The 51,613-nt window shown below is 69.4% G+C and carries 14 protein-coding genes and 2 pseudogenes; 14 read left to right on the top strand and 2 right to left on the bottom strand.

Going from position 1 to position 51,613, the window contains the following annotated elements:
- From VFZ09_RS17910 to VFZ09_RS17870, 11 genes and pseudogenes are all read left to right on the top strand, one after another.
- A partial coding sequence (locus VFZ09_RS17910; RefSeq protein ID WP_329728805.1) for an ATP-binding protein occupies positions 1-253 on the top strand: 253 nt, incomplete at its 5' end.
- Positions 254-631: 378 nt separating this feature from the next.
- Positions 632-6,361 (top strand): annotated as a pseudogene (locus tag VFZ09_RS51645) (amino acid adenylation domain-containing protein); the annotation flags it as partial.
- A gap of 792 nt (positions 6,362-7,153) precedes the next feature.
- Positions 7,154-7,561, top strand: a pseudogene (locus VFZ09_RS51640) (SDR family NAD(P)-dependent oxidoreductase); the annotation flags it as partial.
- A gap of 423 nt (positions 7,562-7,984) precedes the next feature.
- Positions 7,985-24,988: an SDR family NAD(P)-dependent oxidoreductase gene (locus VFZ09_RS17905; protein WP_414640714.1), complete on the top strand. Its 17,004-nt coding sequence runs from the start codon at positions 7,985-7,987 to the stop codon at positions 24,986-24,988.
- On the top strand, positions 24,985-39,039 hold the full coding sequence (locus VFZ09_RS17900) for an SDR family NAD(P)-dependent oxidoreductase (RefSeq protein ID WP_329728803.1): 14,055 nt from the start codon (positions 24,985-24,987) through the stop codon (positions 39,037-39,039). The genes VFZ09_RS17905 and VFZ09_RS17900 overlap by 4 nt, the downstream gene beginning before the upstream one ends.
- A gap of 3 nt (positions 39,040-39,042) precedes the next feature.
- Complete coding sequence (gene fabD, locus VFZ09_RS17895; protein WP_329728802.1) at positions 39,043-39,888, top strand: ACP S-malonyltransferase; 846 nt, start codon at positions 39,043-39,045, stop codon at positions 39,886-39,888.
- The gene (locus VFZ09_RS17890; RefSeq protein ID WP_329728801.1) at positions 39,888-41,618 is read left to right on the top strand and encodes an acyltransferase domain-containing protein; all 1,731 of its coding nucleotides are present in this window, start codon (positions 39,888-39,890) and stop codon (positions 41,616-41,618) included. The genes fabD and VFZ09_RS17890 overlap by 1 nt, the downstream gene beginning before the upstream one ends.
- A gap of 62 nt (positions 41,619-41,680) precedes the next feature.
- On the top strand, positions 41,681-42,250 hold the full coding sequence (locus tag VFZ09_RS17885; RefSeq protein WP_329728800.1) for an isochorismatase family protein: 570 nt from the start codon (positions 41,681-41,683) through the stop codon (positions 42,248-42,250).
- Positions 42,247-43,569, top strand: coding sequence for an FAD-dependent oxidoreductase (locus tag VFZ09_RS17880; protein WP_329728799.1), 1,323 nt, complete (start codon positions 42,247-42,249; stop codon positions 43,567-43,569). Before VFZ09_RS17885 ends, VFZ09_RS17880 begins: the two co-directional genes overlap by 4 nt.
- Complete coding sequence (locus VFZ09_RS17875) at positions 43,566-44,129, top strand: peptidylprolyl isomerase (RefSeq protein WP_329728798.1); 564 nt, start codon at positions 43,566-43,568, stop codon at positions 44,127-44,129. The genes VFZ09_RS17880 and VFZ09_RS17875 overlap by 4 nt, the downstream gene beginning before the upstream one ends.
- 27 nt (positions 44,130-44,156) lie before the next feature.
- Positions 44,157-44,639 carry an adenylyltransferase/cytidyltransferase family protein gene (locus VFZ09_RS17870; RefSeq protein WP_329728797.1) on the top strand — a complete coding sequence of 161 codons (483 nt, stop codon included), beginning with the start codon at positions 44,157-44,159 and terminating at the stop codon, positions 44,637-44,639.
- On the opposite strand, the gene VFZ09_RS17865 is transcribed toward VFZ09_RS17870, so the two are convergent.
- Complete coding sequence (locus VFZ09_RS17865) at positions 44,611-46,437, bottom strand: ABC transporter ATP-binding protein (RefSeq protein ID WP_329728796.1); 1,827 nt, start codon at positions 46,435-46,437, stop codon at positions 44,611-44,613. The two genes, VFZ09_RS17870 and VFZ09_RS17865, sit on opposite strands and share 29 nt — an antisense overlap.
- A gap of 160 nt (positions 46,438-46,597) precedes the next feature.
- Positions 46,598-47,245: a chloramphenicol phosphotransferase CPT family protein gene (locus tag VFZ09_RS17860; protein WP_329728795.1), complete on the bottom strand. Its 648-nt coding sequence runs from the start codon at positions 47,243-47,245 to the stop codon at positions 46,598-46,600.
- 983 nt (positions 47,246-48,228) lie between these two features.
- Between VFZ09_RS17860 and VFZ09_RS17855 the strand changes: the two genes are divergently transcribed.
- The 3 genes from VFZ09_RS17855 to VFZ09_RS17845 all read left to right on the top strand — a co-directional run bounded on the left by VFZ09_RS17855 (position 48,229) and on the right by VFZ09_RS17845 (position 51,178).
- Entirely contained in the window at positions 48,229-48,990 is a 762-nt protein-coding gene (locus VFZ09_RS17855; protein ID WP_329728794.1) for an SDR family oxidoreductase, read from the top strand.
- Positions 48,991-48,996: 6 nt separating this feature from the next.
- The gene (locus VFZ09_RS17850) at positions 48,997-49,755 is read left to right on the top strand and encodes an SDR family oxidoreductase (protein WP_329728793.1); all 759 of its coding nucleotides are present in this window, start codon (positions 48,997-48,999) and stop codon (positions 49,753-49,755) included.
- A gap of 79 nt (positions 49,756-49,834) precedes the next feature.
- Positions 49,835-51,178, top strand: coding sequence for an aspartate aminotransferase family protein (locus VFZ09_RS17845; RefSeq protein ID WP_329728792.1), 1,344 nt, complete (start codon positions 49,835-49,837; stop codon positions 51,176-51,178).
- The last annotated feature ends 435 nt before the right edge of the window (positions 51,179-51,613 follow it).

Below are 51,613 nucleotides of genomic sequence, written 5' to 3'. Positions count from 1 at the left end.
CGGCTTGGAGCCACTGACCGCCAACGAGCGAAGGGACCTGCTCGAAATCTTGGAGGACCGGTGTGGAACTGCTTCCACCGTCATCACCTCCCAGCTCGACCCCAAGCAGTGGCACGCGCTCATCGGTGATGCGACCGTCGCGGACGCCATCCTCGACCGGGTGGTCCACAACGCCCACCGCATCAAGCTGCTGGGCGAGTCCATCCGCAAGCAGCATGGAAAGTTGACGACCGAGCCGAAGCCGGAGAAGTGAGGGGCACCAGCGTCGCTCCGCTCCCATGATCGGCTTCGCCCGGAACTGGTGATCGGCTTGAGCCGGAATCGGTGATCGGCTTCGCCCGGAACAAGTGATCGCAATGGCCGGAATACGCACCTGAACTCCGGGGTGATGCGTCTCTTCCGCTCCATGGACACTACCGCCACCGCCCGTGTAGCCGACTTACGAGGTATGTCCACTTGAACGGCTCAGGCCCATCCTCGGGCTTCTACGCCTCTTTGTTCACCTAACTTCCTAAAGCCCATTAGAACAGAACACACTGCGGGTCGTTCCTTGGTGCACTGATAGTCTTGTCAGGTATCACCGGGCGATGCGAGTATTGAAGGATTTAAAATTTTTTCAGTTTTCCCATCTATGCGTACTCGTCCGACTCTGAGTCAGGAAAGCTTCTACGTCGAGTGGCTGCGCGCACCACGGAGCTTGGCGTACAACATCGGCTCTATTTACCGGCTGCGGGGCGCCCTTGATGTGAAGCGATTGGCTGCGGCCATCAGGGCGACGCTGGAGCAGGAGCATGTGCTCGCGCGCTCTCGGTTCGTGGAAGACGCCGACCAACTGTGGCTTGAGCTGGAAGCGCACCCCGCGTACGTGTCGATCGAGCAGGTACGCGAGAGCGAACTGGCGACCCGCCTCGACACCCTGACCACCGAGCCCTTCGATCTGCTCCAGGGTCCGCTCTATCGGGCTGCCATCCTGCAGATGCCAGGGGAGTCGGTCTTCGTCTTCGACTGCCACCATGCCGTCTTCGATGGCGTGACCCACGTGGACTTCTGTGCCGCCATCGCGCGGCACTACCGGGCCTCGGAGCCGTCCATCCGCCCGTCCCAGGTGCCGCTGTTCCTGGACTTCACGAAGACCGAGCGCCTCGCCGAGAACGAGGCGTCGCGAGCCCGGGCCTGCGCTCATTTCGCCGAGAGGCTGCGCGGTGTTCCCCTGTCCGTGACGCTCGCCGCAGGAGGACGTGCGGCGGCGGGCAACGCGAGCGCGCATCACTACCATGTGCTGCCCGAGCCGCTGTCCCGCGCCCTCGGCGAGCGGGCCAGGGAGCTGGGCAGCAGCCTCTTCCGCGCCATGGCGTCGCTGTTCGGCGGACTGCTGCTGCGCTACGTCGAGGCGGACCGCTTCGTGTTGGCTCATACCCTCTCGGTCCGTCCCCCCGGGCTCAAGGGCTTTGTTGGCTGCTTCACGCAAACGCAGCCGCTCGTCATCGAAGCGGGGACCGCGTCCACCTGCCGGGAGATCCTGCACTCGATTGACACGCAACGGCGTGACGCGCGCCAGTACGGCGCCGTGGGTCTGGCACCCATCTCCGCAGCGCTCCCGGACGGTGGGAGCGGCCGGCGCTTCAACGTCTGCATCAACGAGTCCCCCGGCTGGCTGCGCCGTGTCTCCATCGATCTGCCCGGCCTTGAGGTCATCCCCCAGGAGCCACCTCGTGGGGAGTCGGCCTTCGACCTCGAGCTCACCTTCGCCGAGTGCCAGGGCCGGTTGACGTTGCGCTTCGATCATCGGCTCGAGTTCGCCGACGAGGCCTTCGTCGAGAGCCTCGCGGCGCAGTTCGAGCGCCTGCTGGAGGCGTTCGTCCGGGATCCGGACGTCCGTGTGCTCGAGCTCCCTCTCACCGGGCCCGCCGAGCACGCCCGGCTCGCCGGCCAATTGGAGGCAACTCGCGCCGGGATCCCCGCCGCGAGCATCGACGCCCGCGTCCGCGACCAGGCGGCACGGTTCCCGGACCGTGTGGCTATCTCCATGGGCGAGCGCTCCATGACGTACGCGGAGCTCGACGCGCGCACCAACGCCATCGCCGCCGAACTGGTGGGTGTGCTCTCCCGGCAGCCCGCGCTTGAGGAGCCCCTCGTGGGGGTCCTGGTCACCCGTGGCTTCGATCTGGTCGCCTCACTGCTCGCAGTCCTCCGCGCCGGCGCAGCCTATGTCCCGCTCGATCCGGAGTTCCCCAGCGAACGGCTCGTGCGGATCGCCCACAACGCGAACCCCGTCGCCATCATCGGGGACGCGCCCTCGCGCGAGCGGCACCCGGAGCTGGGCAAGACGACTCACTTCATCGAACTCTCGTCGATTGGGCCTTCCACGGCCCCGGCGGACAGGCCGCCCTCGAGCCTCGCCTACGTGATGTACACGTCGGGGTCCACCGGAGAGCCCAAGGGCGTGCGTGTGACCCGGCGCGCCGTCGCGAACTTCCTGGCCTCTATGGCGCGCTTCCCGGGCCTGGGTCTGGACGATGTCGTGCTGGCCCTGACGACCCCCGCCTTCGACATCTCGGTCCTCGAGATCTTCCTGCCGCTCGTCGAGGGCGCACGGCTGGAGATGGTCCCCACCCCCGCCACGAAGGACGCCTTCGCACTCCGGGAGATCCTCGAGCGCGTGCCCGTCACGGTCATGCAGGCCACGCCCGCGACCTGGTCCATGCTGCTCACGGTGGAGTGGCCCGGCAACAAGAGGCTCCGGGCCCTCTGCGGCGGCGAAGCCCTCCCGCGCCAGCTGGCCGAGGCGCTGCTGCCCCGCGTGGGCGCTCTCTTCAACATGTTCGGCCCCACCGAGACGACCGTCTGGTCCAGTGTGTCGGAGCTGAACGGCACGGGTCCCATCACGATCGGCGGCCCCATCGCGAATACGTCGCTGTACGTGCTGGATCGGTTCATGAACGCCGTCCCCCCCGGAATGGTGGGCGAGTTGTTCATCGGCGGAGAGGGGCTCGCCGAGGGCTATCACCGCGCGCCCGAGCTCACGGCGCGCAAGTTCCTCGACCTCCCCTTGTTCGGCGCCGCACCGCAGCGCGTCTTCAAGACGGGCGATCTCGCGCGTGTCCTTCCCTCGGGAGAAATCCTGTGTCTCGGGCGGATCGACACCCAGGTGAAGCTGCGCGGCTACCGCATCGAACTCGGAGAGATCGAGAGCCGGCTGCGCGCGCGCCCCGGGGTACGGGACGTGGCGGTCGTCCTGCGCTCGGACGCGCCGGGGCCCCGGCTGGTGGGCTACGTCGTGCCCACCCCCCAGCAGACGCTCGACACGGAGGCGCTGCTCGCGTCTCTCCGGGAGGCGCTGCCGGACTACATGGTTCCGAGCGAGCTCCACACGCGCATGGAGTTGCCCCTCACGGGCAGTGGGAAGGTCGACCGCAAGCGCTTGTCGGAGATGCCCTCCTCCGCCGCGCGGCCCGCCCCGGCCGACGCACGGGATGGGTCGCGGCGCAAGCTGTACCAGCGTATCGTCGATTGCGTCTCGGCCGTGCTGGGACGCCCGCTCGGAGCCATCTCGGGCTCCGAGCGGCTGGGGAGCCTGGGCTTCGACTCCCTGTCCTTCACTCGCTTGGCCGTCCGGCTCACCAAGGAGTTCGGGGTCCGGGTCCAGCCCAACCTCTTCTACGAGGCCTCGAGCCTCGAGCAGCTCGCCGAGCATCTCGCCGAGAAACACCCCGGGCTCGTGCGAACCGAGCCCCCGGAGCCGGGCCCCGAGCTGCGGCGGGAGAAGGCCGCAATGAAGCCCAAGCACCCCTCTCCGGGTGGCGCCGATCCGCGGGCTGTCGCCATCATCGGCGCCGCGGGCCGGTTCCCGGAGGCGGATGACCTCGACGAGCTCTGGTCGCTCCTGGTGTCGGGCCGGTCGGCGGTGGGCCGCGTCCCCGCCGATCGCTGGAACAGCGCCGCCCTCGAGGGAGATCCCTGCGAGGGCTTCTATTCGAATAGTGCGTTCGGCGGCTTCCTGCGGGACGTGCGTGGATTCGATGCCGCCTTCTTCGGCATCCAGCCGCGCGAGGCGCGCGCGATGGATCCCCGCCAGCGGCTCCTGCTGGAGACGGCCTGGCACGCGCTCGAGGACGCTGGCATATCCGCGGCCCAGATCGCGGGGAGCAGGACGGGCGTCTACGTCGGGGCGCTCGGCAGCGACTACTGGGAGCTGGCCAGTGCGTCGAACAACACGATGGATGGCTATGCGATGTCCGGCATGGCGGCCTCGATTCTCGCCAACCGGCTGTCGTACTTCCTCGACCTGCACGGCCCGAGCTTCGTCGTCGACACGGCGTGCTCCAGCTCGCTGGTGGCCCTCGTGCGCGCCGTCGAGGCGCTGGAGTTGGGGCGCATCGATCAGGCCATCGTCGCCGGAGTCAACGTCATCCTGAGCCCCGCCGTGCACGTCGCGCTGAGCAAGAACGGCATGCTCAGTCCGGACGGCCGTTGCCGCACGTTCGACGCGGAGGCGAACGGCTACGTCCGGGGTGAGGGCGTGGTGGTGCTCGTGCTGCGCCCGCTCGCACGAGCGGAGGCGAACGGAGACCGGCTCCACGCCATTATCTGCGGGGCCGCCGACAACCACGGAGGCCGCGCCAACAACCTGGCGACCCCGAGCACCCGAGCCCAGGCGGCGGTGCTGCGCGAGGCCATCGAGCGCTCGGGCGTGGAGCCCTCGACGATCGGTTACGTCGAGGCCCACGGGACGGGAACCCGGCTGGGCGACCCCATCGAAATGGCCGCCCTGGAGCAGGCGCTCGGCAAGGCGGGGGACACATCGAAGGTCGCGGTCGGCTCGCTCAAGACCAACCTCGGACACCTCGAGGCGGCGGCTGGACTCGCCTCGGTGGCCAAGGTGCTCCTCGCCTTCCGGCACCGGCTGTTGCCGGGCCTCGTGGGCTTCGAGCGGCTCAATCCCTATATCGAGCTCGGAAGCCGGCTCCAGGTTCTCGAGGAGAACGTCCCCTGGGAGCCAGCCCGTCCGGGCGTGCCCCTCCGCGCTGGCGTGAGTTCGTTCGGCTTCGGCGGGGCCAATGCGCACATCGTCCTCGAGGCGCCGCCCGAGACGCCGCCGAGTGCCCGGCAGGGACCCGAGGTCATCCTCCTGTCGGCGAAGACCGCCTCCGCGCTGGTGGCCCGGGCCGCAGCGCTCGTCGCGTGGCTGGAGCGCCATCCGGACGCTTCGCTCGGCGATATCGCCTATTCGCTCCGCACGGGCCGGGACCATTGGTCCCACCGATTGGCGACCGTTGTGGGCACCACCGGGGAGCTGCTGCAGACGCTGCGTGACGTGCGGGCCGGGCGTGCTCACGACGCGGTCCTGCACGGCGAGACGACGGCTCGCCCGAAGTCATCGCGCGCGCAACGCGCCTTCTCGGATTTCATGCGGGAGAAGCTCTCCGGTGAGGCGCCGTTGGATGAGGAACGGGCTTGGCTGCTCGCGGAGGTCTATGTCGAAGGCCTCGAGCTGCCCTGGGAAGGGCTCGTGCCCCGCAGGGGCGCACGCCGGCTGGGACTGCCAGGGTATCCCTTCGAGCACCGCCCCTTCTGGTTCATGGGCGAGAACAAGGTGAGGCACGGACTGCTCTCCGAGCCGACCGGGGGCGAGGTGCACTCGATGCGCCTCGACACCACCCATCCACTCGCGAACGAGCATCGCGTGGATGGGAAGCCGCTGCTGCCAGGCGTCGGAACGATCGAGCTCGTCCGGGAAGCCGCCGCCCGCCTCGACGAGGGGCTGCGGGGTGGCGTGACGTTCGAGGACGTCCTCTTCCTGAGGCCCATCGTCGCAACAGGCGAGGGAACGCTCGTGTCCGTGCGCTTCGAGGCCCCCGTGGAGGGGGGCCGTGTGTTCCACGTCTCCGCGGAGGGTGTGGAAGCCGCGCGCGGCACCGTGCGGCCGCTCCGCTCGGAGCCGGAGACTATCGACGTGCAGGAGCTGAAGGCCCGACTGGCAGCGGGCCCCACGCTCGAATCGGAAGAGATCCAGGCGCGGCTCCTGGCGTCAGGCCTGCGCTATGGCCCCTCGTTCTGCGGCCTGGGCCGCTGGACCGGTGGCCAGGACATGGCCTGCGGAGAGGTCCGCCGCCCACGCGAGGCCGAACAGGGCGCCTACCTGATCGACCCACGCCTGCTGGATGCGGCCATGCAGGCGCTCGTGCTGTTCAACGGCGAGCGGGAGCGGCCGCTGGTCCCCTTCGCCGTGGAGCGGCTGGAGCTGTTCGGCGCGATCTCCAACACGAGCTTCGTCCGGGTCCGGCGCCAGTCGGGTTCCCGCTATCAGGTCCAGGTCCACAACGAGCGCGGCCAGCTCGCGGTGCGGCTCGAGGGCGTCGAGACCATGGTGCTCAAACCGAATGCCTCCACGCTCGTGCGCACCCCGCCGCCCGCCCCCGTGGCGCCTCCTCCATCGCCGCGAAAGGAGGCACCGGAAGCGGTGTCGCTCTGCCCCCTGTACGTGGTGAGGGCCATGGAGCGCCCATGGCTCAAACGCCCCGAGGGCAGCGACGGGAACCTGCTGGTGATCGTCCGTCGGCAGGACCGCGAGCTCGTCCAGGCGCTCCGTCAAGCGGCCCCAGCGGCGACCCTCATCGAGCTGGACGTGCCGGGCGCCGTCGACCTGGACTCCCTCGTCCTGCAACACCCGAGCTTCGACCGGCTCTGCATCGCCACGGCCCTTGGGCTGGACGAGCGGGACACGCCCGAGCCCACGCTCGCCTGGAGCTCGCGGCTCTTGTTGCACCTGGTCAAGTCCCTGGTGCGCTACGGCCGCAACCACGAGGCCCTGGAAATGCGGATCCTCGTGCGGGAACTCACGCGCGACGAGACGGGCCTCGGCACGACCACGGGCGCGGATCTGACCGGCTTCGTGCGGGTGCTGCGCCATGAGTTCCCATCCTGGCGCTTGGCCGTGGTGGCGCTCGACACGGCGGATGAGGCGACACTGCGGGGCGCGCTGTCCTCCCGCGTCGACGAACCGCTGCTCTTCCTCCGCGGTGAGCGCGAACTCGTGCCTCGCCTCGACGTCATCGAGGTGCCCCAGGCCCCGCTTACCGTACGGCCCGGCTCCGTCATCGTGCTGGCGGGAGGCGCGGGAGGGCTCGGTCGCCGCTTCGCCGAGGCGTTCGGCACCCGGGGCGCCAAGATCGCGCTCATCGGCCGCCGCGAGGAGCGCGAGGTGGCGGCGGATCTCGAGGCGCTGCGGGCACGAGGCGTGGAGGTGCTCTACGAGAGCGCCGACCTCGTGAAGGCGGCGTCGATCCGGCAAGCGATCGACTCCGTGCGGCGGACGTATGGCCGCATCGATGGCGTCGTGCACGCGGCGATCGTCCTCCGCGACCGCGCGCTGCTGCGGATGACGGAGTCCGACTTCGACGACGTCGTGGCCCCCAAGGTGGCCGGGTTGATGAACCTCGCCGCCGCCGTGGAGCAGGACTCTCCGGAGTTCTTCACCGTCTTCTCGTCGGCACAGTCCTTCGTCGCGGTTCCGGGCCAGGCCAACTACGCGGCCGCATCCACCTTCGTGGATGACTTCGCGCGCCGCCTGCGCCACCGCTGGAAGTCGACCCGGGTGCGCGTCTTCAACTGGGGTTATTTCGGGGACGTGGGCATCGTCGCCGACGACACGACGCGCCGGCGCCTCGAGGGGCTGGGCGTCCTGCCGCTGACGTCACACGAGGCCCCCGCCGTGTGGTCCCGGGTCCTCGCGGGCCAGGAGACGCAGGTGCTCGCCGCCCGGCTCTCCGAACGGGGCCTGGCGCGCGTGGGCCACTCCGTCGGCAACCGCGAGTCGGCGCTCGAGTCCTTCGCCCACGGCTTCGAGAAGCTCGAGTCCCTCGTGCGCGAGGCGGTCTTCGCCACCCTGCGGCGCGGGGCCTTCCTGCGCAAGGGTCACCGGGCCGATGGCTCACGCGTCATCAAGGAGCAACGGCGTCTGTTCGAGGCGCTCGTGTTCGAGCTCATGAGCGCGGGGTTCCTCGTCAAGGAAGACACGGGCTACGTCGACCGCGGCGCCGAGCCCGATCCGCATGTCCTGACGGCCCTGGACGAACTGGTGGAGCGCATTCCCGCCCTCGCTCCGCATGTGCGGCTCGGCAAGGCCTGCCTGGAAGCCCTGGAGGGAATCCTCACGGGGAGCACGGATCCCGTGAGCGTCATGTTCCCCAATGGCTCGGTCGAACTCGTGGAGGGCATCTACCGGGGCCACCCGCTCGCCGAGCACTACAATGCTCTGCTGATCGCCGACGTCGAGCGGTTCGTCCTGGAGGCCAACAGGCCCATCTCCATTCTCGAGATCGGCGGTGGCACCGGGGGAACGAGCCGCGCGCTCATCGAGCGCCTGGCGACCCTGGTGGCGAAGGTGGAGTACACCTTCACCGATATCTCCGCCGCGTTCACGAAGCGGGCGCGCAACTCCTTCGGCGCGCGCTACTCCTTCGTGTCCTTCCGCACGCTAGACATCGAGGCGGATCCGGCCTCCCAGGGCTTCTCGCGGGAGTCGTACGACATCGTCTTCGCCACCAACGCGCTGCACGCGACCCGGGACATGCGCCGCACGCTCGCCCAGGCCGCCTCGATGCTGCGACCCGGCGGGCTCTTCCTCGCCAACGAGGTGACGCGCAGGCAGGCGTTCACGACCCTGACCTTCGGAATCACCAAGGGGTGGTGGCTCTACCGGGATCCGGAGCTGCGCATCCCCCACTCCCCGCTCGTCGATGCAAGCACGTGGACGCTGCTGCTTGGGGAGCTCGGATTCGAGGGCATGCGTGCGCTCTCGGCTCCGGGCGAGGCGGGCTCGCATCACGTCATCTCCGCGATCTGGCCCGTGACGAAGGCCGCCCGCGCCCCCGAGCCACTCCTCACGGAGCAGCCCGCGGAGCCGAGGGATCTCACTGCGGAGACAATCGCCTGGATCTCCGCCACGCTCGGCGAGGTGCTCGAGCAGCCCATCGCCAGGGGCGCCGAGGACGAGCAGTTCGAGGCGCTCGGGGTGGACTCGCTCATCAGTCAAGCCATCCTCGCGCCGCTGGGCCGCGTCGTGGGGAAGCTGCCGGCGACCCTGCTCTTCGAGCACACCACCCCCCGGCGCCTGGCCGAGTTCTTCGTGAGCTCGTTCTCCTCGCGCCTCACGGAGCACTTCGCGCGAACCCGGCCCCACCAGGCCCTGGTGGCGCTCCAGGCTCCGGCCCCGGTGGCGATACCCGCCCCGGTGGCCCTCCCTCCCCCTCCCGTGGCCCTCGCCGCCCCGGTACCACCCACGATGCCGCAGCCCGCACCGGCCGTCGTCGAGGTCCGGCGTGCAGGGGCCCGCATGCCGATCGCCATCGTGGGCCTAGCGGGCCGCTTCCCCGGCGCGGATGACGTGGAGACCTTCTGGGAGAACCTGCTCGCGGGCCGCTCCTCCATCACCGAGGTGCCGGCGGAGCGGTGGGATCACGGCCGCATCTTCGCGCCCTCCAGCAAGACGCCCGGGACGACACGCTCCCGATGGGGAGGCTTCCTCTCGGACGTCGATCGGTTCGACACGTACTTCTTCCAGATGACCCCGAGGGACGCGGAGCTGGCGGACCCCCAGGAGCGGCTGTTCCTTGAGACGGCGTATGGAGCGCTCGAGAACGCCGGGTACGGCCGCCGCCGGCTCAAGCGCCTCGCACACGACGTGGGCGTCTTCGTCGGCGTCATGAACGGCATGTACAGTTGGTATGCTGCGGAGGCCACGGCCCAGGGCCACTACACCCGGGCGGATTCGAACTTCTGGTCCGTGGCCAACCGGGTCAGCTTCGCGCTCGACCTGAAGGGCCCCAGCCTCGCGGTGGATACGGCGTGCTCGTCCTCGCTGACGGCCATCCACCTGGCGTGTGAGGCCATCCGCCGGGGCGAGTGCCGAGCGGCGATCGCGGGCGGAGTGAACCTCATCCTCCATCCGCGGCAGTACCAGCGGCTCAGCGAGCTGCGCATGCTCGCCGGGGACGAGCGCTGCAAGGCCTTCGGCGCGAACGCCGATGGCTTCGTCGACGGAGAGGGCGTGGCCGCCGTACTGCTGCGGCCCCTGGATGAGGCCCTCCGGGATGGAGACCGCATCGAGGGCGTCATCCTCGGCTCGGCGCTCAACGCCGGAGGCAAGACGGGCGGCTTCATGGTCCCGAGCCCCGGAGCGCAAGCAGACGTGGTGCGCCGGGCCTTCGAGCACGCCGGCATCGAGCCGTCGACCATCTCGTACATCGAAGCGCACGGAACGGGCACCCACCTGGGAGACCCCATCGAGATTCGCGGCCTGGAGCTGGCCTTCCAGGGCGCCGTGTCTCGCTGCCCGGTAGGCTCGGTGAAGAGCAACATCGGCCACCTCGAGTCGGCGGCGGGCGTGTCCAGCCTGATCAAGGTGCTGCAACAGCTGCGGCACCGCACGCTCGCACCGTCGCTGCACGCAACGCCGCCCAACCCGCAGATCGACTTCGAGCACTCGTCCTTCTTCGTCGTCCAGGAGCCGACCGAGTGGATGCGTCCCCAAGCCGGGGTTCCGCTCCGCGCCGGCGTGAGTTCGTTCGGCGCCGGAGGTGCCAATGCCCACCTCATCGTCGAGGAGGCTCCTCCCGCGAATGTGCGGCCCACGCTGCGTCCTGACCGGTGGCTGGTCCTCGTGTCGGCCCCCTCCGCGCACCAGCTAGAGCACCTGCTGCGCGCCCTCTCCGCGCACATCGAGCGGAATCCCCGGCTGGACATCGCCGATGTCTCGCGCACATTGAACGTGGGCCGCGATGCCTTCTCCACGCGCGCGGCGTTCATGGCGCGCGATGTCGCCGAGCTCCGGGCCGCCTTCGAGGCAGTCCTCTCCAGCAGTGAGCACCCGGCGCGGCGCAGCGCCGCCGCTCCCGCGGCCCCCGGTGATGACGCCCTCTGGGCGGGCCATGCCGCGGCCTTCCTTCGTGGGGAAGACGTCGACCTCGAGGCCGTGCACGACCGGCTCGCCGGCGCGATGGTGTCCCTGCCCGGCACCGTCCTGGCGCGGGAGCGGTACTGGCCGGCGGCCTTCATCCTCCGCGCCTCCACGCCCGAGCCCACCACTCCGGCGAATGTGACGAAGCACGACTTCGTCTCCGTCACCCTCCGCGCGGAGGACGTCGCCGCGAGCGAACACCTGCTCGAGGGCAGACCGGTCGTCGCGGGAGCCTTCCTGGTGGAACTGCTCTGCCGGGTCGTGCGCGAGCAACGCGGCTTCGATCCCTCGGTGATCGAGGACCTCCACTTCGTCGCCCCCCTCACCTTCTCCGAGCCGTCCCGGCGCATCGACGTCGAGCTGACGGGGAACGATCAGCCGGTGGAGGCGTGGGCATCCTCGGAGGGCAACGTGCTCGTCCGCGCCAAGCTGTCGAAGGAGCGGGCCACGCCCAGGGCCCGGCGGGAGGAACTCGAGACGCTGCGCTCCAACGCCCCGCTCACCCTCGCGCGACAGCAACTCGACGCACGCTTCCGGGCGCAGGGCTTCTCCTATGGGCCCGCGTTCGCCACGCTGCAGCGCGCGTTCATCCATCAGAACGCCGTCCTCGGAGCGCTCGTCCCCCAAGTACCAGGCGACCAGGCATGGATTGATCCCCTGCTGCTGGACGGGGCTTGGCAGGCCGCCTCCCTGCTCGGCTCCAGCGAGCTCATGCGCATCCCCGTGGGGGTCGAGCGGCTCGGCATCCACCGCAAGCTGACCGGGCTGGGCTTCGTCATCGCGCAGCGGCGGGTGGACAACGGAAGCTTCGCGAAGTTCGACCTCGCCATCGTCAACGACAAGGGCGAGGCCGTCGTCGAAATCTCTGGCTACTCGGTGCGCACCCTTGAGCGAGGTGACGCGAAGGGACCACCGGGCCGGTTGTCCACGTCAACCCATGAGTGGACGGCCCGCCACCGCGTGCCCGCGTATCCCCCGAACGCGACGTCGCTCCGGGTGCACGGCTTTCCCGCCACGGACCAAGCGCGGTTGCTCCAGGCCTTCGCGGAAGGCCCGTCCGGTGCTGGCACGCTGAAGACGGTCTCCCTCTTGGTGGACGGCCGCCTGAGAACCCACGGCGATACCTTCCATGTCGTCACACGGCTGCTCTCGCTCGTGCGGGAACTCGTTCGCGAGGGTGTCCGGCGTGCATTGATCCTGACGCTGGTGGATGACCCGACGGTCCGGGCTGCGGCGGGAGGTTTCGCCCGCTCGCTGGCCCTGGAGCATCCCGGGTTCGAGGTCCGGGCCCTCGAGGCCGATGCCTCATGCGAACTCGAGAAGCTGGTGGCCGACGAGCTCTCGCTGGGACCCGCTTCGCTCCACGAGGTGCGCGTCACGGCGATGAACACGGCGGAGCGGGTGGCCGTGGAGCTGCCCCTCTCCAAGCGCTCCACGCCGCCGCCCCAGGGCGGCGTCTACCTCGTGACAGGGGGCGTGGGTCACGTGGGAGGAATCCTCGCGGGCTGGCTTGCGGCCACGCGCGGTGCACAGGTGGTACTCCTGGGCCGGTCCGAGCCCGGCGAGAAGGTCCATCGTGCGCTCGAGGCGCTACGCTCCTCGGGAGGCCGGGTGGAGTACCAGCGGGCAGATGTCACGTCGCGCGCCGATGTCGAGCGCGCCGTGGCAGAAGCCCGCCGCCTGGGACCGGTTCGCGGGGTGGTGCACGCCGCGGGCATCGTCGACGACGCGCTCGTCCTCCACACGGAGCCCGACCGGGCCCGGCGTGTGTGGGAGCCCAAAGTCACCGGCTTCATCCATCTGGATGAGGCGACGGCCACGGATCCGATCGACCTCTTCCTCGTGTGCTCATCCGTCACGGCGAGCGAGGGCAACGTCGGCCAAAGTATCTACGGGGCCGCGAACTCGGCCCTCGTGGAGCTTTGCGCGCGCCGCGACGAAGCCAGGCGCGCGGGGCATCGGAGGGGGACAACGCTCGCCGTAGAGTGGCCGCTCTGGGCGGGCTCCAGCCTCGCGTCCCCTGCCCAGGTCGCGCGTCTGTCGCAACTGCGTGGCGTCGTCCCGCTCGAACCCCAGGAGGCGCTCGACGTGCTTGAGCGGAGTGCCGGCGGCCCGACCTCGCACATCATCCTCCAGAAGCTTCGCACGGGAGGACCCGAGCGCCCCGCCGAGCAGCCGCCCACCGTCACTCCGGCACCCGTTGCCGCCAAGCCCACCGAGAGTCAGCTCCCGGCGCTCGAACGGCACCTGACCCGGATCATCGCCCGGCACACTCGAGTGGATGAGCAACGCCTGGGGGTGGACACCAGCTTCCAGGACCTGGGCATCGAATCGCTCGTCGTGATGGAGGTCACGGAGGAGCTGGAACGCACCCTCGGCCGGATGCCGCGGACGCTCCTGTACGAGTTCGACACCGTCGCGCGGCTCGCGCGCCACCTGAGCGAGGAGCACGCCGCCGCTGTGTCCACGTGGATGAAGGCGTCCTCCGCAGAGACGGTCGCGGCGCCCCCGCCCTCCACCCCCAGCGAGACACCGGGTGAGAGGGCGGCCGTGGCGCCGGTGCGCCCCGCGCCGGCGAAGACGCGGCCGGAGTCCTCGGATGAACCCATCGCCATCATCGGCGTCGCGGGCCGCTACCCCGACGCGCCGGACCTGCGGACCTACTGGAAGAACCTCGTCGGACGCCGCGATTCCATCCGCGAGGTCCCGCGTGAGCGTTGGAACCACGACGAGTACTACGATCTGGAGTCGGGCAAGCCCGGGAAGACGTACGGGAAGTGGGGCGGATTCCTCGACGGGCATGATGCCTTCGACGCGCTCTTCTTCAGCATCTCGCCCCGGGAGGCCGAGTTCATCGATCCGCAAGAGCGGCAGTTCCTGGAGGTGGCGTACGAGTCGCTCGAGGACGCCGCCCTGCCGCCTCCGCTGCTGCGGGGCAAGAAGGTGGGCTGCTTCGTCGGCGTGATGTACGGGCCATACCAGCTCCACGGCATCGACGAAACCTGGCGGGGCAACCCCGTGGCCCTGGAGTCGTCCTTCGCGTCGATCGCGAACCGCACCTCGTTCCTGTTCGACTTCCACGGCCCCAGCCTGGCGGTCGACACCATGTGCTCGTCCTCGTTGAGCGCGCTCCACCTCGCCTGCGAGAGCCTGCGGCGCGGGGAGAGTGACGTCGCGCTCGCCGGGGGCGTGAACATCATGTCCCACCCGAACAAGTACCTCCTGCTGGCACGAGGACGGTTCTTGTCGAAGGACGGCCGCTGCCGGAGCTTCGGCCTGGGAGGAAGCGGCTACGTTCCCGGCGAGGGAGTCGGAGTCCTCGTGCTCAAGCCGCTGTCGCGGGCGCAGGAGGACGGGGATCGTATCCACGGCATCGTGCGCGCCTCGGCCATCAACCACGGTGGACGGGTGCAGGCCTACACCGTTCCGAGCCCAAATGCGCAAGCGGACGTCATCCGGTCCGCATGGGAGCGCGCGGGGAATGCCTCGATGTTGAGCTACATCGAGGCCCACGGCACGGGGACCGAGTTGGGCGATCCCATCGAGGTGCGCGGACTGCTCAAGGCCCTCGGCCCGGGTCCGTTGCTGCCCATCGGGTCGGTCAAATCGAACATCGGCCACCTCGAGTCGGCCGCGGGAGTGGCGGCGATCACCAAGGTGCTGCTGCAGATGCGCCATGGCCTGCTCGTTCCCACGTTACACACGGACGAGCTCAACCCGCACATCGACTTCGGCCAGCGGCTCGTGGTCCAACGCGAGCTGGCGCCGTGGCAACCCGTGGGAGACCGACGCGTCGCCGGCATCAGCTCCTTCGGGGCGGGTGGCTCCAACGCCCACGTGGTTCTCGAGGAGGCCCCCCCGTCTCCTCGCAGGACTCCGGAAACCGGGGCGCCTCGCGTCATCGCGCTCTCGGCGAAGACCCCGGCGGCGCTGGAGCTCAAGGTCCAGGCGCTGCGGGAATTCCTCGGCGGAGAGGGGGCGGAGGAGCGGCTCGACGACGTGGCGTTCACGCTCGCGCGCGGCCGCGAAGTGTTCGGACACCGGGCCGCGTTTGTGGCGCGCAGCATGGCCGGCCTGCGCGACTCCCTCGGCGCCTGGCTCAGGGAACCCTCGGCACGCGCCCGCGCGGGCCGCGGCGAGAACGATGGGTTGGACGCGTTCGCGGACGCGTTCGTCCGGGGAGAGTCCGTCCAACTCACCTCCCTCACACCAGAGGCGCGGCTCACCTCCCTGCCCACCTACCCGTTCCGCAAGGACCGCGTGGGCCTGCCGAGGCCCACGGGACCGGGGACGCCGCGCGTGCCTCCCAAGCGCTCCCGGCTCGAGGGAATCCATGCGTTCGCGCCGGCCTGGAGCCAGGACGAGCGCAAACCCGGAGAAGCGCGAGGGCCCCTTCAATTCGAGGGCTCGCCGGAGCTGCGGGAGGCCCTCGTGCGCCGGGGCGCCAACCTCCAGCGTGGTGAAGGCCCGGGGGCCTCGGTGCTCGAGGTCTCGACCCCCTCGGTGCTCGAGGCACTCCCGCGGCTCCATGAGCGGCTCGCCCGGGCGCCCCGCTCCGGGATGACGTGGTTGCTCGTCGTGCGGGGAGCGCTCTCGAACGTGATGGCCGAGGCACTCGGCGCGTTCGCGGCCGTGATTCGCCGGGAGCGTCCCACCACCGACGTGCGCGTCCTGTGGGACGACAGCCCCGCCAGCGATGCGACGGCCGGGTACGTGCTGCACGAGCTCTCGCTGCCTCGGCCCCAGACGGTGCTCGTGCGGCGCACCGGCGGAGCGGCCTCGCGGCGCGAATGGAAACCGTTCGATCTCACGAAGGTGGAGCCAGCCACTACCTCCGGCGGGTTCGTCGTGATGTCAGGGGGATTGGGCCGCCTGGGCCGCCTCTTCGCGAAGCAGGTGCTCGCGGACGGCCAGTCCCTGCTGGTGCTCGGGCGCTCCTCGCCGGACAAGGTGTCCCGGGAGTTGGAGGAGCTGCCCCGGGAGCACGTGCTGTACCGCGCCGTGGATGTCTCCGACCTCGCGGGGGTGAGCTCCGCGCTGGAAGAGGCCAGGGCCCGGTTTGGCATCCCGCGTGGCGTGCTGCACCTGGCGGGCGGGCGGGATGACGGTCTCTTCGAGACCAAGACCCCGGAGAGCTGGGCCCGGGCGCTCCGGCCCAAGCTGGCTGGCGCGGAGACGCTGGATCACGCGACCCGGAACGAACCGCTCGAGTACTTCCTGTGCTTCTCCTCCATCGCGGCGAGCCTGCCCTTCGCGGGGCAGACGGATTACGCCGCCGCCAATGCCGCGCTCGAGGCCTTCGTGGAGACGCGCGCCGCGGAGGTCGAGCGCGGAAACCGCCGGGGACGCTCAGTGGCCATCGGCTGGCCCCTCTTCCGCCGTGACGTGGAGCGCGTCAATGGCTCCGCGGCGGGATACCGCGACTGGCTGATGGAGACGTTCGGGCTCGGGCTCCTCGAAGACGAGGCCGCGGTCGCCGTGTTGGGTGCGGCCATCCGCGGGACGACGTCGTCGCGCTTCGTCGTCGCGGTGGGACGCGCGGAGGAGATCGCCCGCGCGCTCGACAACCCCTTCGCATCCGCCGAGCGCTCCGCCGTCCCCACCGCCAGCTCGGCTCCCCGGGCGCCTGACGAGAAGGAGGAGGTCGCGGGAGTGCTGCGCCGCTTCATCAGCGAGATCCAGAAGATCCGCCCCGAGGACATCACACGGGACACGACGTTCGGAGAACTCGGCTTCGACTCGGTGTCGATGAAGGCGCTTTCGGACCGGCTCAACCAGCACTTCTCGGTGGAGACGGTGCCCAGCCTCTTCTACACGCACACCACCGCCGAAGCGGTGGCGCAGCACCTGCTCGACAAGGGGCTCGTGACCCGGCCGGCCGCGCCCCCCCCGCGCATCGAGGCCGTGGCGCCACGAGACGAGCGGCCGACGAGCGGACCCGGCGCGCCGGGGGCACTGGCGATCGTCGGCTACGCGGGACGGTTCCCGGGCTCGAGCGATCTGGATGCCTTCTTCAACCACATCGCGAACGGGGATGATCTGATCCGGGAGATTCCTCCGGAGCGCTGGCCCCTGCCCGCCGTGCAGCGGGGAACCGACGCCGAGGTGTCGCGCTGGGGCGGTTTCGTCGACGGCATCGACCGGTTCGACTTCGCCTTCTTCAAACTGTCCCGCCGAGAGGCGGAGCTCATGGATCCGCAGCAGCGCTGGCTGCTCGAGCTGGCCTACGAGGCGCTCGAGGACGCGGGCTACGCGCCCTCGAGTCTCGCGGGCACGTCCACGGGCGTCTTCATGGGGCTGCAGTTCCATGAATACGAGCGACGGCTGCTGGACGTCATGCACCCGTACCGCACCACGGGCAATGCCCACACCATGGGGGCCAACCGCATCTCGTTCATGTTCGATCTCCACGGACCGAGCGAGACCATCGACACGGCCTGCTCGAGCTCGCTCGTGGCGCTGCACCGCGCCAGCCTCGCCCTCCAGAATGGCGAGTGTGACGTGGCGCTCGTGGGGGCCGCCTCCCTCATGCTGGATCCCCGGACGTTCACCGCGACGGCCCAGATGGGCATCCTGTCTCCGGACGGCCGGTGCAAGGCGTTCGCGAAGGGGGCCAACGGGTACGTGAAGGGAGAAGGGGCCGCGGTCCTCGTGCTGAAGACCCTGGAGCGGGCGCTACGGGAGCGCGACGCCATTCGCGCGGTCGTTCGCGCGACGGCGGTCAATCACGGCGGGCGCGCTTCCGCGCTCACCGCGCCCAACCCCCGGGCACAGGCACAGCTCATCCAGTCCGCCATGCGCCGCGCGAACATCGATCCCCGGTCCATCGGCTATATCGAAGCGCATGGCACGGGAACCGAGCTGGGTGATCCCGTGGAGGTCGAGGGGCTCAAGCTGGCCTTCTCGGAGTTGGGACGCTGGGCCGAGGGAGAGAAGACCTGTGGCATCGGCTCGGTGAAGAGCAACCTCGGTCACCTGGAGCCCGCGGCCGGCATGGCGGGGATCCTCAAGATGGTGAAGGCGCTCGAGCGGCGCGTCCTGCCCAGGACGATTCACGCGGACGAGCTCAATCCCTACCTTCAGCTGGACACCTCCCCCTTCTACATCCAGCGCACGACGGAGGAGTGGAAGGCCTCTCGCGATGCGGGTGGAGTCGAGCTGCCCAGGCGTGCGGGAGTGAGCTCCTTCGGCTTTGGCGGCGTCAACGCGCACGTCCTCCTCGAGGAGGCCCCCGCCCGGCGCCCCGAAGAGGACACGCCCGCGCGCGCGTCGCTCGTGCTCCTGTCCCAGAAGACCCCTCAGGCGCTCGCGCGGTACGCCGGGCGGATCGCCCGTTGGATCGAGCAGCATCCCGACGCGCGTCTGCGGGACATCGCCTTCACCCTGGCCCAGGGACGGGACCATCACGCCTGCCGGGCGGCCTTCGTCGCCGGCAGTCTGGAAGAGCTCCACGCCCAGCTCAAGGGCTTCACGCCACCGCCGCAGAGCCGGGAGCCAGCCACGGGACAACTCTCCGCCACCACCCTCGTCGATGCCGTGCGGCGGGAGGCGGATGGCGTGGCGCGCCGGGTCATGCTCGAGCGGCTCGGAGAACTCTGGAGCCGGGGCACGGAGCTCGACGTCCGCGCGCTCTTCGCGGACACGCGTGGAGAGCGCATCCCGCTCCCACCGTATGCCTTCGAGCCGACCACGGCGTGGATCACGGCCCCCCACGAGCCCCCGCCAGACGGCCCGAGGGGCACCGGACAGGACAGCGCCATGGGCGAGCTGGCGAGCTGCCCCCTTACGCCCCAGGCGGTGATCGTGCGGGATCACCGCATCCAGGCGCGCAACCGTCTGCCGGGCGTGTTCTCGCTGGCCTGGTGGATGACCCATCAGACCGGGCCCGCGCGGCTCTCGGAGGCCGTGTTCATGCGGCCGGTCCTCATCGATCAGCCCCTGCGCCTCGAGTTCGAGAGGAGCCGCGAGGGAGTCCTCGTCGGACGGACCGCGGAGGGAACGTTCTTCGAAGCGCGGCAGGTGGCTCCGGGCGGCCCGGACACCGTTGAGGCAATGCCTCCCCCGGGCCTCCTCGTACGGAGCCTGGGGGCCGCCGAGGTCTACGAGCGGTTCGCGCGCTGGGGTTTCGAGTATGGCCCGACGTTCCGCACCATCTCGCGCATCTCGTTCGGCGAGGACGTGGCCGTCACGGAGCTCGAATCGGGGGCGGCCACACCGCTCGACCAGCTCGCGGGGCTCCTGGATGGAGCCCTGCAGTCGCTCATGGTCTTCGGGGATGAGCAGCCGCTCGTGCCGTTCTCGGTGGACCGGGTCTCCTTCCTGGGTCCCGTGCAGCCGCAGATGCGCGCGATCGCCCGGAAGCGCTCGGCCACCGGATTCGATGTCGCGCTGACGCTGCCCGATGGCACGGCGCGCATCCTGCTGCGGGGCGTCTCGTTCCGGGCGGAGCGTCCGGTCCGGATGTCGACCTTCGTGACCACCTTCGCCGAGTCCCCGGCGGACGTCTCCACGCCCGCGGAACGCACCACGCCCGGCTGCGCCCTCATCGCCCACACGGGGAGGACCCCCGCGCTCGTGGCCGCGCTCCGGCGCGAATGGTCCTCCTCGACGATCGTCGAGGTCACGGAGACCGATCCCGTTTCCCTCGATACCGCGGTGCTCCAGACCCCAGCGCTCGACACCCTCGTCTTCCTGGGGGGCTACGATCCAGAGGGTGCCGAGCTGCGTGAGGACACCACCCGGCTCGAGCAGGAGCGGGGACCGCTCGCGCTCTTCCGGCTCCTCAAGAGCCTCCACCGCTACGGCCACCGCGATCGCGCGCTGCGAGTCTTCGTCCCGGTGACCGGAGCGCACGCCGCCACGCCAGGGACCCTCGTGCGTCCGGCGGCCTGTTCCGTCGTGGCGCTGGGGCAGACACTCGCGAAGGAGCACCCCACCTACCGCGTCAGCATCGTCGACGTCGTGCCGTCCCCCTGGGCGTCGGAGGCCGGAAACGTGGCCCGGGCACTCGTGGCGGAGCCCGCCCATCCCGAGGGGACCCCGGCCCTGCTGCTGGACGGGAAGCGGCTGTCGCGGCGCATCGTGGAGCGGACGCTCCCCACCGCGTCCCGTGCCCCGTTCATCGCGGGTGAGGTGGTCGTTGTGGTGGGAGGAACGGGCGGACTCGGGCTTGAGCTCACCCAGCGGCTCGTTCGCGCGGGGGTGCGCGTCGCGCTCCTCTCCCGGAACGAGCCTTCCGCCTCCGTCCGGGCCCGGCTGCGCGAGATCGACGCCACGGAGACGATGACCCTGCACGTGCGCGCCGACGTGACGCGCCGGGCATCGCTCGACGACGCGCTCGGGAAGATCCGCGCCCGGTTCGGAGCAATCCACGGGGCCGTGCACGCGGCGCTCGTGCTGAGGGATCGCACGCTCGCCAACCTCGACGAGACCGCGTTCCGCGAGGCCCTGGAGCCCAAGACACTCGGGACCGTGAACCTCCTGGGAGCGCTCGCGCGGGAGCCCGTGCACACGGTGTTGCTCTTCTCCGGAGCACAGGGCGTGCTCGCAGACGCGGGGCAGGCCAACTACGCGGCGGGGTGTGCCTTCAAGGATGGAGTAGCCCAGCGCGCCAACACGCCCCAGCGCCGGGTGCTGTCCGTGGGTTGGGGGTACTGGGGGGGCGTGGGCATCGTCGCCCAACCCGAGATTCGTGAGCGGCTCGCGCGGCGTGGAATCCTGTCGATCGAGCCCGAGGAAGGATTCGCCACCCTTGAGCGGATCGCCGACGGCCCGCACGCCCATGTGCTCGCGATGCGCCTCACGAGCGACGCGGCGCGGCGCCTGGGCTTCCACCTGGGGGCGCCCTCCACGGCGGAGCCGCCGGCCTCGTCCGATGACTTCGCGGAGCCGTTCGATGCGCTGGACGCGCTCTGTGGAGCGCTGCTCGTCGAGCGGCTCGTGGCGGCGGGCATGTGGAACGGGACGGGCTGGCTTCGTCCCGTCGTCTCCCGGCACCAACGGCTCGCCGAGGCGCTGGCGCCCCGGTTGCGGACCGCGGCCGGCGCCGTGCCGTCCCTCCGTGCCACGGATCTGCGCGCGCGCTGGCCCTGGCTCTCGCCCCACGTGGAACTCGTCGAGCGTGTCGCGGACGCGTTCCCCGCGGTGCTCGCGGGCGAGCGCGATGCGCTGAGCGTGCTCTTCCCCGAGGGCTCGGCCCGGCTGCTCGAGGGCGTCTACGGGGGCAACCCGGCCGCCGATGCATTGAACGAGCGGCTCGCGGCCGAGGTGGTGAAACTGGCGCGGGGCCATGCCCATCCGGTCCGGATCCTCGAGCTGGGAGCGGGCACGGGGGCCACCGCCCGCGTCGTGCTCGCGGCGATCGAGCGGGCCGGCATCCAGGCCCGCTACACGTTCACCGACGTCTCCAAGGCGTTCCTGCAGCGCGCGGAGCGGGCCTTCGCGAACACGCCCGCGCCCATGAGCTTCGCGAGGCTCGACCTCAACCAGGAGCCCGTGGATCCGGCGCTCACTCCGGGCGAGCAGGACCTGGTGCTGGCCACCAACGTCCTCCACGCCACCACCGATGTCCGCCGCTCGCTGCTCCGGGCCCGGGCCCTACTGGGCCGCGAAGGCCGGCTGGTGCTGGGGGAGGCCGTCTCGCCGCGCCTGTTCCTCACCGCCGTCTTCGGGCTCACGGATGGGTGGTGGCCGAGCGATGCCGCCCGCTCTCCGGCCTCTCCCCTCCTCGACGAGGAGGCGTGGCTCTCGCTGCTGGGGACGAGTGGCTTCGCGGACGCGCGTCGGGTGCTCGCCACCCCGCTCGGAGGAAGTCAGATCTTCGTGGCAGCGCGAGCGGAGCTCTCCGTGAACGAGTCCCCCGTGCTCAGCCTCGCGAGGACCCTCGCCACGGCGTCCCCAGAGGCCGGGCAGACCCGGGCCTCCGCCCCACAGGACCCCGGCCGCGCGGTCCAGCGTGTGACGGCGCACCTGCGCTCCGTCCTGGGCGAGTCCCTCGACCTCGCGGCCGATGCGTTCGATACCGAGACGACGTTCGATGCCTACGGGATCGACTCGCTCCTCTCCATCGAGATCCTCCGTCCCCTGCGGCGGATCTTCGGAGAGCTCCCCTCGACGCTCCTCTTCGAGCACAACACGCTCGGCAGACTCGCCGCCCATCTGGCGCTGGAGCGGCCCCTGCCGGAGGCACTGGCACGGCTCGTCTCCGAGGAGCCGAAGCCGGAACCGCAACCCCCGCCGCCGTCCGCCCACGCGGAGGCACCGGCGGCACGTGAGGAGGCAGTGGCGGTACGGGTTGCCTCCGGGCAACCGGCCACCGAGCATCCGGGCTCCCAACCGCTGGAGATCGCCATCGTCGGGGTGGCCTGCCGGCTGCCGGGCTCATCGACGCCGGAGGAGCTCTGGGCGCATCTGCGAGAAGGGCACGATCTCGTGAGCGAGGCACCCAGCTCGCGGTGGTCTCCCACGGAAGGGATGGATCCCTCGGGACGTACACCCGGCCACCGGTACGTGAACCGCGCGGGGTTCCTCGAGGACATCTCGAGCTTCGATGCGCTCTTCTTCCAGATTCCGCCCGCCGAGGCGGCCATCATCGATCCCCAGGAGCGATTGTTCCTCGAGGTGTCCTGGGAGGCGCTCGAGCGCGCGGGGGTGACGCGAGGCGCCATCGCCGCCGCTGACGGACGGGTGGGCGTGTTCGTGGGCGTCATGAACCACGGCTACGGGTGGTTGGGAGCAGAGCACGCCCTCCAGGGCCAGCCGAACAACGCGGACTCCGCGCACTGGTCGATCGCCAACCGGCTCTCGTACTTCCTGGACGCGCGCGGCCCCAGCCTCGCCGTCGACACCGCGTGCTCCTCGTCGCTCACCGCGCTGCACCTGGCGTGTGAGAGCCTGCGCCGGGGCGAGTGCGAGATGGCCGTGGTCGGAGGCGTCAACCTGATCATCCACCCGCGGCAGCTCTCGCGGCTGTGCTCGATGCGGATGCTCTCGCCATCAGGCACCTCGCGTCCCTTCGGACAGGGCGCGGACGGATTCGTCGATGGAGAGGGCGTCGTGGTCACCGTCCTCAAACCCCTCCGGGACGCCCTGGCCGCGGGAGATCGCATCCTCGCGACGATCCGCGGCACGGCCATCAACGCGGGGGGCAAGACGAGTGGCTACTCCGTGCCCAACCCCACCGCGCAGGGCAAGGTCATCGCCGAAGCGCTCGCGCGCGCCTCGGTGGATCCCGAGACGATCGGCTACGTCGAGGCACATGGCACGGGAACGGAGCTGGGCGATCCCATCGAGCTGCGAGGACTGGCGCTCGGGTACGCGCGCAAGCAGGGTCCGTGTTGGCTGGGTTCGCTCAAGAGCAACGTGGGCCACCTCGAGTCCGCCGCCGGGCTCGCGGGGCTGCTCAAGGTCCTGCTGCAGTTGGAGCACGAGGAGATCGCGCCCACCCTGCGTGCCCACCCGCCCAATCCCCACCTGAAGCTCGAGGAGACGCCCTTCCGGCTGCCCGGAGAGCCGACGCCGTGGGTGAAGCCCCTCTCGAGTGGCCAGCCCGCCCCTCGCCGGGCGGGCCTCAGCTCGTTCGGAGCCGGGGGGGCCAACGCGCACGTGATCCTTGAGGAGCCTCCCAGGCCGGACTTCTCGTCGTCCGTGTCCTCCCGGGAGCACGTGCTGATCACCCTGTCGGCGGAGAGCGAGGAGGCGCTCGTCACCCACGCGCACCGCCTGGGGTGCTGGCTCGAGGGGCTTGAGGAGTCGCAGCTGATGGACGTCGCGGGAACGCTCAACACCCGCCGCACGCCCCTCACCTACCGGGCGGCGTTCGTCGTCTCCAGCATGCGGGAGTTGCGCGAGCGGCTGCTGAGCTTCGCGGCGCGCGATGTCGTGACGCCCGAGCGAGGCCTTCGCGACGCACCGGCACTCACCCCAGGCTCGTTCGAGCACGCCGGGCTCAAGGACTGCGCCGCGCATTTCGTGCGGGGCGGCCGCGTCGATCTCTCACGCCTCCACCCTCGGGGCCAGTTCAGGCTGCTGCTGCCGCCGACCTACCCATTCACCCGTAGGAAGCATTGGCTCGTCCCCCCGGCGCGGCCGCTCTCCGTCGTCCCCGCGTCAGGCTGCGGACCGGCCCTCGCGAAGGTCGACTGGGTGGAGACGAGCGTGAGACTCCAACCGCCCTCGCGGCTGTTCACCGAGCACATCGTGGATGGAGTCCCCTCGCTGCCCGGAGCCTGGCTCCTCGCCTGCGCCACCGAGACCCTGGGCGGACTCTTCGCCACTGGACACGTGGGCATGCGTGCCTGGACGTGGTTGCGTCCCATCCACGAGGCCGACACCACGGGTCTCGTCGCCGAGATCCGCCGGACTGCGGACGACAGTGCCTCGCTCGAGGTGCGTTCCACGGCGGGCCAGGTTTTCGCGCGTGGAACCCTCGAGGCGGGCACACCGCCGACGGCGCGTCCGCCCAGGGCACCCTCTCGCGACGGCTCCCCGGCCAGGGCGTGGGTGCTCGGCGCGGAGGACATCTACCGCCGGTTCGACGGGCGTCGCGTCCGTTATGGCGGCTCGCTCCGGGTCCTCTACAAGTTGGAGAAGGTAGGTGCGGCCGTCATCGGTACCCTTCTCGTTCCGGCGGACGCGCCCTGCCCGAGGACCGCCCTGCTCGACGGCACTTTGCAGGCGTTGATCGGCTTCGAGCCCGACGGCCATTCGACGGCCGTCCCCTTCACGGCGGAGAGCCTCGTGTTCGGCGCGGTGGCCTCTGGCGAGCTCACCGTGACCGCCCAGCGGCGCACGGACGGCTCCTTCGACGCGACCGTCGTCGACGGCACGGGGGCGGTGGTGCTCGAGCTTCACGGTCTCGGAGTGCGCAACATCGCGGCCCCGGCCCCGGCCCGGCCCGGCCCCGAGCGTACCGAAGAGGTGCTCGCCCTCTTCACGCGCGGCACAATCGATCTCGACAAGGCAACAGACCTCCTGAATGCGCTCGCGGTGACGCGAGGCCCGGGGCGCACGAGGACGGTGGAAGGAACATGAAGAACCAGATCCGCGACATCCTCACCCACCTGGGTGAGGGACGACTCTCCATGGCCGCCGCGCGTGAGGCGCTCGACCAGCTCGCGACCGCCTCACTGGCCGCCAGCCCGGCCCTCTACGGTGATGCCTGGTCCGAGGCCCCGGCCCCCCCGCCCTACCAGGCCGCTGCGGCCCTGCTGCTGCTCGACGACGAGCCCACGCGCCGGGACATGCTCGTCAGGGCGTGCAACGGCATCAGGGTCGTGGCCGCCCCATTCGCCGGCTCCCACGCGGCCGAGGAGCAGCTCGGACAGGCTCCCTCGCTCGATGTCGTCATCGCTCCGCCCGTTCCGAGGCCGTCGGGCGTGGGAGCGGGTGCGGCCCACCTCCAGGACTTGTTGTTCGAGCTGGTCGAGCGCGTGCAGCGCCTCACGCGCGGCGGCGAGCGCACGTGCCGGGTGCTCATCGTCCTGCCCGATGTGCCCATCGCCCCCATGCTCCAGCGGGCCCTGGGCGCGCTCTCGCGAACGGTCCAGAGCGAACATCCCCTGTGCTCGCTCCGCGCCGTGATCACGGCCACGCCCGACTCGTCCGCGCTGTTGGCGGAGTTGATGACCGGGGACGTCGAAGTCCGGCAGCTCGCGGGACGCCGGCTGGTGCGCACACTCAAGCCGGTTCCGCCGCTTCCCACCCCGGAGTGGGCCAGCCTGGAGGGGCGTGTTGCCCTCGTCTCGGGAGGATTTGGCGCCATTGGCCGGCTCCTCGCGAAGGAGCTCGCCGGGTGCGGCATGCGCGTGGCCCTGGTGGGTCGGCATGTCGACAGCTCGTTCGTGGATCAGCGACGGCTCTGGGGCTTCACCTGTGACATCCGCGACCGCGAGGACGTCCTGCGCACCACGGAGGCCATCCGCCGGGAACTCGGTGGCATCCACATCGTCGTGCACGCAGCTGCCGCGCTCCAGGATGGGTTGCTCCGCAACGTCACGCGCTCGAGCTTCGACCTGGCCTTCGGTGCGAAGTTCCAGGGCGCGCTCCACCTGGCCGAGGCCACCCAGGCGGATGCGCTCACGCATTTCGTCGCCTTCTCGTCGCTCGCCGGCGTGCTCGGACACCTGGGACAGACGGCCTACGCGATGGCGAACGCGCTGCTCGATGGTTGGATCCAGACCCGGGCGGGAGATCCGCGGGGAACCCACTTCCTGTCGCTGGCCTGGCCCGAATGGCAGGGAGATGGGTTGCGGATGAGCACCGGAGCCGCGTCGCGGGCGCAGGGCCTCGGACTGCTCCCCATGCCCGGTGAAGCCGGGCTGGAGCTGTTCCATGCCTCGCTGGGGGCACAGGGACGCGCGTGGGCCGTTGCTTACGGAGACGCCTCGAAGTTCGGCCCGTACTTGCAACGGCTGGGCGCCGAAGCCCCCGTGCTGGTCACGAGCACGCTCGCTGCCCCGGGCGAGGCGCCGGAGGCCCAGGCCCGTGTCGAGCAGCGCATCGCGGAGGTGCTCGTCGCCCGCCTCGGGCTCGATCCGTCCGACGTGCGCGCGGAGAAGAGCTTCGACAGCTACGGCGTGGACTCCATCACGGCGGTCAACATGGTGGAGGACCTCGAGAGGGACTTCGGCCGTCTCCCCAAGACGCTCTTCTTCGAGTGGACGACGGCGCGCGATCTCGCGGTCCACCTGGTATCGACCCGGCGCGAGGCCGCCATGGCCCTCGTGGAGCCGTCCCGGCCGCCGCCCGCTCCGGAAGCGCGAGAGCAGCGCGTGGACGAGGCCGTGTCCCAGGAGCGGCCCGGACCGGTGGACGCACGGATGCCCATCGCCATCATCGGCATCGCGGGCCGCTATCCAGGATCTCCCGAGCTGGCGGTGTTCTTCGACAACCTCCGCGCGGGGCGGGATCTCGTCACGGACGTGCCCGAGGGCCGCTTCTCGCCTCCCGTGAAGCTCTCGACCGGGCGTGCCCGCGGGGGGTTTCTCGACGATATCGCTCGCTTCGACGCACGCTTCTTCGGCATCTCCGGGCGGGAGGCCGAGCGGATCGATCCCCAGGAGCGGCTGTTCCTGGAGGTCTCGTGGGAGGCCCTGGATAACGCGGCCATCACCCGCCGGGCCATCGAGCGGCTCAATGGCTCGGTGGGTGTGTTCGTGGGAGCGATGTTCGGGCACTACCAGCTCGTCGGCGCCGAGACCTGGGGCACCGAACGCCCGACGCCGACCGACTCCTCGTTCGCATCCATCGCCAATCGCGTCTCCTACGTGCTCAACCTGACGGGACCGAGCATGGCGGTCGATACCATGTGCTCCTCGTCACTGACGGCGATCCACCTCGCCGCCGAGTCCCTGCGCCGGGGGGAGTGCCGCATGGCGCTTGCCGGTGGCGTCAACGTGATGTCGCATCCCAGCAAGTACGTCCTGCTGGAGCAGGCCCACTTCCTGTCGACCGAGGGGCTCTGCCGTAGCTTCGGACGCGGTGGGAACGGCTACGTGCCGGGAGAAGGCGTCGGGGCCGTCGTCCTCAAGCCGCTCGCCGACGCCATGCGGGATGGTGACCAGATCATCGGGGTGCTGCGCGGCTCCTCGCTCAACCACGGGGGACGGACCAACCACTACACGGTTCCGAGCCCCACGGCACAAGCCCAGGTCATCCGCGACGCGCTGGCACGGGCGGACGTGGAGCCGGGGCAGATTGGCTATGTCGAGGCACACGGAACGGGGACCGCCCTGGGTGATCCGATCGAGGTGCGGGGCCTCTCCCTGGCGTTCGAGGGGGCGGAGCGCCAGCGGTGCGCGCTTGGCTCGGTGAAGTCGAACATCGGCCACCTGGAGTCCGCGGCGGGCATCGCGGGACTGACCAAGGTGCTGCTCCAGTTCCAGCACGAGACGCTCGTGCCGACGTTGCACGCGGAGGAAGAGAACCCGCTGCTCGAGCTCGAGTCCACGCCCTTCTACCTCGTGCACCGCGAGGAGCCGTGGCGCCGGTGGGGTGATGCACCCCTCCGGGCCTGTCTGAGCTCGTTTGGCGCGGGCGGATCCAACGCCCACCTGGTGCTCGAAGAGGCCCCGGCGCGGGTGCGGCCCTCCGTCGACGATGGCCGCCCTCTGCCCTTCCTCCTGTCGGCCCGGACCGACGCCGCGCTCGTCCGTGTGATGGAGCGCGCGATGGCCCGCTGCCAGGACGAGAAGCTGGCGCTGGTCGACATCGCCCACACCCTCGCGAGGGGCCGGGAGCACTTCGAGCGCCGCGTGGGCTTCGTCGCGAGCTCCCGGAACGAGCTCGTGGCGGCGATGCGCGCATGGCTGGCGAATCCCTCGGCCTCCACCGGGCCGAAGCGTGACGAGGATCTCTCGCTCCTCGCCCGTTCCGCGGAGCGGGCGGAAGACGCCGCGAGCGCGAGAAGAGCGCTCCAGGAACTCGTCGCGGCCTATGTGCGCGACAGCACCCGGGGCATCGATGACGTGATCCGAGGAGGCCGCCGGCTCGAGTGGCCGGCCTATCCCTTCATGGGGGAGCGCCACTGGCTCCAGACGTCAGTGCGGCCCCCGAGCACGCCCGTGCCCGTCCGGAGCGCGGAGCGGCCTGGAGATTCCGTGCACGAGTTCGTCCCGGTCTGGAAGGTGGAGGAAGACGCGAGCGTCGAGGAACGCCGCCGCGTCATGGTGATCGAACCGGCGCCGTTGTTGTCGCGAAGCCTCGCGGGACAGCATGAGCTCGTGTCTCCTGAGGAGCATGCCACCGCGGAGCTCGCTGTTGTGCGCCTGCCGATTCCGACGGATGACTCGGCCGACGCCGTCCAGGGAGTGCTGGGGCAACTCGAGGCGAGCCTCGACCGGTGGCCCGGCATCCGGCGCTGGCTCGTCGTGCCGGTGGCACCGGAGGCGTCGCGTCAGCGGTGGACGCTCGCGCTCTCCTCGCTCGCGAGAGTCATCGGACGCGAGCGCTCACGGGAGCTCGTCGTGGCCGATCTTGAGGCGCGCGGGCGCTTCGAGGCCCTGGGTGCGCTCGTCGCGGCCTTTGGACCGGAGCGTCGCTGGGGCCCGGCGGTGCGGGTCAAGGATGGTGCGCGGTGGACCCTGGGACTGAAGCCCCACGAGCCGCTCGGGACGGGGGCGCGCTTCGAGCTTCCCCGCGGCGGCCACGTGATCCTCACGGGAGGCCTGGGCGGAATCGGGCTCCATGTAGCCACCTGGCTGCGCCAACGCTTCGACGCCCGGATCCTGCTGCTGGGCCGCTCCGCACCCGGAGCGGAGGCCCTGGCGCGGCTGCGTGAGCTCGGAGACGATGCGCACGTGCGCTACGTCCGCTGTGACGTCTCGGATCGCACCGCTCTCGAGGCGGTCCTCCAGGAGGAGCGGAGACGCGTGGGCCCCTTCGCCGGGGCGTTCCACTCCGCCGGTGTCCAACGCGATGGGATCCTGTCCACTCTCGACGGCACCGCGCGCGCGGCTGTGCTCGCGCCCAAGATCGACGGGGCGCGCTGGCTCGACGAGCTCACGGCGAATGAGCCCCTGGAATGTTTCGTCCTGTTCGGCTCGCTCGCCATGCACCTCGGGGGAGTCGGACAGAGCGTCTACGCCGCGGCCAACGGGTACCTGGCGGGCTTCGCCCAGGAGCGCTTCGAGGCCGTACGCCAGGGGCGGCGCCGGGGAACGACGCTCTGCATCGACTGGCCCCTCTGGAAGGAGGGAGGCATGCGCGCCGACCCCGAGACGGAGCGTGCACTCGAGGAGCGGTACGGGTTGCGGCCCCTGCCGACGGGCGCTGGGCTCGAGGCGCTCGGCAGACTGCTCGCGAGCGGCCAGCCCGAGGTCGCCGTCGTCGCGGGGGAACGCGGACGGATTGAGGCACTGCTCATGGGCAGGAGCCCGGCGGATTCGCGGCCGGCTCCCGTAGCGCCCAAGGCCCCCTCCGCCGCCGAGGCGCCCCTCCTGGAGACCGTGCGGACCAACGAGCGGGACATCGTCGCCGCACTCCTGCGCCATGCGAGCACGTACCTGAAGATTCCTCTCCATGAGCTCGAACCCACCACGCCCTTCGCGGACATGGGGTTGGACTCCATTGGCTTGAAGGAGCTGGCCACCGTGCTCTCCAGCGAGCTGGGAATCGCCCTGGCCCCTGGAGCCTTCTTCGAATTCCAACACGCCGAGGAGCTCGCCCGGGCGTTCGCGGTCCCGATGGCCACGGCCGGTGGCGGCGCCGGAGAGCCGTCTTCTCCGTCCGTGCCTCGGGAGCCGGCCGTGCCTCTGACTCCAGCTCCGGTCCCCGCGTCCGCTCTCCTCGAACAGGAGGATGCGATCGCCATCGTGGGCGCCGCCGGCCGGTTCCCTGGCTCGGACGACCTGGAGGCGTTCTTCGCCCACCTGCGCGAGGGGAATGACCTCATCCGCGACGTCCCGGCGGACCGATGGAACGCCGAGGACCATCCCACCCTGCCCCGGCAGGGAGGGTATCTCGATGACGTTCGCCGCTTCGATGCCGACTATTTCCGGATGTCGCCTACCGAGGCGGCGCTGCTCGATCCCCAGCACCGCCTCTTCCTGGAGACGGTGATTCACGCGCTCGAGAACGGTGCCATCGCGCCGAGGACGCTCGCCGGACGCTCCGTGGGCGTCTTCGCCGGTGTCCAGTTCGACGATTACCGCTCGCTGGTGGCGGCCTCGGGGGTGATGCATCCGTTCGCTGCCACGGGCAACGCGCACGCGATGCTTCCGAACCGCGTCTCCCATTGGCTCGACATCCACGGGCCGAGCGAGGCGGTGGATACCGCGTGCTCGAGCGCACTCGTCGCCGTCGCGAGGGCCATCGACGCCCTGCGGACGGGGCGGTGTGAGCTCGCCATCGCGGGCGGCGTGAGCCTGGTGCTCTCGCCCGACACCGTCGCCGTGACACAGGCCATGGGCATCCTTTCCCCAGATGCCCGGTGCAAGGTGCTCTCGGCTCGCGCCAACGGTTACGTCAAGGGCGAGGGGGTTGGCGTCGTCGTGCTCAAGCCGCTGGCGAGGGCCCTGGCCGATGGAGATCCCGTGCGCGCCGTCATCCGGGCGGCGGGCGTGAACCACGGCGGACGCGCGAAGTCGCTTACCGCGCCCAACCCCAAGGCCCAGGCCGCCCTGCTTCGGATGACCTATGAGGCCGCCCAGTGCGATCCGGCCTCCGTGGGTTATCTGGAGCTCCACGGGACGGGAACGGAATTGGGAGATCCCATCGAGGTCGAGGCCATCCGGACCGCGCTGGGAGACGGCGCTCCCGAGGGGCCCGTGTGCTGGATGGGCTCGGTGAAGAGCAACATCGGCCACCTCGAGCCCGCCGCGGGAATCGCGGGGCTCCTCAAGGCGATGATGGCGCTCGAGCACGGAGAGATTCCGCCCTCCCTCCATTCCTCGCCGCCAAATCCGTACCTGCAGTTGGCGAAGACTCGCTACCGCGTCGCGGAGCAGCTCGTGCCATGGCCGCGCCCGCCCGAGGAGAATGGGAAGCCAGGGGTGCGTCGCGCGGGCGTGAGCTCGTTCGGGTTCGGTGGAACCTACGCCCACGTCCTCCTCGAGGAGGCGCCCGCCACCTTGCGGCGGGAACGCGCGGACATGCCCGGCTTGGCGCTCTTCGCGTTCTCCGCAAAGTCGGCCGAGGCGCTCCTGTCACGGGCCTCCGGGCTGCTGCGCTTCCTCCGGGCCCACCCGGACGTCCCGATGCTGGACGTGGCGACGACCCTGGCCATGGGCCGCGACCACGATGACTTCCGGGCCGCCATCGTCACCTCCACGCGCGAGGAGCTGGAAGGAGCGCTTGAGGCCCTCGTCCACGGTACCCGGCACCCCCGCCTCCTCTCGGGGGCGCCCCGCGAGACCTCTCCCGTCCTCGACGAGCTGCACGCACGACTCCCGGAGGAACTCGCGGCGGCTGCCGGCGAGGTGCGCTCGCGCAAGCTTCTCGCGCTCGGGGACCTGTACACCCGGGGCTACAAGCTGCCGAAGGCGCCCTTCTCCGGCAGACGCATCCGCCTGCCGGGCTATCCGTTCGCGCGGACGCCCCACTGGGTGGATGTGCCCGCCCCCAAGCGGCAAGCGGTGAAGAGCGTACAACCCCCCGCGTCGGCGCGGGCCCCCGCACGCCCGGAGACCGGAGGACCCGAGCTCGTCGTGGCCACGCCCGTGTGGCATGGCGTGCCCCCGCCTCCCCCCACGGCGCGGAGGCCGGGACGCGTGCTGGTGGTGCACGCTCCAGAGCACGCGGAGCTGGCCCGGGTTGTCGCGGGCCGGCTGCCCGGAGCCGAGGTCTTCTTCGTCGACCACTTCGACCCGGTCTCCCTCGATTCCGCCGTGTTGCAGGCACGCGCGCCCACGAGCGTGCTCTTCCTCTCCGGGTTGGATGCCACACCGCTCGTCTCGCTCGGCGAGGCGGAGCTCGCGAACAGCCAGCGCAAGGGCATCCACGCGCTCTTCCACCTGGTCAAGGCGCTGCACCGCTACGGCTTCGAGAGCGAGCCCCTCGAGCTGCGGGTGCTGGTGAACGATGTGGAAGGCGCATCCGCCTCCACCGCTGTCGGGTCCTCGAGCCTCGTGGGCTTCGTGGGTTCCCTCGCGAAGGAGCACCCCGCGTGGTCGGTGGTGTGTGCCGACGTCCCCTGGGCGGAGCTCGTGGAGCCCGAGGAGAGGGCCGAGCGTCTGCAGTCCTTCCTGGACGAGCCCGCGGATCCACAAGGCGCCCTCACCCGTCTCTCCGGACGCCTGCGCCTGCGGCGCGCCTGGCGGATGCTGGACATCCCCGGGGGCGAGGCCCGCTGTGGGTATGGAACGACGTTCCTGCTCGGAGGCGCGGGAGGGCTGGGGCTCGCGTTCGCCGAGCACCTCGCACGGCAAGGGCCCGCACGCATCGCGCTCGTGGGCCGCAGTGAGCCCAATGCGCGGGCGAAGAGCACCTTCGAGCGGCTGCGCGGCCAGGGACATACCGTCCTCTACCTGCGCGCGGATGCCCGGGATCGCGCCTCGCTGGCGGGAGCGATGGCCCGGGCGAGGGCCGAGCTCGGTCCGATCGACACCGTGGTGCATTCCGCGCTCGTGCTCAGGGATCGTACCCTGCGCTCCATGGACCTGGAGACGCTCGAGGACGTGCTCTCGGCGAAGACCAGGACGGGCATGGCGCTCCTCGAGGCCTGCCGCGCGAGCCCGCCCAAGCGGTTGCTCTTTTTCTCTTCCGCGCAGGCCACGCGCGCGGATGGCGGGCAGGCGAACTACGCCGCCGGATCGACGTTCATCGACGCGCTCGCACGCGCGGCCGAGACAGAGCTCCCGGCGACCCGCGTCGTCACGGTGGACTGGGGGTATTGGGGCTCGGTGGGCGTCGTGGCGAACGAGGCCATTCGCGATCGGCTCGCCCGCCTCGGAATCGGCTCGATCGAGCCTGAGGACGGATTCGGCGCGTTGGATCGGCTCGTCTCGGCGGGCATTCCCCGGGCGCTCGTCGTCCGCGCGACTCCCCAGGCGCAGGGGCCGCTCGGCATCGAGCCCCCACAGTCCGGGTCGCGCACGGAGTGGGTGCCGGCCCCACGCCTCGTGGAGGTCGTGCACGCACTGCCCGAGGAGATCCGCCGCTTCGAGAGCCGCGACGCGGAGGCCCAGGCGGCCCTCGGCGCGTTCACGCGCGCGTCGCTCCGCCGCACGTTCCAGGCGGTGCTGCCGGGGTTCCGCAACCCGGACGAACTGCGCGACCGCATCACCGTGGCTCCGGCGTACGAGCGTCTGTGGGCGTGCATCGCCTCCATGCTCGCGAGGGGCCCGGAGTTGGAACCGGCGAAGCACGAGCTGCTGTCGAGGTTCCCGAGCCTCACGCCCCATGTCGCGCTGCTCGAGGCCACGCTTCCCCAGCTGCCCGAGGTCCTGTCGGGACGCCTCGATCCCGCCTCGGTGCTCTTCCCGGGAGGCTCGGCGGACCTCCTGGAGCGGGTCTACACGGGCAACCCCGTCGTCGACCATGGCGGGCGGGCCATCGCGAACGTGGCCAGGGCGCTCGTCGAGGCGCGGGCGAAGGAGCGACCCGTGGTGCTGCTCGAGATTGGCGCGGGCACGGGAGGAACGAGCCGGCACGTCCTCGAGGCGTTGCCCTCGGGGCTCCCGTGGACGTACCGCTACACGGACATCTCCCACACCCTGCTGACGCGGGCCCGGTCGCGATTCGGACGCCCCGACGGCCGCGTGCTCTTCGAGCGCCTGGACATCGAGGCTCCGCCCTCCCCTGAGCTGGAGGGGACGGCCGACATCGTCATCGCGACCAACGTGCTTCACGCGACGCGCTCGCTCGCGGTCACGCTCTCCCATGCCGCCCGCTTGCTGCGGCCCTCCGGCGTCCTACTCCTTCAGGAGGTGACCACCGATCTCGAGTTCGCCACGTTGACCTTCGGCCTGACGCAGGGCTGGTGGCAGCACGAGGATGTCGCGCTTCGTCAGCCGGGTGGGCCCCTGGCCAAGGCGTCCACCTGGCGGGCGTTGCTGGAGTCGAATGGTTTCGCCTCGGTGGTCGATGTCACGCACGATCATCCCTCCCTGGGAGGCCAGCGCGTGCTCGCGGCGGAGCGCCGGTTCGAGACGGGAGGAGTGGCCCAGGAGGTCAGACGTCCGGAGCCCCTGGCCACGCCCCCCCATACGGACGTGCGGGTGCCTGCGTCCTCGCCATCGAGTGGCTCCCCCCCGCCCCCAGGCAACATGCGGGGCGAGGTGATCGAGGCCATCGTGAACACGCTCGCCGAAGCGACACGCTTCCCTCCGGAGCGCTTCGCCCTCGATCAGCCGTTCGTGGAGCTCGGCATCGACTCGCTCCTCGCCGTCGACGTCATCACGCGCATCAACCGCGCGCTCGGGACGAGCCTCCGTGCCACGGACCTCTACAACTTCGGCCATGTGAATGCCCTGGCCGACCACCTCCTGAGTGGCACGGTGAACCTCCCGCCCCGGCAGGAGGCCGTGCCCGCCCATGCTCCCGCTCACGAGCAGCCACCCGCCGTGCCGGTGAGCCCGGTGAGCAGCGAGAACCCAGCACCCCGGGCGCCTCCTTCCGGCGCACGCGGTGACGCCCCCATCGCCATCATTGGCATCTCCGGCCGTTTCGCGGGCACGAACAGCGTGGAGGAGTTGTCGCGCGCCCTCGGCGAGGGACGCGTGCTCGTTGGACCCAGGCCAGCCGCCCGAGGCGAGGGGAACGGGGCCCGCCATCCCGCGGGCTACCTCAACGACGTGGCCCGGTTCGATGCCCGGTTCTTCCAGATCTCCGGACGCGAAGCCCTGCTGATGGATCCCCAGCAGCGCCTGCTGCTGGAGGAGTCCTGGAAGGCCATCGAGCATGCCGGGTATGCGGTGGCGGAGCTTCGTGGCCGCGCGTGCGGCGTCTTCGTCGGCGCCTTCCCGGGAGACTACCGGGAGCTCCTGCGTCAACGGGAAGGCGCGCAGCCCGAGGGCTACCTGCTCACGGGCAACTCGGAGGCCATGCTGGCGGGGCGCGTCGCGTATGCCCTGGATCTGCACGGCCCGGCCGTGACGCTCGACACGGCGTGCTCCTCGTCGCTCGTCGCGCTCCACCTCGCCTGCGAGAGCCTGCGCTCCGGCTCGAGTGAGGTGGCGCTGGTCGGTGGCGTCACCCTCTTCTCGACGCCCCAGTTCCACGAGCTCGCGACCACGGCGGGGATGCTCTCTCCGGAGGGCCGGTGCTTCACCTTCGACGCCCGCGCCAACGGCTTCGTGCCCGCGGAGGCCGTCGCCGTCGCGGTCCTCAAGCCCCTGGAGCGCGCGCTCGCCGATGGAGACAACATCCTGGGCGTCGTGCTGGGAAGTGAGATCAACCAGGACGGCCGGACCAACGGCATCACCGCCCCCAGCGCCACGTCACAGGCGGAGTTGATACGGCGCGCGCACCGGCGGGCGGGGGTCACGAGCGAGACCATCGATTACGTCGAGACGCATGGCACGGGAACGCGGCTGGGAGATCCCATCGAGGTGAGCGCGCTGCTCGACACCTTCGGTGCCTCGCCCCGGGCCCACCCCTGCGTGCTCGGCGCGGTCAAGGCCAACGTGGGCCACGCGCTGCCCGCCTCGGGGCTCGTGAGCCTGGCCAAGGTCCTCACCGCGTTCGAGGCCGAGCGCATCCCCGCGCAACCCGGATTCGAGCGGGAGAACCCCCTGCTCGAGCTGCCGCCATCGACGTTCGTGATTCCCAGGACGAACCAGGCCTGGCCCCGGACGCACACGGCCCGACGGCGGGCCGGCATCAGCGCCTTTGGCTTCAGCGGGACCAACGCCCACGTCGTCCTCGAGGAGGCGCCCCCTCGCGAGCGCCCCTCGGCGGGCCCCGAGGTGTTCGAGCTCTTCGTGTCGGCCCGGACGGGGACGGCGCTCGTGAAGCGCCTGCGCGACCTGCACGCCTTCGTGTCGGGCCGGGACGGGTTCGAGCTGGCGGACCTGTGCTTCACGGCCAACCGGGGCCGGGAGCACTTCGAGCGCCGGACCGCGTTCGTGTTCCGCTCGCGCGGCGAGCTGTCTCGGCTGCTCGAGCAGGCCCTCGCGGCCTCCGCTCCCGAGGGGAAGCTTCTCGCCGGCGAGGGGCTCGAGAACGAGAGCCAGAACGCCCGCCGTTACATGGAAGCGGTACCGTGCAGGTTCGACCGTATCGCCGGCCGCCGCATCCCGCTGCCCACCTATCCCTTCGAGGGAGAGCGCTACTGGGCTTCGGTCCGGCGCCTCGTCCCCGAGGCGGAGCAGGCGGTGCGCGAGGTGCCCTCCTCGCCCATCGCCGCGGTGCTCTCGGATGCGGACGCCCTCATCGCGCGAGGCGCGGAGCTGCGCGCGCTCGAAGGGCCGTTCCAGGCGCTTGAGGTCAGCGCCCGGCGTGCGCTCGCCGCCATGCTGGTGTCCATGGGGATCCTCGACGCGCGGGCCCGTCCGGTGGAGCGGATTCTGCGGGAAGCGGAGATCGCCCCCGCCCACCACCGGCTGGTGCGCTTCCTGCTCGAGACGCTCACCCGGGCGGGGCTCGCCACCCACACGGCCGAGGGCATTGCCTCCGGCCCGGCGACCATCCCGACGCTCGCGCAAGCACGGCTCGAACTCACCGCGCTCGATGACCAGCACACCGCCATCCGGCCCCACCGCGCGCTCCTCTCGGCGTGCCTCGACGCCTATCCCGAGGTACTCTGCGGCACGAGGGATCCCGTCAGCGTGATGTTCCCCGAAGGCTCGACCCAGCTCGTCGAAGGGGTCTACCGCGGCAATGCCGTCGTGGATCATCACAACGCGCTGGTGGCCTCCTTCGTCCGCAGTGCCGTGGAACGCCTGGGAGCCCGGCGGGTGCTGGAGGTGGGAGCGGGCACCGGAGGGACCACGTCCGCCGTCCTGCCGTGTCTCGACCAGGTCTCCCTCCCGGGCGGGTTCGAGTATGTGTATACCGACATCTCGAGCCACTTCCTCCGTCACGGCGAACGGGCCTATGGAAACGGACGCCCGTACCTGCGTTTCTCCAGACTCGACATCGAGACGGACCCCGAGCCGCAGGGCTTCGACTCCGCCGGGTTCGACGTCGTGCTCGCCACGAACGTGTTGCACGCGACGAAGAACATCGAGGTCACGATGCGCCACGTCCGGCGACTGCTGCGCCCCGGAGGACTGTTGATCGTGAACGAACTCGTCCGGCGCGAGGACTACGCGACCATCACGTTCGGCCTGACGAAGGGCTGGTGGGCCTATGAGGACGAGGAGCGCCGCATCCCGGGCTCTCCCCTGCTCGCGCCCCAGGCCTGGACCCGGCTGCTCGGTGCCCTGGGCTTCGAGGGCATCCAGACGGCGAGCCGTCTCCCACCGGAGGCACTCGCCGCGGCGGTGTTCGTGGCCTCGGCGCCCTCCCGTCCGCGGGAGCCAGTGCCGCCCACGCTGCCACGCACGGAGCGCGAGGCCCCGGCCGCTCCGCCTCCCGCGGCGATGGCGAGCCCGGAGGACCACGCGTTCGTCCGTGCGCAGCTCTCGGAGGCCCTGATGATCCCCGAGAGCCAGATTGGCGATGACACCCCTTTCGCCACACTCGGTGTCGACTCGCTGGTGTCCACACAGGTGCTCAAGCCCTTGAGTGAGCGCTTCGGGCCGCTCCCGCCCAATCTCCTCTTCGAGCAACCCACGCTCGCGGAATTGGCGGCCTTCCTCGCCGCCCGGGGCACGGACGAGAAGCCCGCCCGGGTGGAGGTCTCCGGCACGCAGGCCGATGAGGTGCTCTTCCAGCGTGTCCGGCGGATCACCGAGGCCGAGCCCCGGCACGAGCTGGTGCGGTTGGACGCACAGCGTCAGGTGGATGTCTATTCGATCGGCTCCGGGCAGCCCCTGGTCCTGCTGCCCCCGCTCAACACCCACCCGGTCATCTGGCTGGCGCAGATCGAGGGCTTCGCCGCGGATCGCCGCATCGTCATCCCCTCGTATGCCGGACACGGCCGGAGCTCCTTCCACGCCGACCGGGCGTCCTTCACCGGCTGGACGCGCGATCTGCTCCAGGCGCTCGAGCGCACCGGGGTGAATGCCCCCTTCGACCTGGTCGGCTGGTCCTTGGGAGGCTGCTTCGGGCAGCTCCTCGCGAGCGAGCACCAGCCGAGCATCCGTTCCCTCACGCTGGTGAGCACCGCCATGCATTTCGCCGAGGCGTATCAATCCAAGGCCCCCCACATCGCCGAGGAGCTGACCACCCACCAGGACACGTTGAGGGATCTCTTCGGACGCGACGTCGACACCGCGAGCCTGCTCCAGGCGAGTGCGTCGCGAGAGGCGCTCGGGGCGTATCAGGCCGCGCTCGCGAGCTTCGATACCCGGGAGATGGCGCGGCGGATCTCCGCGGCCTCGCTGGTGCTGGTGGGCAACCGGGATGGCGTCCTCTCCCCGGATCATGGACGGGCACTCGGCTCCGTGCTGCCGAGCGGAGAGCTCGTCGAGCTCGACGGAGCCGGACACTTCCTGCCCTTGACCGCCGCCGCACGGACGAATCGACTCCTGGTGCAACATCTCACGCGTACGCGGGAAGGACTCGCGGGCGCGGTGTCTCCCCTTGCTGGACAGAGGTAACCCATGGCTGTGTTCATGTTTCCTGGACAGGGCGCGCAGACGCGGGGCATGGCGGGAGAGCTCTTCTCGCGCTACCCCGAATACACGGCCGCGGCGGATGAGATCCTCGGCTACTCCGTGGAGGAGCTTTGCAAGACAGACCCCAAGGGGCTCCTGCAACAGACGGAGTACACGCAGCCGGCGCTGTTCGTCGTCAACGTGCTCTTCTACATCGAGGAGATCGTCCGCCGCAGGCAGTACCCGCGGGCGGTCATCGGCCACAGCCTGGGGGAGTACAACGCCCTCTTCGCCGCGGGCGCCTTCGACTTCCGCACGGGCGTGCAGCTGGTGAAGAAGCGGGGCGAACTCATGAGCCAGCAGCGCGGCGGAGGCATGGCCGCCGTGCTCGGGCTCGACTCGGCCAGCGTGCGCACGGCCATCCAGGACGCGGGCCTGGATGCCATTGATCTGGCCAACGACAACGCGCCCAGGCAGGTCGTCATCTCCGGCCCCAAGTCCGAGATCGACCGGGCGCAGCCCATCGTCGAGGCCCGTGGGGCGCGCTTCGTTCCCCTGCGCGTGAGCGGTGCGTTCCACTCGCGCTACATGAAGCCGGTGCAGCAGGAGTTCTCCCGGGCGCTCGAGTCGGCGCGCATCGGGGAGTGCCGGCTGGACGTCGTGGCCAACGTGGACGCGAAGCCCTACCACCCCGGGAGCGTGCGGGCCAATCTGCTCGAGCAACTGGTGCGTCCCGTGCTCTTCACCGACTCGGTGCGCCACCTCATCGCCCGGGGGGAGACGGAGTTCGTGGAGGTGGGACCCGGCAAGGTGCTGACCGGGCTCGTCGGGCAGGTACGAGGCATCAACTGATGCCCGTCGCGGATGACATCGCGGTGGAGTCCTTGCGGTTCCGCTCCGCCCAGGGGGAGCTGGTCTCCTCGCTGGCCATGACCGCGGTCCGGGCCGGGGCGGAGACGTTCCTCGGGTGGCTCTCTGCCCCGGAGCGGCGGCGACTCGAGGCGTTGCCCGAGCAGGCCCGGCGCGGGGCCTTCCTGTGGGAGCACGTCGCCGCGAAGGCCGCGCTGATGAGCGCCACGGGAGGCTCGGTCCCCACGGACTTCGAGCTTGAGCGTGGCGCCTTCGGGCAACCCCTGCCCCGGGGGGGTGGCGGACACTTCGATGTGTCCATTTCCCACGCGGCCGGCCAGGCCACCGCGCTCGCCCATCCCCGGGCGGTCCCCATGGGGCTCGACGTCGAGGTGCTGGGCTCACCGCTGGAGGCCGGGGCCGTGGATGCGTCGGAGCAGGCGCTCGTCCAGCGCGTCCTCGAGGCCGACGCGGCGGCGGCGCGCAGCATTGCCTGGACGATGAAGGCGGCGCTCGGCAAGGCGCTGCGGACCGGACGCATGACGGGCTTCGACGCCCTCCGTCTCGAAAAGGTGGAGCGGACCGGGGAAGGCCTCACCGCCCGCTACCGGTCGTTCCCCGGGTTCGCCGCCACCAGCTGGGTGGACGGGGACCGGGTCACCTCGCTGGCCCATCCGCTCACCCTGTGGCTCGAGAGCCCGCCACGGGAGCAGGGGCGGAAGACGCGCCAGCCCTCCGCGGGGCCCGGCGCACCGGCGGCGCATCTGCCGCCCCGTCCAGTCGTCTTCATGTTCTCGGGCCAGGGCTCCCACTACTTCCACATGGGGCGGGAGCTCTGGCGCAACGACGCCGTGTTCCGCGACGTGCTCGAGCGGTGTGACCGCCGCGTCCGCGAGCTCACGGGCAGCTCGGTCCTCGCGGCCCTGTATGACGAGCGCCGGACCAAGAGTGATGCGCTGGTCGACACCCACGTCACGCACCCGGCGATCTTCCTCGTCGAGTACGCGCTCTGCGAGGCACTTCGCGCCCGCGGCCTGGAGCCGGACGTGCTCCTGGGCGTCAGCCTGGGCGAATTCACCTGCGCGCTCGTGTCCGGTGCCCTGGACCTCGAGCGGGCCCTGACGGCCGTCGTCGAGCATGCCCGGGTCATCACCCGCTGCGTTCCGGCGGGGACCATGCTCGCGGTCCTGGCGCCCGTGAGCGAGCTTGAGGCCTCGCCCGTGTTGCGAGCCCACGTGGAGATCGCCAGCGTCCCCTTCCCCCAGCACGCCGTCGTCTCCCTCCGCTCCGACTCGCTCCCCCTGGTGGAACGGGAACTGGAAGCGCGCGGATTGCGCTATCAGCCGGTCATGGTCTCCCACCCCTTCCACTCGTCCTGGATCGATGGAGCCCGGGCCGACTTCCTGCACGTCCTGCGCGACATCTCCTTCGAGGAGCCCAGGCTACCCACCTTCTCCTCGGCCCTGGCCGGGCAGGTGACGCGCTTCGACGCTGAACACTTCTGGCAGGCCGCGCGTCTGCCCATGCGGTTCCGCGAGACCTGCGACGCCATCCGCGCGAGCGCGGAGCCGCTGTTCGTGGATCTCGGCCCCTCGGGGACGTTGAGCACCTATCTCAAATACGGCGGTGGAGCCCCGCGGCACATCGCCGCGCTCACGCCGTTCGGTCAGGACTTGCGTACGGTGGGCAAGGTCATCGAAACAACCGCCGAGTTCCGCCAGTCCGCCCGATGAGCTCGGTTCACCTGGAGTGCTTCAGTTCATCCGTGTTAACTAGAAATGGAGGACATTGAAACATGCTCATGCAGCGTCATCGCTCCCTGGTCGTCATCTCCAACATGCAGGAGGGCATTCTTCCCATCCTCGACACCAACGAGTCGTTCCTGTGGAACAACTGCTGGCTAATGGGGCTGGCCAACAAGCTGGAGGTCCCGGTGCTCGTCATGGAGCACAAGGGATTGGGCCGCCTAGTGGAGCCCGTGCTCCGGCTGGCCCGGGGCTCCGCGCCGTGTGAGATCGTGACCTTCTCGTATGTGAGCGCCCCGGCGGCCGTGGAGCGCATCCGCGCCACGGGCCGGGACCAGCTGATCCTCGCTGGCAATGAGACCCACATCTCCATTGTCCAGACTTCGCTCGAGGCGCGGAGCAAGGGCTTCGAGGCGTATGTCCTCGCCGAGGCCTGCGCCGCGCGCGATCGCGAGGACCACGTCGAGTCGCTCCCCCGCATCCGGCAGGGCGGCGCCACGATCGTGACCCGCGAGATGATCCTCTTCGAGTGGATCCCCTGTTCGACGGATCCGATCTACATGGAAACGAGCATCGACTTCGTCAAGCACCCGCACCCATTCCCCAGGAACCAACCATGAACGACAAACAGCAACCCCAGCCAGGGCGAAGGGTCGCCGTCGTGGGAGGAGGCGCGGCTGGAGTCGTCGCGGCCTGGCGCCTGTCGAGCGTGCACCACGTCACCCTCATCGAAGCCGGGTCCGAGCTGGGCGGGCACGCCCGCACGGTCATGGTCCCTTCCTCCAAGGGGGACGTCGCCGTGGACATGGGGGTGGAACTCTTCAACGAGCGCAGCTGGCCGAACTTCTGCGAGCTGCTCAAGATCGCCGGCTGCGAGACGTTCCCCGCCCCGCTCACCTTCGCCGCCAACTTCGGGGAGGGAGAGACCTGGGAGAACGATGTGCGCTTCCAATCCCCCCTCTGGAGCCGCCTACTGGACGAGTGTGACCGGTTCCAGCGGGAGATGACAGACGTCATGAACCGCCTCCCGGACTTCACGGGCATGACGATCCGGGAGTACACCGAGCGCCACCAGTACTCGTCCGACTTCGTGAGGAAGGCGCTGATCCCCATGCTCAGCACCTTCTCTGGCTCACGCGCGCCGCTGCTCGACTTCTCGCTCACGTACGCGGCGGCGAGCTTCGCGGAGCACATGTTGTCCTTCGTCCACGCGCCGTACTACCGCAAGGTGGTGGGTGGACTGAGCCGATATCTCGAGAAGCTCGCCCGCTCCATCCAGGTGGTCCACACGGCGCGGCCCGTGTCGACGGTCCGACGCGAGGCGGACGGAGTCCGGGTGCGTGACAGCGCCGGGCACGAGCAGACGTTCGATCAGGTCGTCTTCGGGACCCACGCGGACATCGCGCTCAAGCTCCTCACGGATGCCTCCGCCGAGGAGCGGGCACTGCTCGGAGCCATCGAGTACCACGAGGAGCGCTCCTTCGTGCACACGGATGCGGCCGTGCTGTCCCCGTACTTCTCCCACCGCCGGTCCAGTTGCGAGTACTCGTGGCTTGGCCGCGGCGACGAGGGCTCGGTGACCCGCAACGTGACCGTGACGAATGGGCTGGACCCCAAGCGGGATCCGATCTTCGTCACCATCAACCCCCAGGTGGATCTCGCGCCCGAGCGCATCATCACCCAGGGGGTGTGGAAGCACGCGAAGCTGCGTCCTCAAGACATGGCGACGAAGCGCCGGTTCCGCACCGTCCAGGGCAGGAATCGCGCGTGGTTCTGCGGTATGGACACGACCCTGACGGGTCATGAGAGCGCGGTCTGCTCGGGGCTGCTCGTGGCGGATGCGCTGGGGGCGAACTACCCCTTCGCTCAGGTGCTCCCCGCCGCCAGGCAGCTGGGAATCATCAACAACGTGATGGGAATTGGAAGGACGATGCCATGATCACCCCGCTCTATCCCGAGATCCGGGCCCCCGGCTCGGGCCGTCTGCTCGCCATCTTCGAGACCGCGCGAGGCGACATCACCGTGGAGCTCGACGAGAAGTCCGCCCCCAAGAGCGTCCGCAATTTCGTGGGGCTCGCGCTAGGGACACAACCCTTCCGCGATCCGCGCTTGCGGCGCATCGTCGAGGGCGGCGAGAGTTTCTACCAGGGAACGACGTTCCACCGCGTGGAGCCGGATTTCATGATCCAGGGCGGGGATCGGCTCGGCACCGGCATGGGAGGCCCGGGGTTCCGCATCGTGGACGAGCTCGGAGGCCACCACGGCGAGCAGGGCGTCCTGTCCATGGCGAACAGCGGTCCGAACACCGCCAGCTCCCAGTTCTTCCTGACGGCCCGGGCGGCACCATGGCTGGATGGCGTCCACACCGTGCTGGGCCGGATCATCAGCGGCCTCGATGTCGTGAGGGAGATCTCGCGCGTGCCCGCGGACCAGCGGGGTCGGCCCCTGCGTCCCGTCACCCTGCGGTCGGTTCAGCTCCGGCGCGAAACCTCCCCCTGAGTCAACGCCCCCTCGAGGACACACACCATGGCCATCCACATTCCCACCCCGGGGCTGGACGAGATTCGAGCGCTCGCGGCGGACATCCACTCCCGGGGCAAGCGCCTCGTGGTGACCTCGGGGTGCTTCGATCTGCTGCATTACGGGCACGTGCGGTTCCTGCAGCAGTCGCGGCAGCTCGGAGACGTGCTCGTCGTACTCGTGAGCGTGGACGAGGACATCCGCGCGTTGAAGGGTCCTTCCCGTCCCATCGTCCCCGGCTGGGAGCGCGCGAACATCGTCGACGCGCTCGCCTCGGTGGATGAGGTCATCCTCCATGCCGGCAACGTCCTCTACGAGTTACTGGCCATCCTCCGCCCCCACCATTTCACCAAGGGGATGGAGTACCAGAAGTACCCGGAGTACCTCGCCACCATCCGGCCCCACGTGGGGGAGATCACCTTCATCGACCGGCCGGAGGATTCGATGTCGACGACCCGGCTCATCGAGCGCTGCCGCGAAGCGCGCTGACCGGTTTGGCGGAGGGCTCGGACTCATCGAGCCGGTAGCCCTCCGCCTGCTCCCGGAACATCCGGGCGTAGCGGCCATTGTCGGCCAGGAGTTCGGAATGCGAGCCGCGCTCGATGATCTGCCCGTTCTCGAAGACGACGATCTGATCCGCCATGCGCACCGAGGACAACCGGTGGCTGATCAGCACGATGGTGCGATTGGCCTTGTTGTCGTGAATGCGTTGGAAGATCTCCGTCTCCGCCTCGGGATCCAGCGCGGCCGTGGGCTCATCGAGCACGAGCACTCCGCCGCGATGCATGAACGCGCGCGCGAGCGCCAGCCGCTGCCACTGGCCGCCCGATAGATCGACGCCACCAAACGCGGGGCCCAGTGGGGTGTCCAGGCCCGCGGAGAGACGATCGACCACCGGCGAGGCCTCTGCGTCCACAATGGCCTGGCGGATGGCCTCCCGGTCCTGGATCGCCGGCAACCAGCCCACGCCCACGTTGTCGCCCGCGCTGAACTGGTACCGGACGAAGTCCTGGAAGATGAGGCCAACCCGGTGCCGGAGCTGATCCGGATGCAGCGTGGCGATGTCCTGGCCATCGAGCAGGATGACGCCCGAGGTGGGCTGGTGGAGCCGCGCCAGCAGCTTGACGAAGGTCGTCTTGCCCGAGCCGTTGGGGCCGATCAGCGCCAGCGTCTCGCCCGAGCGCAGCGTGAGGTTCACGTTGTGGAGCGCGTCACGCGTAGTGCCGGGGTAGCGGAACGAGACGCCCCGGAATTCGATCTCGGGAGGGGCTTGTTGCGCCGGGGCCGCCGGATCGAACGGGTGCTCGGCCTCCTGCTCCGAAGGGATGGCGAGGAACTCGAACAGCTGGGCGATGAAGAGGTTGTGTTCGTAGGCCTTCGCCAGCGCCAGAAGGGCATTGTTGAGCGCGAGTTGGCCCTGCTGAAGGACCATCAGGTAGAGCGTCATGCTGCCCAGCGAGATGCCTCCCCCGGCCGCCCGGATGACGATATAGGCATACGTCGCATAGAGCGCCGCGTAGCTGATAAACGACAAGAACACCGCGCGGCGCCCGCGCACGGCCGCCAGCGAGGCCTCCTCCTTGTTATACCCCTCGTTGATGGACCGGTGGCGCTCCAGCAACCATGGCCCCAACCCCAGCAGCTTGATCTCCTTGACGTTCTGCTCAGCCGTCAGCAGCCACTCCAGGTAGAAGGACTTGCGGGTCCGCTCGATGTTGGCGCGCTGCAATTCGAAGGAGGTGCGGCCGAACCAGATCTCGAGCAGGAACGGGGGAATCGCCGAGGCGACCATCACCCCGATGACCCACGGGCCAAAGGACCAGAGCAGGACCGAGTAGCCAATCACTGTGGCCCCGTGGCGCAGGAGCGTGATGGATTGGATGGTCAGATCGATCACCCGCTGGCCTACCTCCTGACGCACATGCTTGATCTTGTTGACGAACTCGGGATTCTCGAAATGGGGATAGGCGATCCGGCACGCCTTCTCGAGCACGAGCTGGCTCGCCCGGAGCGAGAAGCGCGCACGCAGGACGATCTGCACGTAGTTCGACGCGTGCGTGGAGAGCACCCGGAGGATGACGAACAGCCCCTCAAGCCCGACCCAGAACAGGGGCTGCGAGGCCCCTCCCTGCGTGGAGGTGACGACGGCATCGACCAGCCGCTTGGCCACATAGGCGATGGCCACGGAGCTCAGGGCGTCCGCGAGCTGGCAGACGATGACCGCCAGTAGGAGCCACCGGCTGGTGCGTACGATCAGGCTCGCCGTGTCCAGGATGCGGCGCAGCAAGGACGAGTCTGTCCCGGGCGCGGAAGAGACCAGGGCCGGGTGGGCAGAGGGCGTGGTGGACATGGAAGGGAGTAAGACGTGGGCGAAGGCTCATGCCGGGGCGCGATCGTGAGGGATCGCCGCCCCGTGGGGCGCAACCAGAGCGCGATACAACCAGAGCCTAGCCGGCCTGGAACCGCTTTCGCAGTTGCTCGAAGGCCGTCGGTTTGGGGTGGGTGCGCACGTACTCGGCGATCTGGGCCGCGCACTCCTCGGGAGAGGAGCGTGACGTGTCCACCTCCACGTCATAAAGCTCGTGAGCATGCACGATCGCGTGGTGACTGCGCGCATGCCCCCGGGGGGACGTCGCCCGCTGCCGCTCGCGCTCCTCAAGCACCTCCAGGGGAATGCGGACGCCGACGAAATAGGCGTTCACGGAGCGCAGGGCGTTCGCGAAGTCGGGGAGCCACTCGCGCTCATAGAGGATGTAGTCGACGATGACATTGTTGCCCTGCTCCGCGAACGCCGCGATGGCATGGTGCATACCTGCGACGACCCGCTGTCCCTTGGGTCCGAAGCGCAGCGTGAAGAGCGGCGAGCCGCTCTCGTCCGTGGAGGGCACGCCGTAGAGCACCTGCTCGCGGTCGGCAGGCATGCCCATGAAGTAGCGCGTGGGCAGCATGGCGACGAGGATCGAGTCGATGCCCATCGCCATGTGGGGCTCTTCGAAGGACTCCTGGAGCCTCTTCTGAATGCTCGTCTTCCCCGCGACGGAAGGGCCATTCAGAACGATGACGTTGCCACTCACGTGAGGCTTGCCAGATTGCATCGAATCCTCGCTGGAAATGGAGGGTGATCGCATGGCCGGGCCGTCCTGAAGAGGAGGCGCGAACATGCTTCGCCAGTAATCCTGACCTTACCAGCAGCGCATCGAGATTCTCAAGCAATTGAAGCATCGACGCCCAAACACCACCTGGTGACGGACAGGCAGGGCCAGCCCCGGGCGGAGTCGATAACTCCCGCCCACACGCACGCCAGTCCGAGGCGCTGCCCCTGGTGGACGATATCGCCCCCGTCAAGGGACGGCGAGACCCTCCACGCCGCCGCCCGAACAAGCTGCATGCGGACAAGGGGGACGACTCCGGTGGTGGAGAACTGCGGCGGGGTGCCCCAGGTGGTGACGGCCGACGCGGGCTATTTCTCCGAGGACAACGTACTGGGGCGCGGCGAGCATAGGGTAAGTACTCGCCGGAGCCCGTCGTGACGTGAGGACAGGGGCATGAGCATGTCCGCTGCCACCCAAGGAGGCGGACGAGATGGACATTCTGGTAGACGCGCTGGCGCACCTCTGCTCCAGCAGGGAGTGCACCAAGCGCGCCGGATCGCGTGCTTCTGGAATGCAGGCGGCCAGCTTCTGCGTGAGCCCCAGGCGCTCATCCATCTGTCGCAGTAGCAGCGCTCCGCTATCGCCGGATGTGTCCGGCGCGTCGCATGTGCCGTGGACCGGGAAGTCAAACTAACTCGGGGTATTACGCCCGCAACACCCCTCCGTCTTCTCTGCCCTAGCGAATCATCCGGGCCAGGGTCCGAGGTATTCCCTCATTTTCGCAAGTGCCCGAAAATATTGGGGGCTTTACAATCTGCCTGGTTTGTAAACCCTTGAGTCATTGGTCTTCGTCGAAATGAGGGGATGGTTCAGGGCTGGGGTAACTGCTGGAATGACGCGGTGATGGAATTTCTTCAGCACCTTGAAGCAAGAACTCGTTAAACTGCGCCCGTACACCAAGCTGGCGGTGATAAAGGAGCACCCAGGTGCGTCTGAAGGATAAGGTCGCAATCATCACAGGGGCCGCGAGCGGCATTGGGAGAGGCGTTGCCTTGAAGTTTGCCCAGGAGGGCGCCAGCAGCCTCCTCGTCGACATCAACGGGGCAGGGGTCAGGGAAACCGCCAGCATGATCGAGCAGGCCGGCGGCCGCGCGACAATCATGCAGGCCGATATTCGCGACCGGGCCATGCTCACGGCCATCGTCGCCCAGGCGCTCAAGGACTTCGACACCCTCGATATCCTCGTCAACAATGCCGGCATGGCCACGGCCGGGTTTTACGCTGATTATACCATCGCAGACCTGGACATGATGCTCGAGGCCAACCTGAAAGCGCCCTTCCTGCTCTCACAGCAGGTTGCACGCTATCTTGTCGAGCACCACAAGCCCGGGCGCATCGTGAACATCACCAGCATCACCGCCGAAAAAGCTTCGGCCTCGGGCACGACCGCGTACTGCGCGACCAAAGGCGCCCTCCGCGCGTTCACACGCGCCGCAGCTTATGATCTGGGGCCGCACAACATCACGGTCAATGCCGTCGGTCCCGGCCCTACGCGCACAGGGATGACCAGTCAGGTGTTCCAACAAGACCCGACCCGGGAAAAGGCCTGGGCCTCCAAAACGCCGCTGGGCCGCGTGGGTGAGCCCAGCGACGTCGCCAACACGGTCGCCTTCCTGGCCTCCGATGAAGCCTCCTACATCACCGGCCAGCTCATCTTCGTCGATGGCGGCCGCACCCTCTGGGCGTGAGCGTTCATGCGATTCCAAGACAAGGTAGCCCTCATCATTGGTGCGGCGGACAATATCGGTCAGGGTCTCGCCTTGAAGTTCGCCCACGAGGGTGCGGACCTGTTGCTGGTCGACCTCGATTCGCAAGGCATGGCCCGTATCGCCGCGCGGGTGAGGGCCCTGGGCCGCAAGGCCAGCGAACTGGTGGTCGATATGAGCACGGACGGAGCGGCGCAGCGCATCATCGACACCGCAGTCAAAGAGTCTGGCTCGTTCCATATCCTTGTCTACAACGCGGCAAATCCTGAACACGAACACTTCCTCGAAGTTAGCCAGGACACCCTCGACAAGATGATCGGCATAGGGTTGCGTGCACCCTTCCTCCTGGGGAGCGCGGCCGCCAAGTACTGGCTCCAGCACCAGATCCGTGGGCGCATCGTCAACATTTCCTCCATCAATGCCGAGGCCATCCAGGGCAGAGCCTCGGTTTTCTGCGCCGCCAAGGGTGGCGTGAGGATGCTCACCGTCTCCGCCGCATGCGACCTGGGGCCGCACGGCATCACCGTGAACGCCGTGGGTCCGGGATATACACACACGGACATCGCACGGCATCCCGCGGGCAATCCTGCCCTGGAGCAGGATTGGATTGCACGAACGCCGCTGCGGCGGCTTGCCGTGCCCGAGGACATCGCCAACGCGGTCGCATTCCTCGCCTCGGATGAAGCATCCTATATCACAGGACAGACGCTCTACGTCGAGGGCGGGCGCACCATCCACATCCCGTAGCAAGACACCCGCGGCGGTCAGCGCCTCTGTCATCGCATCGCCGTTGCCTCGCTATGCCGGCAGGTGGCATGCTTGCCTCATGGCCACCGATCAGCGTCAATGGAAGAATGCCACGCACGTCCGCGCCGAGCTAGTCCTGCGGCGCCAGCGCTCCGCCGAGATCCAGCGCGCGGCTTGCGAGGTGCTCGCACGAGAAATCCCCGACTCGTTCGAGACACCTCACCCGACAGTCATCAAGTCAACAGAGGGCTGTTATGTCACGGATGTAGATGGGAACCGCTATATCGATCTAGTGATGGGATTCGGAGCCCTGGTGCTCGGCCACCGGCATACCGCCATACAGAAAGCCCTCCATGAGCAGGTCGAGCGCGGATTTCTTTTCGCGATGCGCAACGAAATGCACACGGAGGTCGCGCAGCTCGTGCAGAAAATTGTTCCTTGCGCCGAGCGAACCCTGCTCTGCAACACTGGCTCGGAAGCAACGATGTATGCGATACGCGTTGCCCGTGCGTTTACCGGCCGTCACAAGGTGGCGCTCTTCGATGGTTGCTATCATGGCAACCACGACTACGTGCTCGCCCGCCCGGATCCAAAGGAACCCAACGGAAAGTCGCTCTTCGGCCCGGGTGTCCCTGATGCGCTGAAAGAGCTCACCCTCATGCTCCCCTATCACGATGAGGCCGCTTTCAGCCTAATTCGCAAACATGCGTCCGAACTTGCGCTGGTGCTGGTTCAGCCAGTGCAGAACTCCACCCCAAGTCTGGACAATAGGGGATTCTTGGAGAAGCTGCGAGATGTGTGCCGCGAGAGCAACGTCGTTTTGGGCTTCGACGAGGTCGTAACCGGCTTCCGGCTCGCACTGGGCGGGGCCCAGGAGTTCTACGATCTCGTTCCGGACATCGCCACCTATGGAAAGACCGTTGCAGGCGGCGTGTCGATTGGCGCCCTGTGCGGCCGGGCGGACATCATGAGCCTCTATGGCGGAGCATGGAACACGCCCAAGCGCGTCTTCCAGGGCGGAACCTTCACGGGAAACCCCCTGTCCATGGCCGCTGCCGTGGCCTCCATTCGCTATCTCATGGAGAACCGAAACCAAGTCTATCCGCACCTGCGCGAGCAGAGCGAGCGGTTCGCCAGCGCGGTCAATGCGTTTTGCCGGGAGAAGGCAATGTCGGTTCATCTGCTCAATGCCAGCTCGATCATGAGCATCCATTTCCAAGACAGGCCACTGCGCACCGCGCGCGACATCGAAGCGCCCAACGCGGTGGCCGAGCGCGAGTTCTATCTCCAACTCATGTATCGCGGTGTGATGGCCCTCAAGGGGATGTTCATATCCATTGCGCATAGCCCTCAGGCAGTCGACACGCTGATCACCGCGTTTCAAGATTCCCTGATGGCCGTGCGTGAAGACGGCTTGATCTGACCGACATGCGTGCGTCGTGGCCGAGGGCATCGAGCGCTGCATCAACGGATCCTGAGCCTGCCCCGGCTTTGTGACTCTCCCGCACTGGGACTGAGCCGCTTTTTGTGGACATACCTCGTAAGTCGGCTACACGGGAGGTAGTGTCCATGGAGCGAAGAAAAAGGGATCTTCTGTAGCTGAGGTGGGCGCTCGTCGGTGGACGGAGGGTCTCCGGTGAGGGACGGGAGAGGGGCGATGCGGAGAGGTGACTGTCACTCTGGCAAGAGCCCTGGTCGCGAAGTTGCAGTGTAAGCGTCCGATCCAGCCCAGGTAGTGCAGGTGCTCGAGGAGCCGCAGAGTGCGCGGCGCGATGACGACGAGCACAGCGACGACGAAGGCGGAGCCAGCGTGGTTGGAAGCAGCACGGCGGCCGAGGTGGACACCGGAGATAGCGGC

The organism is Archangium sp., assembly GCF_036277355.1.
Taxonomy (GTDB): Bacteria; Myxococcota; Myxococcia; order Myxococcales; family Myxococcaceae; genus Archangium.
Note: the sequence above shows the minus strand (reverse complement) of the source record. Positions and strands in the feature narration are given on the sequence as shown.

Excerpts from the sequence above, each read along its gene's own strand:
- VFZ09_RS17905 (WP_414640714.1), top strand. The coding sequence starts at position 7,985 with ATGAGCGCGGGGTTCCTCGTCAAGGAAGACACGGGCTACGTCGACCGC.
- VFZ09_RS17900 (WP_329728803.1), top strand. The coding sequence starts at position 24,985 with ATGAAGAACCAGATCCGCGACATCCTCACCCACCTGGGTGAGGGACGA.
- fabD (WP_329728802.1), top strand. The coding sequence starts at position 39,043 with ATGGCTGTGTTCATGTTTCCTGGACAGGGCGCGCAGACGCGGGGCATG.
- VFZ09_RS17890 (WP_329728801.1), top strand. The coding sequence starts at position 39,888 with ATGCCCGTCGCGGATGACATCGCGGTGGAGTCCTTGCGGTTCCGCTCC.
- VFZ09_RS17885 (WP_329728800.1), top strand. The coding sequence starts at position 41,681 with ATGCTCATGCAGCGTCATCGCTCCCTGGTCGTCATCTCCAACATGCAG.
- VFZ09_RS17880 (WP_329728799.1), top strand. The coding sequence starts at position 42,247 with ATGAACGACAAACAGCAACCCCAGCCAGGGCGAAGGGTCGCCGTCGTG.
- VFZ09_RS17875 (WP_329728798.1), top strand. The coding sequence starts at position 43,566 with ATGATCACCCCGCTCTATCCCGAGATCCGGGCCCCCGGCTCGGGCCGT.
- VFZ09_RS17870 (WP_329728797.1), top strand. The coding sequence starts at position 44,157 with ATGGCCATCCACATTCCCACCCCGGGGCTGGACGAGATTCGAGCGCTC.
- VFZ09_RS17860 (WP_329728795.1), bottom strand. The coding sequence starts at position 47,245 with ATGCAATCTGGCAAGCCTCACGTGAGTGGCAACGTCATCGTTCTGAAT.
- VFZ09_RS17850 (WP_329728793.1), top strand. The coding sequence starts at position 48,997 with ATGCGATTCCAAGACAAGGTAGCCCTCATCATTGGTGCGGCGGACAAT.
- VFZ09_RS17845 (WP_329728792.1), top strand. The coding sequence starts at position 49,835 with ATGGCCACCGATCAGCGTCAATGGAAGAATGCCACGCACGTCCGCGCC.